This window comes from Mycobacterium sp. SMC-13 (genome assembly GCF_045311035.1).
Classification (GTDB): Bacteria; Actinomycetota; Actinomycetes; order Mycobacteriales; family Mycobacteriaceae; genus Mycobacterium.
Genome location: NZ_JBJIAI010000010.1, coordinates 1 through 56,059 on the forward strand (window position 1 = coordinate 1; position 56,059 = coordinate 56,059).

Annotated in this window: 55 protein-coding genes; 39 read left to right on the top strand and 16 right to left on the bottom strand. The window is 68.2% G+C overall.

Annotation, left to right across the window (positions count from 1 at the left end; genetic code table 11):
• Nucleotides 1–282 precede the first annotated feature (282 nt).
• Nucleotides 283–741 (top strand): hypothetical protein, encoded by a 459-nt coding sequence (locus ACJH6I_RS16080; protein ID WP_135357168.1) that lies wholly within the window; start codon nt 283–285, stop codon nt 739–741.
• 51 nt (nt 742–792) lie between these two features.
• Here the strand turns inward: ACJH6I_RS16080 and ACJH6I_RS16085 are convergent, their stop codons facing one another.
• Nucleotides 793–1,179, bottom strand: coding sequence for a DUF5997 family protein (locus ACJH6I_RS16085; protein ID WP_061000379.1), 387 nt, complete (start codon nt 1,177–1,179; stop codon nt 793–795).
• 51 nt (nt 1,180–1,230) lie between these two features.
• Here ACJH6I_RS16085 and ACJH6I_RS16090 point away from each other — a divergent pair, with 51 nt between their 5' ends.
• Nucleotides 1,231–2,076, top strand: a complete 846-nt coding sequence (locus ACJH6I_RS16090; RefSeq protein ID WP_406784279.1) for a hypothetical protein — start codon at nt 1,231–1,233, stop codon at nt 2,074–2,076.
• On the opposite strand, the gene ACJH6I_RS16095 is transcribed toward ACJH6I_RS16090, so the two are convergent.
• Entirely contained in the window at nt 2,049–2,771 is a 723-nt protein-coding gene (locus ACJH6I_RS16095) for a hypothetical protein (RefSeq protein WP_406784280.1), read from the bottom strand. The two genes, ACJH6I_RS16090 and ACJH6I_RS16095, sit on opposite strands and share 28 nt — an antisense overlap.
• 54 nt (nt 2,772–2,825) lie before the next feature.
• Between ACJH6I_RS16095 and ACJH6I_RS16100 the strand changes: the two genes are divergently transcribed.
• The 3 genes from ACJH6I_RS16100 to ACJH6I_RS16110 all read left to right on the top strand — a co-directional run bounded on the left by ACJH6I_RS16100 (nt 2,826) and on the right by ACJH6I_RS16110 (nt 6,205).
• Entirely contained in the window at nt 2,826–3,572 is a 747-nt protein-coding gene (locus ACJH6I_RS16100) for a LysR family substrate-binding domain-containing protein (RefSeq protein WP_135357170.1), read from the top strand.
• Nucleotides 3,573–3,622: 50 nt separating this feature from the next.
• On the top strand, nt 3,623–4,333 hold the full coding sequence (locus ACJH6I_RS16105; protein ID WP_135357171.1) for a TetR/AcrR family transcriptional regulator: 711 nt from the start codon (nt 3,623–3,625) through the stop codon (nt 4,331–4,333).
• Between the two features lie 114 nt (nt 4,334–4,447).
• Nucleotides 4,448–6,205, top strand: a complete 1,758-nt coding sequence (locus ACJH6I_RS16110) for a PE-PPE domain-containing protein (protein WP_406784281.1) — start codon at nt 4,448–4,450, stop codon at nt 6,203–6,205.
• Here ACJH6I_RS16110 and ACJH6I_RS16115 read toward each other — a convergent pair whose 3' ends face one another.
• Nucleotides 6,206–7,384, bottom strand: coding sequence for an NAD(P)/FAD-dependent oxidoreductase (locus ACJH6I_RS16115; protein ID WP_135357173.1), 1,179 nt, complete (start codon nt 7,382–7,384; stop codon nt 6,206–6,208).
• A 253-nt stretch (nt 7,385–7,637) separates the two neighbouring features.
• Here ACJH6I_RS16115 and ACJH6I_RS16120 point away from each other — a divergent pair, with 253 nt between their 5' ends.
• From ACJH6I_RS16120 to nrdF, 3 genes are all read left to right on the top strand, one after another.
• Entirely contained in the window at nt 7,638–8,372 is a 735-nt protein-coding gene (locus ACJH6I_RS16120; protein WP_061000401.1) for a TetR/AcrR family transcriptional regulator, read from the top strand.
• A gap of 93 nt (nt 8,373–8,465) precedes the next feature.
• A complete protein-coding gene (locus ACJH6I_RS16125; RefSeq protein ID WP_406784282.1) occupies nt 8,466–9,977 on the top strand; it encodes a flavin-containing monooxygenase in 1,512 nt (503 codons plus the stop codon).
• Nucleotides 9,978–10,111: 134 nt separating this feature from the next.
• Nucleotides 10,112–11,074, top strand: a complete 963-nt coding sequence (gene nrdF, locus ACJH6I_RS16130; protein WP_061010686.1) for a class 1b ribonucleoside-diphosphate reductase subunit beta — start codon at nt 10,112–10,114, stop codon at nt 11,072–11,074.
• A 94-nt stretch (nt 11,075–11,168) separates the two neighbouring features.
• Here the strand turns inward: nrdF and ACJH6I_RS16135 are convergent, their stop codons facing one another.
• Together ACJH6I_RS16135 and ACJH6I_RS16140 are read right to left on the bottom strand one after the other, a co-directional pair.
• Entirely contained in the window at nt 11,169–11,645 is a 477-nt protein-coding gene (locus ACJH6I_RS16135; RefSeq protein ID WP_135356601.1) for a hypothetical protein, read from the bottom strand.
• Between the two features lie 46 nt (nt 11,646–11,691).
• Nucleotides 11,692–11,886, bottom strand: coding sequence for a hypothetical protein (locus ACJH6I_RS16140; RefSeq protein ID WP_135356600.1), 195 nt, complete (start codon nt 11,884–11,886; stop codon nt 11,692–11,694).
• A 98-nt stretch (nt 11,887–11,984) separates the two neighbouring features.
• On the opposite strand from ACJH6I_RS16140, the gene ACJH6I_RS16145 reads away from it, so the two are divergent.
• Entirely contained in the window at nt 11,985–12,335 is a 351-nt protein-coding gene (locus ACJH6I_RS16145; RefSeq protein ID WP_064859061.1) for a DUF3349 domain-containing protein, read from the top strand.
• A gap of 66 nt (nt 12,336–12,401) precedes the next feature.
• Here ACJH6I_RS16145 and ACJH6I_RS16150 read toward each other — a convergent pair whose 3' ends face one another.
• The 3 genes from ACJH6I_RS16150 to ACJH6I_RS16160 all read right to left on the bottom strand — a co-directional run bounded on the left by ACJH6I_RS16150 (nt 12,402) and on the right by ACJH6I_RS16160 (nt 14,571).
• Complete coding sequence (locus ACJH6I_RS16150) at nt 12,402–13,451, bottom strand: NAD(P)-dependent alcohol dehydrogenase (RefSeq protein ID WP_064859062.1); 1,050 nt, start codon at nt 13,449–13,451, stop codon at nt 12,402–12,404.
• A 157-nt stretch (nt 13,452–13,608) separates the two neighbouring features.
• Nucleotides 13,609–13,884 carry a YciI family protein gene (locus ACJH6I_RS16155; protein ID WP_064859063.1) on the bottom strand — a complete coding sequence of 92 codons (276 nt, stop codon included), beginning with the start codon at nt 13,882–13,884 and terminating at the stop codon, nt 13,609–13,611.
• Nucleotides 13,885–13,893: 9 nt separating this feature from the next.
• Complete coding sequence (locus ACJH6I_RS16160) at nt 13,894–14,571, bottom strand: TetR/AcrR family transcriptional regulator (protein ID WP_406784283.1); 678 nt, start codon at nt 14,569–14,571, stop codon at nt 13,894–13,896.
• Between the two features lie 223 nt (nt 14,572–14,794).
• Between ACJH6I_RS16160 and ACJH6I_RS16165 the strand changes: the two genes are divergently transcribed.
• From ACJH6I_RS16165 to ACJH6I_RS16215, 11 genes are read left to right on the top strand one after another with little or no spacing between them, the layout of a single operon-like run.
• Complete coding sequence (locus ACJH6I_RS16165; protein ID WP_406784284.1) at nt 14,795–16,774, top strand: dipeptide ABC transporter ATP-binding protein; 1,980 nt, start codon at nt 14,795–14,797, stop codon at nt 16,772–16,774.
• Nucleotides 16,774–17,643: an ABC transporter permease gene (locus ACJH6I_RS16170; protein ID WP_406784285.1), complete on the top strand. Its 870-nt coding sequence runs from the start codon at nt 16,774–16,776 to the stop codon at nt 17,641–17,643. Before ACJH6I_RS16165 ends, ACJH6I_RS16170 begins: the two co-directional genes overlap by 1 nt.
• 11 nt (nt 17,644–17,654) lie before the next feature.
• A complete protein-coding gene (locus tag ACJH6I_RS16175) occupies nt 17,655–18,659 on the top strand; it encodes an ABC transporter permease (RefSeq protein ID WP_406784286.1) in 1,005 nt (334 codons plus the stop codon).
• Nucleotides 18,660–19,316 carry a cysteine hydrolase family protein gene (locus tag ACJH6I_RS16180; protein WP_406784287.1) on the top strand — a complete coding sequence of 219 codons (657 nt, stop codon included), beginning with the start codon at nt 18,660–18,662 and terminating at the stop codon, nt 19,314–19,316.
• Nucleotides 19,316–20,920, top strand: coding sequence for an ABC transporter substrate-binding protein (locus ACJH6I_RS16185; protein WP_406784326.1), 1,605 nt, complete (start codon nt 19,316–19,318; stop codon nt 20,918–20,920). The genes ACJH6I_RS16180 and ACJH6I_RS16185 overlap by 1 nt, the downstream gene beginning before the upstream one ends.
• On the top strand, nt 20,920–21,750 hold the full coding sequence (locus tag ACJH6I_RS16190; RefSeq protein WP_406784288.1) for an N-acyl homoserine lactonase family protein: 831 nt from the start codon (nt 20,920–20,922) through the stop codon (nt 21,748–21,750). The genes ACJH6I_RS16185 and ACJH6I_RS16190 overlap by 1 nt, the downstream gene beginning before the upstream one ends.
• The gene (gene allB / locus ACJH6I_RS16195) at nt 21,750–23,042 is read left to right on the top strand and encodes an allantoinase AllB (protein ID WP_406784289.1); all 1,293 of its coding nucleotides are present in this window, start codon (nt 21,750–21,752) and stop codon (nt 23,040–23,042) included. Before ACJH6I_RS16190 ends, allB begins: the two co-directional genes overlap by 1 nt.
• The gene (locus ACJH6I_RS16200; RefSeq protein ID WP_406784290.1) at nt 23,039–23,785 is read left to right on the top strand and encodes an aspartate/glutamate racemase family protein; all 747 of its coding nucleotides are present in this window, start codon (nt 23,039–23,041) and stop codon (nt 23,783–23,785) included. Before allB ends, ACJH6I_RS16200 begins: the two co-directional genes overlap by 4 nt.
• A complete protein-coding gene (gene alc / locus ACJH6I_RS16205) occupies nt 23,782–24,795 on the top strand; it encodes an allantoicase (RefSeq protein WP_138249806.1) in 1,014 nt (337 codons plus the stop codon). The genes ACJH6I_RS16200 and alc overlap by 4 nt, the downstream gene beginning before the upstream one ends.
• Nucleotides 24,792–25,337 carry a hypothetical protein gene (locus ACJH6I_RS16210; RefSeq protein ID WP_138249805.1) on the top strand — a complete coding sequence of 182 codons (546 nt, stop codon included), beginning with the start codon at nt 24,792–24,794 and terminating at the stop codon, nt 25,335–25,337. The genes alc and ACJH6I_RS16210 overlap by 4 nt, the downstream gene beginning before the upstream one ends.
• A complete protein-coding gene (locus ACJH6I_RS16215) occupies nt 25,334–26,371 on the top strand; it encodes an isopenicillin N synthase family oxygenase (RefSeq protein WP_226518783.1) in 1,038 nt (345 codons plus the stop codon). Before ACJH6I_RS16210 ends, ACJH6I_RS16215 begins: the two co-directional genes overlap by 4 nt.
• On the opposite strand, the gene ACJH6I_RS16220 is transcribed toward ACJH6I_RS16215, so the two are convergent.
• On the bottom strand, nt 26,372–27,475 hold the full coding sequence (locus tag ACJH6I_RS16220) for an ABC transporter substrate-binding protein (protein ID WP_406784291.1): 1,104 nt from the start codon (nt 27,473–27,475) through the stop codon (nt 26,372–26,374).
• Nucleotides 27,476–27,686: 211 nt separating this feature from the next.
• On the opposite strand from ACJH6I_RS16220, the gene ctaD reads away from it, so the two are divergent.
• The 3 genes from ctaD to ACJH6I_RS16235 all read left to right on the top strand — a co-directional run bounded on the left by ctaD (nt 27,687) and on the right by ACJH6I_RS16235 (nt 31,089).
• On the top strand, nt 27,687–29,384 hold the full coding sequence (gene ctaD, locus ACJH6I_RS16225; protein WP_061004131.1) for a cytochrome c oxidase subunit I: 1,698 nt from the start codon (nt 27,687–27,689) through the stop codon (nt 29,382–29,384).
• A 75-nt stretch (nt 29,385–29,459) separates the two neighbouring features.
• On the top strand, nt 29,460–30,683 hold the full coding sequence (serB, locus tag ACJH6I_RS16230) for a phosphoserine phosphatase SerB (protein WP_110767291.1): 1,224 nt from the start codon (nt 29,460–29,462) through the stop codon (nt 30,681–30,683).
• 94 nt (nt 30,684–30,777) lie between these two features.
• Nucleotides 30,778–31,089 (top strand): hypothetical protein, encoded by a 312-nt coding sequence (locus ACJH6I_RS16235; protein WP_020103125.1) that lies wholly within the window; start codon nt 30,778–30,780, stop codon nt 31,087–31,089.
• A gap of 14 nt (nt 31,090–31,103) precedes the next feature.
• Here ACJH6I_RS16235 and ACJH6I_RS16240 read toward each other — a convergent pair whose 3' ends face one another.
• Nucleotides 31,104–32,555, bottom strand: coding sequence for a PLP-dependent aminotransferase family protein (locus ACJH6I_RS16240; protein ID WP_406784292.1), 1,452 nt, complete (start codon nt 32,553–32,555; stop codon nt 31,104–31,106).
• Between the two features lie 292 nt (nt 32,556–32,847).
• Between ACJH6I_RS16240 and ACJH6I_RS16245 the strand changes: the two genes are divergently transcribed.
• The 7 genes from ACJH6I_RS16245 (at nt 32,848) to ACJH6I_RS16275 (ending at nt 38,914) form a co-directional block, all read left to right on the top strand.
• Entirely contained in the window at nt 32,848–33,468 is a 621-nt protein-coding gene (locus ACJH6I_RS16245; RefSeq protein ID WP_318986182.1) for a hypothetical protein, read from the top strand.
• On the top strand, nt 33,438–34,328 hold the full coding sequence (locus ACJH6I_RS16250) for an ABC transporter ATP-binding protein (protein ID WP_244872855.1): 891 nt from the start codon (nt 33,438–33,440) through the stop codon (nt 34,326–34,328). The genes ACJH6I_RS16245 and ACJH6I_RS16250 overlap by 31 nt, the downstream gene beginning before the upstream one ends.
• Nucleotides 34,325–35,125: an NUDIX hydrolase gene (locus ACJH6I_RS16255; protein ID WP_318986152.1), complete on the top strand. Its 801-nt coding sequence runs from the start codon at nt 34,325–34,327 to the stop codon at nt 35,123–35,125. Before ACJH6I_RS16250 ends, ACJH6I_RS16255 begins: the two co-directional genes overlap by 4 nt.
• Entirely contained in the window at nt 35,125–35,787 is a 663-nt protein-coding gene (locus ACJH6I_RS16260) for an enoyl-CoA hydratase (protein WP_318986153.1), read from the top strand. The genes ACJH6I_RS16255 and ACJH6I_RS16260 overlap by 1 nt, the downstream gene beginning before the upstream one ends.
• A gap of 70 nt (nt 35,788–35,857) precedes the next feature.
• Entirely contained in the window at nt 35,858–36,883 is a 1,026-nt protein-coding gene (locus tag ACJH6I_RS16265) for a class I SAM-dependent methyltransferase (protein WP_318986154.1), read from the top strand.
• A 27-nt stretch (nt 36,884–36,910) separates the two neighbouring features.
• Nucleotides 36,911–38,116 (top strand): THUMP-like domain-containing protein, encoded by a 1,206-nt coding sequence (locus ACJH6I_RS16270; protein ID WP_318986155.1) that lies wholly within the window; start codon nt 36,911–36,913, stop codon nt 38,114–38,116.
• 102 nt (nt 38,117–38,218) lie between these two features.
• Nucleotides 38,219–38,914 (top strand): esterase, encoded by a 696-nt coding sequence (locus ACJH6I_RS16275; RefSeq protein ID WP_212813834.1) that lies wholly within the window; start codon nt 38,219–38,221, stop codon nt 38,912–38,914.
• Nucleotides 38,915–38,969: 55 nt separating this feature from the next.
• On the opposite strand, the gene ACJH6I_RS16280 is transcribed toward ACJH6I_RS16275, so the two are convergent.
• Entirely contained in the window at nt 38,970–40,265 is a 1,296-nt protein-coding gene (locus ACJH6I_RS16280) for a PQQ-binding-like beta-propeller repeat protein (RefSeq protein WP_318986156.1), read from the bottom strand.
• 64 nt (nt 40,266–40,329) lie between these two features.
• On the opposite strand from ACJH6I_RS16280, the gene ACJH6I_RS16285 reads away from it, so the two are divergent.
• Nucleotides 40,330–41,067, top strand: coding sequence for an acetyltransferase (locus ACJH6I_RS16285; RefSeq protein ID WP_318986157.1), 738 nt, complete (start codon nt 40,330–40,332; stop codon nt 41,065–41,067).
• Nucleotide 41,068: 1 nt separating this feature from the next.
• On the opposite strand, the gene ACJH6I_RS16290 is transcribed toward ACJH6I_RS16285, so the two are convergent.
• The 4 genes from ACJH6I_RS16290 to ACJH6I_RS16305 form a co-directional block, all read right to left on the bottom strand.
• Nucleotides 41,069–42,571, bottom strand: a complete 1,503-nt coding sequence (locus ACJH6I_RS16290; RefSeq protein WP_318986158.1) for a multicopper oxidase family protein — start codon at nt 42,569–42,571, stop codon at nt 41,069–41,071.
• A gap of 119 nt (nt 42,572–42,690) precedes the next feature.
• A complete protein-coding gene (locus ACJH6I_RS16295) occupies nt 42,691–43,920 on the bottom strand; it encodes a glycosyltransferase family 4 protein (protein WP_212813840.1) in 1,230 nt (409 codons plus the stop codon).
• 60 nt (nt 43,921–43,980) lie between these two features.
• The gene (locus ACJH6I_RS16300) at nt 43,981–45,513 is read right to left on the bottom strand and encodes a glycoside hydrolase family 57 protein (RefSeq protein ID WP_212814748.1); all 1,533 of its coding nucleotides are present in this window, start codon (nt 45,511–45,513) and stop codon (nt 43,981–43,983) included.
• A 29-nt stretch (nt 45,514–45,542) separates the two neighbouring features.
• Nucleotides 45,543–46,349 carry a bifunctional 2-polyprenyl-6-hydroxyphenol methylase/3-demethylubiquinol 3-O-methyltransferase UbiG gene (locus tag ACJH6I_RS16305; protein ID WP_244872856.1) on the bottom strand — a complete coding sequence of 269 codons (807 nt, stop codon included), beginning with the start codon at nt 46,347–46,349 and terminating at the stop codon, nt 45,543–45,545.
• A gap of 264 nt (nt 46,350–46,613) precedes the next feature.
• Between ACJH6I_RS16305 and ACJH6I_RS16310 the strand changes: the two genes are divergently transcribed.
• The 8 genes from ACJH6I_RS16310 to ACJH6I_RS16345 all read left to right on the top strand — a co-directional run bounded on the left by ACJH6I_RS16310 (nt 46,614) and on the right by ACJH6I_RS16345 (nt 54,973).
• The gene (locus ACJH6I_RS16310; RefSeq protein ID WP_212813842.1) at nt 46,614–47,414 is read left to right on the top strand and encodes an electron transfer flavoprotein subunit beta/FixA family protein; all 801 of its coding nucleotides are present in this window, start codon (nt 46,614–46,616) and stop codon (nt 47,412–47,414) included.
• A gap of 46 nt (nt 47,415–47,460) precedes the next feature.
• A complete protein-coding gene (locus ACJH6I_RS16315) occupies nt 47,461–48,417 on the top strand; it encodes an electron transfer flavoprotein subunit alpha/FixB family protein (RefSeq protein ID WP_318986159.1) in 957 nt (318 codons plus the stop codon).
• 103 nt (nt 48,418–48,520) lie between these two features.
• Nucleotides 48,521–51,310: an AAA family ATPase gene (locus tag ACJH6I_RS16320; protein ID WP_318986160.1), complete on the top strand. Its 2,790-nt coding sequence runs from the start codon at nt 48,521–48,523 to the stop codon at nt 51,308–51,310.
• 97 nt (nt 51,311–51,407) lie between these two features.
• Nucleotides 51,408–52,298 carry a hypothetical protein gene (locus tag ACJH6I_RS16325; RefSeq protein WP_318986161.1) on the top strand — a complete coding sequence of 297 codons (891 nt, stop codon included), beginning with the start codon at nt 51,408–51,410 and terminating at the stop codon, nt 52,296–52,298.
• 64 nt (nt 52,299–52,362) lie between these two features.
• Nucleotides 52,363–52,761 carry a cupin domain-containing protein gene (locus tag ACJH6I_RS16330; protein WP_064985740.1) on the top strand — a complete coding sequence of 133 codons (399 nt, stop codon included), beginning with the start codon at nt 52,363–52,365 and terminating at the stop codon, nt 52,759–52,761.
• Nucleotides 52,758–53,417: a nitroreductase gene (locus ACJH6I_RS16335; protein WP_318986162.1), complete on the top strand. Its 660-nt coding sequence runs from the start codon at nt 52,758–52,760 to the stop codon at nt 53,415–53,417. Before ACJH6I_RS16330 ends, ACJH6I_RS16335 begins: the two co-directional genes overlap by 4 nt.
• A 96-nt stretch (nt 53,418–53,513) precedes the next feature.
• Nucleotides 53,514–54,257, top strand: coding sequence for an NAD(P)H-binding protein (locus tag ACJH6I_RS16340; protein WP_318986163.1), 744 nt, complete (start codon nt 53,514–53,516; stop codon nt 54,255–54,257).
• Nucleotides 54,254–54,973, top strand: a complete 720-nt coding sequence (locus tag ACJH6I_RS16345) for an SDR family oxidoreductase (protein WP_318986164.1) — start codon at nt 54,254–54,256, stop codon at nt 54,971–54,973. The genes ACJH6I_RS16340 and ACJH6I_RS16345 overlap by 4 nt, the downstream gene beginning before the upstream one ends.
• Nucleotides 54,974–55,037: 64 nt before the next feature.
• Here the strand turns inward: ACJH6I_RS16345 and ACJH6I_RS16350 are convergent, their stop codons facing one another.
• Nucleotides 55,038–55,952, bottom strand: coding sequence for an MBL fold metallo-hydrolase (locus ACJH6I_RS16350; RefSeq protein ID WP_244872857.1), 915 nt, complete (start codon nt 55,950–55,952; stop codon nt 55,038–55,040).
• Between the last annotated feature and the right edge of the window lie 107 nt (nt 55,953–56,059).

A 56,059-nucleotide genomic window follows, 5' to 3' on the forward strand; every position in this document is an offset into this window, starting at 1 on the left:
ACTGGACCAAGACCGCCGACGAGATCTTCGAACGACTCGGTTCATATCTTCAACGAATTCCCGGCGCAGGACACTAGTTAAGGAATACAGATCACGAAAAACGCGTGCGATAAGTGGCCATCTGGCGCGTCTGCGTGTCCCCTGATCGGTGGAGAACGGTTCCACCGGCGAATCCGCTGTTCGGGGGAATCCGGAAAGCCGCCGTCCGCGGAATAGTTGTCGGTGTCAGAGGAACGGCCCAAACCCCCTCTCGATCAACAACATTCACGTACAGGAGGCCCCATGAACATTACGACGGCTCGTATCGCCGCTGCCGGAACGGGGATCGCCGCCGCGCTCTCCTTCGCCGCGGTCGCCCACGCGGGAACCATGCCGGTCACTCATCCCGGTGAGCCGACCATCGCGATGACGATCACCAACCACACCGACAAGGTTCAGTTCCTGCTCAACGACGGGACGAGCCCTAACGGCACATGGGTCGACGGCCCCCAGCGGATACTGGCCCCCGGCGCCACAGAAACGGTGACAGCCGTTGCACCACAAGGTGACTCACTCGACATGCACGTCGCCTACCGGGTGGGCGTCGGCGGCCCGACCGCCACCTACGAGGTCAGCAACTCGAAGACCAACACGAATGTCGCGGGCACCGGCGTCACCGGATTTCTCGCCAGGAATTACTGGATCAATCACAACTTCGGCAGCCACTACCCGAACACCAATGTCGGCTTCGACCTCTGGTGAGTGCTGGAGTTTTGACGGATCGGAAGTGACGGACCGGTGGCTACCGGTCCGTCACGCTTCGCGCGCCTGATCGGCGTGCAGCGCCTTGATGCGGCGCTGCTCGCGCAGCACCTGCTGGTAGCTCTCGCGTTCGATGATCAGCCAGTCGGGCTTCTCCTCGAGCAGCGCGTCGATCTCCTCGGTGGTCAGGGCCTTCTCGACGCCACCGCGCGCGAGGCCGGCGATCGAGATGCCGAGTTTGGCGGCCACCAGGTTCTTGGGGTGCGGCCCGTTCTTGCGGAGGTCCTTGAGCCACTGCGGCGGGTCGGCCTGCAACGCTGCCAGCTCGGCGCGGGTGATCGCGTTCTCCTGGAACTCGGCAGGCGTCGCGGGCAGGTAGACGTCCAGCTTCTTCGCCGCGGTGGCGGGTTTCATGGACTGCGCGTTGGGCCTGCTCATGGGCATCAGCCCATCGGTAGGTCGACGCGATGACCCCGTACGATCCGCGACGTGGAGTTTTCGACTCTGGATCTCGCGACCCGCAAGTTCTGGCGGGCCACCGGCAGAGCCGTCGACCTCGACGGCGGCGACGCCTGGCTGCGGGCGCCACTGGGGTCTCGGGGCGGCGGGAACAGCTGGCTGCGTGCCGAAGCGGCCCGGCGCGGTGGCGCACTGCGCGACGACGATCCCGACGCCGGTTTGCAGCCCGATCTCGAGGGATTGTCCGGTCCCGGATTCGATGCCGCGGCCGTCCACCCGATGATTCACGACTTCTACACCCAGACTGCGCGCTGGCGCATGGAGGTGTGGAGCAGCTGGTCACCGTTGTTCTGGGCGGGCGGCGAGCTGATATCGCGCATGTTCGGTAAGCGCGTGCAGCAACTGGCGTTACCGATGCGTCCTCTCGACGTTGCACGGGGCATCGATGGTCGGGTGTCGGTGATCACCGACGGCACCGGCGCACAGGTCGCGGCCGGCTGGATCCGGACCTTGCGCGGCAACGGCGACACCGTGTTCAGCGGATGTTATTCGCGCAGAACGCTTCCCGGCGCCGACCGGGCGAGCGTGCACGTGACGTTCCCGTTGGAAGAGGGCAACGTCCAGGTCTTCCTGCGGCCGCAAAACCTGCCGGGCGGCGGCCTGCGGTTGTCTTCGCCGACCGGCCGGTGGGGCGCTGACGGGGCGTACGTCCTGGTGCGTGACCGCGGGCGCTACTTCGCGCGGCGGGTGCCCGTGCACGAGACGTTCGACCTATACGTCGACGGCGAGCAGGTGCTCCGTACCGACCATGTGCTGCGGATGTGGAATATGCCGGCCGTCCGCCTGCACTACAAGCTCGAACGCCGCGGCACGTAACCGGTACGTCCGTCCCAGTGGCCGTGTTCGGACAGCGGCCGGAATCGGTACGTCGCGAACTCACGGTGGAAGTCCCGGCGGCGGCGTTCTGCCATCGCATCGGCATGGCGAGCCGGGTCGGCGAGCTCTGCCGCTCCACCCCGGCCGTGCACCATGTCGGTCATCGCCCGCACCGAGTTCCAGATCGAGAAAGTGGAGATCGAGCGGGGCGGACGCATCGCGGCCAGCGCCAGGGTGGCGTCCGGGTGGTCGCGGACCAACCGCTCGACGGGCTTGCCCCACGTCAGAAAGCGCGGCACTTCGGGCAATCGCATGCGGGCCAGGGTGACGGCCACGACGGGCTCGTCATCGTCGGAGGCCTCGGCCTCCTGCGGTAGATCGGGGAGCGCCACGAGCGTGGACCAGCGCCGCAGAAACGTCATCCGGACATGCCAGCCGGCGTCCAGGAGCGCGCCCGGCCCGGCCAGGAATGCGTCGATCGCGGCCTCGTCCTCCCATCGGGCGAACATCGCCAGCCGCCGCGCCTGCAGCCGGTCGGGGGAGATGGTCGGCGCGCCGAGCCGCATCAGCGACAGGCATTCGGCGTAGCGCAGCCCCGCCACCCGGTCGGGCCGGGGCGGTCGCCGCAGCAGCGGCACCGTCGCCGTGATCGGCAGCTCGACGAGATGGAACGTGAAGACGCCGAGCCCGGTCATGCCTCAATTGTCGGTGCTGACGATGACGCGCCCGACGCACGTTTGGGTAGCGTGATGGCCGTGGCACCGTCCTCCTCGCTGGCCTCATTGACCCTCGGGTACGTACCCGGTGGGACGCCCGCCAAGTGGGCGCGGATCTGGGCCGAGCGCCGTCCCGACGCTGCGCTGGTACTGCATCCGGTGACCGCGGCGGATGCGGCCGACGCGCTGCGGGCCGGCACCGTCGACGTGGCGTTGCTCCGGCTGCCGGCGGACACGACTGGGCTGGCCGTCATCTCGCTGTACGAGGAGACGACGGTGGCTGTGGTGCCGACCGATCATCTGCTCACCGCCGTCGACACGATCACCGCTGCCGACCTCGACGGCGAGCCGATCCTGGTACCGCGCGACCACGTGGTCGCGTGGGCGGACGCCCCGGGCACACCGGTTGACCATCGGCCCGAAACCACCGAGGACGCAATCGAACTCGTCGCCGCCGGGATGGGCGCGCTGATCGTCCCGCAGTCGCTCGCGCGGCTGCATCACCGCAAGGACCTCACGTACCGGCCGATCACCGACGCGCCCACCTGCCCGGTCGCGCTGGCGTTTCCGGAAGGTGAGCAGCCGGACCTGGTCGAGGAGTTCATCGGCATCGTGCGTGGCCGCAAGGCCAGTTCGTCGCGGGGGCAGGCCGAGCCGGCGCCGAAACGCAGCGCGCGGGAGAAGACCCTCGCCAAGCAGGCTGCGCGGGCCGCGGCGGGCAAGGGAGTCGTGGGCAAGTCGGCCCGAAAACCTGGCCAGGCCAAGCGTGGTCGGCGCTGAGGGCGTCGTAACCCCGTTGCGTTTGCTCGGCGCTACTACACTCCCAGGCCATGGGCAGACCGTCGGCGGGCACAGGCAAAACCGCCGCGTCACGATCCGCGACAGCACGAGGTCCACGCACCATCCGTGGTCTCGACGCCGAACAGCGTCGGGTTCACCGCCGGGAACAGCTGCTGGCATCCGCGTTCGAGTTGATCGCCCGGGACGGTTACGCGAACACTTCGATCGAGCAGATCTGCCAGAGCGCAATGGTGGGGAACAAGGCGTTCTACGAGACCTTCGAGAGCAAGGAAGACTGCTACATCGAGTTGCTCCGGCAGATCGCCGAGCGCATCGAACGTCAGGTTGTCGAGATCCTCGACAGCGCCCCCGATGACGACGACGAGACGGTCCGGCTGCTGCTGTCGGCGTTCGCCCACGCCCTGGTCGATGACCCCCGGATTGCGGTGGTGGCATTCGGCGAATGCGCGGGTATCTCGCCGCGCGTCGAGCGCCAGCGCCGGGAGAACCGGCGTTGGACCGCAACGTTTGTCGAAGAGCTGTGGCGGCGTCGCGAGTTCCCAGAGATCGCGGACCTCGCCACGATCGACTTTCATGCGCTGGCGGTCTTGACGGTCGGCGGTCTGTTCGAGGCGGTTGCCGACTGGCTGCACGATTACGAGCCCGACACCGAATCACGGCCGAGCATCGACACTCTCATCGGGAATCTGACGAGCTTCATGGCGGTGGTCCGGGCGGGTATCGCCGCCTCGGTGCGCTGATCGCCGGCCGCGCCATACTCCGGCGCACCCGATCGCGCACCGGTTTGACAAGAGTTCTTGTTTTTGACAAGAGTTCTTGTTCTGAATGAGTGGTTGCTATAACGTCCTGCGGCTATGGGGGTCAATTCAACACAATTGCAATCACCGCGACGGACGACCACGGTCCTGGCGAGGGGTGTCGCGGTCGGTATCGCCGCAGCGGCTGTAGTCGGCGTATCGACGCCGGCCGCGCCGATCGTGTCGCAGGCCGCCGTACGGCTCGTCGACACCACGATCGGCATCGGGGGATCGTTCGACCCCCTCGGGCTGAGCATCCCGATGTTCTTCTACGGAACGGCTGTCCCCCAAGGAGATTCATTCCACGTTGTGCCATACCCGGGGCAGATCAACGTCGAATGGCCGATCATCTCCGCGCTGCCGGGCTTGTCCGGCGTCCCCTACTGGCCGCACTCGCTGAAACAGTCCGAACGCATCGGAGCCGGCTATCTCGAGCAGGACATCGCCAAACAGGCATCTGGCGAGAAGATCACCATCCTCGGCATGTCACAAGGCGCGCAGGTCGCCGAGATCGCGCGCGCCGACATGGCCAAGGACCCGACCTATGTTGCCCACGCCGGCGACTACAGCTTCACCCTCATCGGCGATCCGTACCAACCGAACGGCGGCATCCTGTCACGCTTCACCTCGTGGAGTCGTGTGCCGATCCTCGGTGATCTGTTTCCGCTCGGACGACCGGGGCCGTCCGACAGCCCATTCCAAACCACCGTCTACCAGAACCAGTACGACGGATTCGCTGATTTCCCGGCGTATTTCAACCCGCTGGCCGTCGTCAACGCCTTGCTGGGCATCATGTTCGAACATGTCCTTCCCGGCTATGCGCTGGAGCCCAAGACCAGTTCCAACACCGTCAGCACCACCGTGGGCAACACCACGTACGTGACTTTCCCGCAGCGCCTGCCGCTGCTGGCGCCGCTGCGCCTTGCCGCGTCCCTGATCGGGGCGCAGCGCCTCGTCGACGCCATGGACCCGGTCCTGCGCGTCATCATCGAAAGCGCTTATGACCGCACGGCGGATCCCAGTCAGGTCAAGCAATTCAGCTGGATAACGCCACAGGCCAAGATCTCTGCCGCCCTCAAAGAATTGCCCGGGGCGCTCGCGCAGTCGATGCAGATTCTCCGCACCGGTAAGTACACGCCCACCTTGCCGCAACCCACGGTGGATGCCACCGAACCGGTGACGCCCACGACCGATCACCCGGCGAAGCAGGTGGACAACTCACCGCTGGCCAAGGCGATCCGGCAATCGGTGGTGAATCTGACTGCGGCGCTGACGAATATCACCCGTCCGGTGGCCAAGCTGTTGCAGGTGGTCGGCGGCCAGAAGCCGACGTCGGCGCAAGCGCCGAGCGCCGCCGCAGCCGTCGCCGCCTCGTCGACCACGACCCCGCAGGCGCTACCCAGCGGCGGAACCCGGCTTCCGGTAACGGTAACCACGGCGCCGCAGACGAAAGCGACCACGCTGCAGACGAAGCCGACGGCCGCTGTATCGGAGCGGGCGACGACGCCGGCTGCGCCACCTTCGTCATCTGCCGGGCAAGCGAAACCGGCAAAGTCCGGAAAGCTGCGCCGATCAAGGGCAGATTCCGTCGAGTCCGACCGGGCGCCCCGCGACCAGCGGGAGCAATCCGCCGGCCCCGGCCGTGCGGTATCTGACGCCGACACGTCAGCGCCAAGCATCAAAGCCCCGGCGCCGACCGCCAAAGCCGGCGACCGGAAAAGCGAATCCACCAGGAGCACAACCAAATACGACGCGCCCGCCGGCGCGAAGGCCGATCACGCGCAGTCGGCAAAGAGCGCCCGGCCGGCGGCGTAGTCAGGTGTGTGCCGGCCCCTCGGCTTTCTTGTACAGCGACTTCAGCAGCACATCACGAAAGACGCGGCTGTCGACTGCGCGGCGGCCGGCGTCGGCCACCCACGGGACACCGGCCAGCCGGTGGAAGAACCGTCCACGCCGGTACTCGCGGCCCCATGCGGCCTCGATCCGCTGCTCGTAATTGGTGAAGTCGCCGGGACCGCCATTCGCCAGGGCGGCGACGGCGCATTCGCCTGCGGCCAAACCGGATTCGAGTGCCTTGGAGATGCCGGCGCCGGAAGCGGGCTTGCCGGCGCCCAGCGCGTCGCCGGCGAACAAGATGCCGGGCCGCCACGGCGGCCATGCGGTGAACCCCATGGGCAGCCGCCAGGCCCGGACGCTCTTGTTTCGTTTCAGCTCGTCGATCGACGGGAGCGCCCAGTCGCGCGGCAGCGTGTTCAGGAAGTCGCCGAGAAACTGGGTTGCGTTGATGGCCTGCCAGTTTCGGTAGCTGTTGACGTAACCCAGCCCGATGTTGAAGTTGCCGTTGCCCATGGGGAACACCCAGCCGTAGCCGGGCAACTGGTGACCGTCGAACAGCAGCTTGAGATAGATCTCCAGGGCATCGGAGTCGGCGCGGTCGGCCGGCATCTCGGCGCGAATGGCGATGGCCGAATAGCCGTGCAAGTCCGAGTCGAGGTGCAGCGCGCGCCTGAGCGGGGAGTAGGCGCCGTCGGCGGCGATCACGGCGTCGGCGTGCACCGCCTCGCCGTCCCTGAGGACCACGCCGGTGATCCTGCCGTCGTCGCTGCGCTCGACGCCCGTCACCTCGCAACCCTGCCGCACTTCGGCGCCCGCGGCCTCGGCATGGCCGAGCAACAGCGCATCCAGGTGGGTGCGGCTGACGGTGCAGCCGTGGTCGGGCATGCCGGGTCGGCGCGGGAACGCCAGCTCCCATTGGTGCGGGCTGAACACCGTGACCCGATTGATCCGGTGGAACTCGGCGACCTGTTGTGCGAGGCCCATCTTCTGCAGGTAGCTGACCCCGCGGGCCGTCAGCCCGTCGCCGCACGGCTTGTCGCGGGGGAAGGTGGCCTTGTCGAGGACGAGCACGCCGGCGCCGGCCTGTGCGGCCTGCCACGCAGCAGCCGATCCGGCCGGACCTCCGCCGGCGACGATGATGTCGTACCGCTGCGGCATGTGATCAAGTCCCCTGTGAGGCCGGTACTTTCAGGCGGTGCCTGAGGGCGATGGTACGCGCGAAGCCTGCCGGCCGGCTGGCGTGACCACGCGCCCGCAGATGTGACATGCGCCGCGCCGGGCGGTCTGAGCAGGTCAGATTTGGCCCGCCCGGTACAGTGGCGGGGTGCGCAGGCCATCTCTTCCACGCACCGGCATCCAGGCCGGGGTGAAAGTTCCTGGTGTGCCGGGCGTGAATGTTCCTTCCGTCAGCGTGCAGGTGAAGGTCACTCCGCCCAAAGGCGCCCCCGAGAAGGTGGACGCCCGCAGCGAGCGCTGGCGCGAACATCGGCTCAAGGTCCGCGAGGAGATCGTCGACGCGGCGTTCCGCGCGATCGACAGGCTGGGCCCGAACGTCAGCGTGCGGGAGATCGCCGAAGAGGCCGGCACCGCCAAGCCCAAGATTTACCGGCACTTCGCCGACAAATCCGACATGTTCTCGCAGATCGGCGAGCGCATGCGCGACATGTTGTGGGCGGCCATCATTCCGTCCATCGACATCGAGAATGATTCGACCGGCGACCTCATCGGCGCTGCTGTCGGCCACTATGTGGACCTGGTGGACCAGCACCCCAACGTGGTGCGCTTCCTGCTGCAGGGCCGGTTCGCCGACCAGTCCGCCGCCGCGATGACGACCGTCAACCGCGGCCGGGACATCACCCTGGCCATCGCCGCCATGATCAGCGGCGAGCTCAAGGACATGGACCTGGATTCCGCCGTCTTCGAGCTGGCGGCGTTCACCTTGTTCGGTGCCGCCGCGTCGGCGACCGACTGGTGGCTCGGGGGGAGCGATGACACACCGCGCCGGCTGCCCCGCGACCAGTTCGTCGCGCACATGACAACCATCATGATCGGCGCCATCAACGGCACCGCCAGGCTGCTGGGGGTCCGGTTCGACCTGGATCTGCCGGTGCATGACGCGGTCCGCCGCGAAGAAAACGTGGGCTGACCACCTCGCTCTAACTGGTGCGTTGACACCTCGATGGTCTGACCGGACACTGTGAAGTATCCGGTACCGCCGTTCCCAGGAAAGAGCAGGTTCATGACGGTTTCCGAACAGTCCGCCGACGTCGAGGTCGCCGCCGAGCCGATCGTGACGCGGGCGGTGATCATCGGGTCCGGTTTCTCCGGGCTGGGCATGGGCATCGCGCTGCGCAAACAGGGCTTCGGTGCGCGCGACTTCCTGATCCTGGAGAAGGCCGACGAGGTCGGCGGCACCTGGCGCGACAACACCTATCCCGGCTGCGCGTGTGACATCCCGTCACACATGTATTCGTTCTCCTTCGAGCCGAAGGCCGACTGGACGCACATGTGGTCGTTCCAGCCCGAGATCCTCGACTACCTCAAGGGCGTCACCGACAAGCACAACCTCCGCCGCAACATCCGGTTCAACACCCACGTCGACCGCGCGCACTGGGACGAAGACGAGCGGCGCTGGCACATCTACGACACCGACGGCCAGGAGTACATCGCGCAGTTCCTCATCTCCGGTGCGGGCGGCCTGCACATCCCGGCGGTTCCCGAAATCGAAGGCAGCGACGAATTTGCCGGTGCCGCTTTCCATTCCGCACAGTGGGACCACAGCGTCGACATCACCGGCAAGCGCGTCGCGGTGATCGGGACCGGCGCCAGCGCCATCCAGATCGTGCCCGCGATCGTCGACCAGGTGTCCGAGTTGCACCTGTACCAGCGCACCCCGGCGTGGGTCATGCCGCGGCCCAACAACGCCTTTCCGGAATGGATGAAGAACACCTTCCGCCGGGTACCGGGTACTCGGGCCCTCATGCGGGACGCCATCTACTGGATTCACGAAGGTGTCGGCTTCGCGATGACCAAGCAGCCGCGACTGCTCAAAATCGGTGAGCTGCTGGGCAAGTGGAACATCAACCGCAGCATCAAGGACCCCGAGCTGCGCCGCAAGCTGACCCCGAACTACGTCGCGGGCTGCAAGCGAATCCTGAACTCCGACACCTACTATCGCGGCATCGCCAACCCGAAGACGCAGGTCTTCACCGAGGGTATCGAGCGGATGACGGCCAATGGCATCGTCACCCGCGACGGCGTCGAGCACCCCGTCGACGTGGTGGTGTGGTGCACCGGTTTCCACGTCACCGACTCCTACACCTACGTCGACATCAAGGGTCTCGGGGGAGAGGACCTGGTCGACCGGTGGAATCGCGAGGGGATGGCAGCCCACCGCGGCATCACGGTGGCGAACATGCCGAACCTGTTCTTCCTGCTGGGCCCGAACACCGCACTGGGCCACAACTCGGTGGTGTTCATGATCGAGTCGCAGATCCGCTACGCCGCGCAGGCCATTGCCGCCGCCGACAAGGCGGGCGCCGCCGCGCTGATGCCGAGCCGCCGCGCCCAGGACGAGTACAACGCCGAGTTGCAGCAGAATCTGGCCGGCACGGTGTGGAGCACCGGTGGTTGCCACAGCTGGTACATGGACGAGCACGGCGTGAACCGCACCCTGTGGAGCGGCATGACCTGGCAATACTGGCTCGAGACCCGGAAATTCCAGTCGACGGAGTACGAGTTCATCCGCTGAAGCGGCCTCCGCGGCGCGACACGCCAACACAACTTTTAGCGGTGTTCGGCGACGGCAGACACCAGGGGTAGTGTCTGTGGTGCCGATCCGGCAAACACAGTTCCAGGCGAAATGGGGTCACGGTGTCTGAAGGTATGAAGCTGATCGACCGGGCCTCCGCGATCAACTGGAACCGCGTGCAGGACGACAAGGACGCGGAGGTCTGGGACCGTCTCACGGGCAACTTCTGGTTGCCGGAGAAGGTGCCGGTGTCCAACGACATCCCGTCCTGGGGCACCCTGACCGACAGCGAAAAGCAGCTCACCATGCGGGTTTTCACGGGCCTGACGCTGCTGGACACCATCCAGGGCACCGTCGGCGCCGTCAGCCTGATTCCCGATGCGCTGACCCCGCACGAGCAGGCCGTCTACACCAACATCGCCTTCATGGAGTCGGTGCACGCCAAGAGCTACAGCAACATCTTCTCGACGCTGTGCTCCACCGTCGAGATCGACGAGGCGTTCCGCTGGTCGGAGGAGAACCCGAACCTGCAGCGCAAGGCCGAGATCGTCATGAAGTACTACAAGGGTGACGAGCCGCTCAAGCGCAAGGTGGCCTCGACGCTGCTCGAGAGCTTCCTGTTCTACTCCGGCTTCTACCTGCCGATGTACTGGTCCTCGCGCGCCAAGCTCACCAACACCGCCGACATGATCCGGCTGATCATCCGTGACGAAGCGGTGCACGGCTACTACATCGGCTACAAGTACCAGCGCGGCCTGGCCATGGTCGACGAGGCCAAGCGGACCGAGCTCAAGGACTACACGTACGAGCTGCTCTTCGAGCTGTACGACAATGAGGTCGAGTACACCCAGGACCTGTACGACGGCGTCGGCCTCACCGAGGACGTCAAGAAGTTCCTGCGCTACAACGCCAACAAGGCGCTGATGAACCTCGGCTACGAAGCGCTGTTCCCGCGCGATGAGACCGACGTGAACCCCGCGATCCTGTCGGCGCTGTCGCCCAACGCCGACGAGAACCACGACTTCTTCTCGGGTTCGGGTAGCTCGTACGTGATCGGCAAGGCCGTCAACACCGAAGACGCGGACTGGGACTTCTAAAGCGCAGTTCAGTGCTGTGATTGCGGGGCGTATCGGGTAACCGATGCGCCCCGCATCTCATTGGATCGGGATTCTGGGTTCTGTGGGGCGCCCGTCAGGCCAGCGGTGGTACCGGGTTGATGGTGAACCCGAACTTTGTCAGCGGCTCAAGGGATTTGCGCGCCTCGGGGCTGGCCACCGCGAAGGTGATGATCGCGGTCTGATCGCTGACGGCCGATGCGAACAGCGCCATGAAATTGCGCTGCAGCGCCGAGGTCATGTCGCTGTTGGCGGTCCATTGCGTGATCCACAGGCCGTTGGTCAGGCCCGGGTTGACCGCGCTCGCGCAGGTGCCCGCCCGGACCGCGCCGGGCCAGTCGCGGGCGGCGATGGCGGGATCGTCCTGGTTGAAACTGCCTGGCGCACAGACGGATTTCTGCCAGTCGTTGAGCACGCCGGTGACGCCGGGCGACACGGGGGCCGGAGCCGGCGGCTCCGGATCGGCATGCGCGACGCTCATCGGCAGCAAGGTGATGGCCACGCCGGCGAGGGCCAGCTGGGACAGCGGAGCGCGGCGGCGAGCGGACGTCATGATCCAAGTATTAATGCGTGACAGTAAATTCCGTCAACCGGACGAGTCAGTCGGCGTTGGACTGCCGGTCGCCGACGAAGGCCAGCAGTGCGGCGTCGCCGGAGCGGATCACGTCGACGCGCTCACCGCCGTCGCACTGGAACAGCCCGATGGTCAGTTCGTGCGCACGGCGGCCGATGATCCGCCAGACACCGCCTGCCAGCTCCCAGCGCTGCAGGATGTCTACCGGATCGTCGGGCACAAGGGAGATTGTGGCCGGAACCCCGAGAGCAGACGTGAAAACCCCCGATGTCGGCGCGTCCAGTGGTGGGTTGACCGGGGAGCGGCGAGACTTACCGGGTGTCGACGAAGTCGCTGCTGCTTTCGGTGCTGAACTGGCTGCGTGCCGGTTACCCGGAGGGGGTCCCAGGCCCCGACCGGGTGCCTCTGCTGGCATTGTTGCGGGCCACGCCGCTGACCGAGGAGCAGGTGGCCGAAGTGGTGCGCAATATCGCCGAGGCCTCAGCGCCCGCCGACGTCGACAATCCCATCGAGCGCGACGACATCGCCGAGTTCATCGCCGACGTCACCCACCATGACGCCGGCCCGGAGAACGTCGCGCGGGTGGCTGCCAAACTGGCCGCGGCCGGCTGGCCGTTGGCGGGTATGGACCTGTTGCCTGACGCCGGCCCCGGCACAGACGGCCGATAACGCGTTACGCCGAGGATTGCAGTCACTATTTGACTGCAATCCTCGGCGTTGACGAGAAACCCGCGGCTAGATGGTCGCGGTGTCGATCACGAAGCGGTACCGCACGTCACTGGCGATGACGCGCTCGTAGGCCTCGTTGACGTACGACGCCTCGATGACCTCGATCTCCGGGGTGACGTCGTGCTCGGCGCAGAAGTCCAGCATCTCCTGGGTCTCCGGGATGCCGCCGATCAACGAACCGGCGAGCGTGCGGCGCATGCCGATCAGCGGGAACACCGGCACCTCGAGCGGCTTCTCCGGGGCGCCGAGCTCGACGAGCGTGCCGTCGGACTTCAGCAGGTTCAGGTACAGGCCCATGTTGAGGTTGGCCGACACCGTGTTGATGATCAGGTCGAAGCTGCCGGCCAGCTTCTTGAAGGTGTCCGGGTCATTGGTGGCGTAGTAGTGGTGCGCGCCCAGACGAAGGCCGTCTTCCATCTTCTTGAGCGACTGGCTCAGCACGGTGACCTCGGCGCCCATCGCGACGGCGAGCTTCACGCCGACGTGACCGAGACCGCCGAGACCGACGATGGCGACCTTCTTGCCCGGTCCGGCGTTCCAGTGCCGCAGCGGCGAGTACAGGGTGATGCCGGCGCACAGCAGCGGAGCGGCCTTGTCCAGCGGGATGCTGTCCGGGATGCGCAGCACGTAGTTCTCGTCGACGACGATGGCGGTGCTGTAGCCGCCGTAGGTGGGGGTGCCGTCGCGGCCGGTGGCGTTGTAGGTGCCGATGTTGCCGCCCTTGCCGGTGCAGTACTGCTGCAGGCCGGCCAGGCAATTCTCGCACTCGCGGCACGAGTCGACGAAGCAGCCGACGCCGACGTGGTCGCCGACCTTGTACTTGGTCACCTCGGAGCCGACGGCGGTAACGACACCGGCGATCTCATGGCCGGGTACGACGGGGTAGTTGGCGGGGCCCCATTCGGACTTGACGGTGTGGATGTCCGAGTGACAGATGCCCGCGAACTTGATGTCGAATGCCACGTCGTGCGGGCCGATGTCACGGCGCTCGATGGTGGTCTTGGTCAGCGGGCTGGTCGCTGAGGTCGCGGCGTAGGCGGAAACGGTCGTGGTCATGCGTATCAGTCCTCTTCATTCTCGGCTTGCCTAGCGGCGGTTACCTACTACAAAAGATTAGCGAAGGTAACGAAATGTGGGGCAGTGCGTCAGGCCCTCACCACACTCAACGGCGCCCGGCGCCGAACTAATCCCGGATCCGGCTGTGAATTTCCGGTCAGAGCCCGGCGGCGCGGAAACCGGCGTTGAAGCTCACGCGCTCGTAGGTGGCGACCCCGGCGTGCACGTACGGGTCGCTGGCGGTGAGGGCGTCGGCTTCCTCGGCCGTCATGTCCGAGGCGATGAGTACGGCGCCGCCCTGCGACTCGAGCCGGCCGGCAAGAAGGATGCGGCGCTCCTCGACCAGCTTGCCGAGCCACTCCAGATGCGCGGGTCGCGCCTGGTCGACGACGTCCAAGGGCTGCGTGTAGGTGATGTTCAGTACGTGAAACACGCTAAGAGGTTATCCGGGGCCGGTGTGTTGTTCGATGACCTGCCTGGTGCGCTCGCGTAGGGCGGGTGTTTCGGCGTCGAGGACGCCCAGCACGCGCACGCCGGCATCGGCGACCTGCATGGGCAGATCGCATCGTTCGGGGCCGTGCGGCACCGACCACATGTTGACGAGCGATTCGACGAGTCGGAACGGCAGGTCGGCGGCTGCCTGATGGACGCCGGTACGTTCCAGCACTTCCCGGCTCAGGGTCAGATAGTGCTGTCGCAGGCGTTCGCGGTCGGACCAGAACGGCTCCAGGCGATCGGCGCGCAGTTCGGGAAGCAGGTAGAGCGCGCCCAGGTTCCATGTGCCACCGAGTAATTGATCTCCGTCGAACGTCGCCAGGGCGTGGAGATGCTCGGTTGCGGACAAGGCCGGCGTGGCGCTCAGCAGGCTCGGGATGAAGGCCAGTGTCGGGGCGACGGTCTGGCTCAGCACGGCACACAGGATGTCGTCCTTGGTCTTGAAGTAGTGGTACAGCGACGCCTGCCTGATGCCCACCGAATCGGCGATGGTTCGCGTCGACGTACCTGCGTAGCCCAGGGTGGTGAACAATTCGCTTGCGGCATCGAGGATTTCGTCTCGTCCCGTGACGCCCGGGCGTCGCTGGGGCCGCAGTCGAGGCCTTCCTGTGTGGGTGGTCGACATTCATTCATCGTGGTCCAAGCCAGCAGCCATCGATACCGGCGGTCGGTATCTGTCACGCGACAGAAACCTGCGATATCGGCCGGTTACCTACGGGCCCTGGTTGCTTACATCGTGCTTACTTCGGCGACACCATGCGAGATGGTCGGGGGAGAAAACTGTCAACTGACAGGCCAGCGGTCAGAGACGTACCAAGGCATGGCGATCAGAACGCAGGAGAGCGCACATGGGCACTGCTGTATCGGTGGCGGACGCCACGCCCGTCGCCACCGTGTCGTCGAACCCGGATGCGGTGGCGACCGTGGCGGGCCTGCATGTCACGTTCCCGCGCAACGGTCGCGACGTACACGCGCTGCGCGGCGTCTCGCTGACCGTTCGGCGTGGCGAAATCCTCGGTCTGGTAGGCGAATCGGGCTCAGGGAAAAGCGTATTGGGCTTCGGGATGCTCGGTCTGCTGCCGGCGTCGGCCCGGATCGAGGGCGGCATCTCGGTGGCCGGCTCGGACATGGTGCATGGTGACGCAAAGGCGCTGCGCACGGTGCGCCGGCTCGACCTGGGCGCGGTGTTCCAGGATCCGATGACCTCGCTCAACCCGACCATGCGGATCGGCAAGCAGGTCGCCGAGGCGGCGGGCAGCGACGACGAAGCCCTGCGCCTGCTGACCGCGGTCGGCATACCCGACCCGGCGCGACGGATGCGCGCCTACCCGCACGAGCTCTCCGGCGGCCTGCGCCAGCGCGTGATGATCGCCATCGCGATCGCCGGCTCGCCGGAACTCATCATCGCCGACGAACCGACGACCGCACTGGACGTCACGGTGCAGGCCCAGGTCCTCCGACTGCTGCAACGACTCCGCGACGAAATCGGTTGCAGCATCGTCTTCATCACCCACGACCTCGGGGTGGCGGCCCAGATCTCCGACCGCATCGCGGTGCTCTACGCCGGCCGCATCGCCGAGGTCGGCCCGGCCGCCGACGTTCTGGGCGCACCTGCTCACCCCTATACCCGCGGGCTGCTGCGGTCACGGCTGACGCTGGACACCGCACGCGGCCGTCGGCTGGCGGCGATGCCCGGTTCGGTGCCGAGCCCGGTGTCACCGCTACCGGGATGCGCTTTCAGCCCGCGCTGTGATCAAGCCACCGAAAATTGTGAGAAGTCCTCTCCCGAACCGACTTCCGTGGGCCCCGGGCGGGTCAGCGCCTGTCTGCTCACCCCGGAGGAGCTGGCGCACGATCCGGCGGCTCTCGACTCAGTGCCGGAACCCGTTGCCGCACAGCCGGTCAGTACTGCCGCTGCGGACGAGCCGGCCGCCGTCACCGTGACGGACGTGACCAAGACCTTCACCGTCGCGCCGCGCGGCAAACTCCAGGCATTGCGCGGTGTGACGCTGCGCGTGGGGCACGGCGAGTCGGTGGCGCTGGTGGGGGAGAGCGGTTCGGGAAAATCCACGCTGTTGCGGGTGATCGCGGGCCTGGAGAAGGCGACCACGGGCGCCGTCGAGGTGGTCGGGGAGCAGCGCCCGCAGATGGTGTTTCAGGACGCCGGCGCGTCACTCACGCCGTGGCTGTCGGTCGGCGAGCTGATCGCAGAACGACTGCGCGGCAGGAAACTCTCGCGGACCGCGCGCCGCGACGCTGTCATCGAGGTGCTCGACCGGGTGGGTTTGCCTGCGGAAGTGGCGAAGTCACGCGCCGGTCAGCTGTCGGGCGGTCAGCGCCAGCGGGTTTCGCTGGCCCGCGCCACCGTCGTCCCGCCCGCGGTGCTGTTGTGCGACGAACCCACGAGTGCCCTCGACGTGTCTCTCGCCGCCTCGGTGCTCAACCTGATCGGTGACCTGCGCCGCGGTCTGGACATGTCCGTGGTGTTCGTGACGCACGACCTGTCGGTGGCCCGCGTGGTCGCCGACCGCATCGCCGTGATGTACCTGGGCCGCATCGTCGAGATCGGGCCGGCCGAAGAGGTCATCGGAAACCCGACGCACCCGTATACCCGCGCGCTGGTCGACGCGATCCCCGACCTCGGTCGCGAATCACGGATATTGCCAGGCGAACCGGCGAGCCCGCTGTCCCCGCCGCCCGGGTGTGCGTTCCATCCGAGATGCCCGGTCGCGGTCGACGCCTGCAGCGGTGACGAACTCGATGTCCGGCTCGTGGGCAAATCCGGTGGCGCACACCAGGTTGCCTGTATCGAAGAGAAGGTGCGCTGATGGCCATCGCGATCCCCGCCCCGAGTCTCACCCGCGGTCGCGGTCGGCTGCGCCTGGCGCTGCCGCAATCCCGGTCGCTGATCATCAACCGGCTGGGATTCGCGCTCGTGATCCTGCTGACGATGGCCGTCGTCGCGGTGCCGCTGCTGGCTCCGCACGACCCGCTGATCCTGGTAGGGATGCCGCTGCAGGCACCGGGCGAGCACGGGTTCCTGCTCGGCACCGACAGTGTCGGGCGCGACATCCTGTCCCGGGTGCTCTATGGGGCCCGGTCGAGTTGGTTGGCCGCGCTGGCGGTGGTGGCGCTGGGCCTGCTGATCGGCGGGCTCGTGGGACTGGTGGCCGGGGCGGCCGGCGGCTGGATCGATTCGACGCTGATGCGCATCACCGACGGCTTCCTGTCCCTGCCTGCTCCGGTGCTGGCTATCGCCGTGGTCGCGGCGCTGGGACCGAGCTTCCTGCACACCCTGATCGCGGTGTCCATCGTGTGGTGGCCGTTCTACGCTCGGCTGGTGCGCGGGGAGGTGGCGCGACTGGCCGCGCGCCCGCACGTGGAGGCCGCAAAGCTGGCCGGCGTCAGCCGATTTCGGCTCGCAGGCCGGCACCTGCTCCCCGGCGCGGTGCCCAACGCGCTGGTCGCCGCGAGCCTGGACATCGGCACGCTGATCCTGACCCTGGCCGGCCTGTCCTTCCTCGGCCTCGGCCAGGCCGCGCCGGCGCCGGAGCTCGGCGCCGACTCCGCGCGCAACCTGAGTTACTTCCTGCAGCAGTGGTGGATACCGGTCATGCCGGGACTGGGGGTGTTGGTGCTGGCCCTGGTCGCCAACATCTCCGGCGACTGCCTGCGCAACTTGATGAAGACGACGTAGGTGGGTGAAACATGAAGACCTTCGTGGCCTCGCGGTTGGGGTCGATGGTGGCCATCCTGGTGGCCCTCACGGCGGTGATGTTCGTCCTGCAGAACATCTCGCCACTGGATCCGGTGAAGGCCCAACTGGGCGCACAGGCCTCGGCCGATGCCGTGGCGGCACGGCGCGCGGCGTTGGGACTGAATGACCCTGTGCTGGTGCAGTTCTGGCACTACCTGTCCGGTGCCGCGACCGGGGATCTGGGCACGTCGTACCGGACCCGGCACGCGGTGACGTCCGACCTCGGCTCGTTCGTCCCGGCAACCTTGGAACTGGCACTCGCCGGCATGCTGATCGCCGTCGTCCTCGCGGTGCTGCTGGCATTCAGCACGACCCTGAAATGGCGCGGCGCCAATGTGCTTCGGGCAGTGCTGTTCACGGGTTCCGCGGCGCCCATGTTCCTACTCGGCATCCTCGGCCTCATCGTCTTCTATCAAGACCTGGGCTGGGTACCGGCGGGCGGCCGCAGTGCCGTGCCGAGTCCGCCGACGGGGCCGACGGGCATGCTCACCGTCGACGGTCTGCTGAACGGTCGGCTCGATGTCGTGGCCGACGCCGCGCACCACCTGATCCTGCCGGCGTTCGTCATCGCGATCGGCCCAGCCGTTGCCATCGGCCGCGTCCTGCGCAGCAGCCTGCTGGCCGACATCGACAGCGACTACGCGCGGACGGCCCGCGCCAAGGGACTGTCCGAGACCCGCATCTTGGCCAGGCATGTGCTGCGCAACTCGGTCGGCGCCGCACTGTCAATGACGGGACTCCAAGTGGGCCTGATGTTCTCGGGTGTGTTGGTGGTCGAGCAGGTGTTCGGCTGGCCCGGCATCGGGCAGTACGTCGCGCAGAGCATTCCCGTGGCGGATTTCCCGGCGATCGCCGGGGTCACCCTGATGCTCGGCGCGCTCTACGTCGTCATCAACACAGTGGTGGACCTGCTGCAGGCCGCCGCTGATCCGCGTATCGCAGTCACAGGAGGTTAAGTGCCGAAACAGCCGCTCATCGTAGGTAATCCCGTCCTGGTCGTCGTCGACATGCAGGAGTCCGGCGACATGCCGGCCGAGGTGGTCGGCATCGAGCACATGTCCGGTTACGACGGCCGGATCGCCCGGGCTCAGCGCCTCATCGCCGCCGCCCGCGCCGCGCGGATCCCGATCGTGTTCTTCCAGGAAGTCCACCGCCCCAACGGCATCGACTTCGGCCGCGAGCTCGACGGCGCCGAGGGAGAGCACTGTGTGGACGGCCGCCCGGGCACACCGCTGCATCCGGCGCTGCTACCCGAACTCGACGGCCCCAACAACGAATTCCACATCGTCAAACGCCGCTATTCCGGTTTCATCGGAACGGATTTCGAGATCGTCCTGTCGGGCCTGCGGGCGTCGACGCTCATCCTCATCGGCGGCCTCACCGACGTCTGCGTCCACTACACCTTCGCCGATGCGCACCAGCGGGACTTCTACGTCCGCGTCGTGACCGACTGCGTCGGCGGCTCGTCGACGTATCGCCACGACGCCGCCCTGGATGCCATGGAGTACCTGCAGGCCGGTGCCATGCGCACGACCGACGAGATCATCGCCGCCTTTTCCGATCTGTGTCCGCCCGAACTGTCCAACCCCGCCCTCGAAGGAGCTGCCCGATGATGAAGAGCCACAAGGTCCCCGGTCGTGCCCGTAGCGGCTGGCGGATCGCCGCGGCCGGTGCCGCCGTGATGCTGACGCTGAGCGGTTGCGGCGGTTCGAATTCCGGCGGCGGCACCCCCAATGCCGCGCCCACCGACAAGGTTCTACACCTGTCGTTCCTGCAGGACCCGGGGCAGCCGCCGGACCCTGACATCTACTACGCGGGCCAAGGTCTGTTGCTGACGACCAACACCTACGAAGGTCTGCTGCAGTACAAGGCCGGTGTCGACAAGGCCGTCCTGGAACCGCTACTGGCCACGAGCTGGACGGCATCGCCGGACAATAAGGTGTTCACGTTCAAGCTCCGTGAAGGCGTCAAGTTCCATGACGGCACACCGTTCACGTCGGCGGCGGTCAAGGCGTCGTTCGATCGCCGGGTGGCCGTCAACCAGGGCCCGGCCTACATGGTCAAGGACGTGGAATCGGTCACGACGCAAGGGGATTACGGCGTCACCATCACGCTGAAGGCACCCAACTCGGCGTTCCTCGATTACCTCGCATGTCCGTACGGTCCCCGCATGCTCAGCCCCGAAGGCCTGAAGAAGAACGCCGGCACCGACAACGCGCAGGGTTACCTGACCACTCACGATCTGGGCACCGGTCCATTCGTGCTGACCGACGCCCAGGTGGGCTCGCACTACGCGCTGGCCGCCTTCCCCGAGTACTGGGGCACCAAGCCGTATTTCGAGAAGGTTGAGCTTCCGGTCATCACCGACGTATCGGCGCAGCAGCTGCAGTTCAACAACGGCCAAGTGGCCGCGATCCTGCACGACCTGCCGTCCTCGGCGGTCCAGTCCTATCTGAACAACAAGTCGTTCACCAACTACTCGCTGCCGACCATGATGTCGAACTACGCGTACATCAACCCGCGCAAGGGCATGATGACCGACGCCAAGAACCGGACCGCGGTGATGCAGGCGATCGACGTCGACGAACTGGTGAAGCAGACGTACTTCGGGCGCGGCAAGAAGGCCGAGCAGATTTACCCGCCGAACATGATGGCCGCCGAATACGGCAAGCAATCGGTCCCGCATGATGCGTCGGCGCTGTCCGCCATCGCCGGCAAGCTGCCCGCCGATCAGAAGACCGTGACCATCGGCTATGACTCGAGCAACCCCGATAACCAGTTGATCGGCAACCTGATTCAGACCCAGCTGGCCGCGGCGGGCCTGACCGCCAAGGTGCAGGCGTACCCCACGTCGGAGATCTACGGCTGGGTCGGCACCGACGGGCAGGCCGCGCCGGAGATCATGACGTATCTCGGCTGGCCCGATGCGCCGTCGCCGTACACCTGGGGCCACATCTCCTGGGATGCCGACGGCGGCCTCAACTTCTTCGGGTGCTCGGCGCCGCCGGTCACCGCGGCACTGGCCGCGGGACTGCCGACCGATTCGGAGGCCGATTTCTCCACGGCCGGTGTGGAAGCGGTCAAGACCGGGTGCTGGCTCAACATCGCCGACGTGAACGACTTCATGGTGGCCCAGCCGTGGCTCAAGGGCGTCGAACAGGCACACGTGGTCACCAACCCGAATTCGCTGCGCCTGAACGCCCTTTCGGTCGGCTGATGGCCACTCTGGTCGGCAAGCCCGGGGTCCGGCGGATCATTCTGCTGACCCTGGGCTGGGAGGAGCTGCCGAAGTCGGTGTCGGTGTACGGCGCACCGCCCGAGGAGCGCATGCGGGAACCGGTGCCGGGCGTGCTGCTGCAGACCGACGGTGGTTGGGTGTTGCTCGACACCGGATTCAACACCGCGCTCGTACGGGACCCGGCGCTCTACCGGCGGTTCTTCCCGACCGTCGAGTACCGCCCGGTGCTGCCCGGACCGGGCGAGCCGATCGAGCAGCGACTGGCGGAGGTCGGGGTGGATTTCGATGAGATCCACACCGTCGCCGTCAGTCATCTGCATCACGACCATGCCGGCGGGCTCAAGCTGTTCGCCGGCAAGGTCCCGGTGCACGCGCAGCGTCGTGAACTCGAGTACGGACTGTCGAATCACCCTGAACCCGAACGCAATGCGATCAATCGCATCGACTTCGACGATCCGAACATCGAATGGCAGCTGGCCGACGGGGAAGCCGAGATCGCCCCGGGTATCACCGCGGTGCCGACCTACGGGCACACGCCGGGGCACCAGAGCTTCGTCGTCGAACTCGACCAGTCCGTGGGCGGTGACGGCTTCGTGTTCGCGTTCGACGCTGCCGACCTCACGGAGAACATCGAGCACGAGCTCGCCATCGGCGGGTTCATCGACGTCGACCCGCAGGACACCATCGAGCCGATCCGCCGACTCAAGAAGTTGGCTGCCGACAGGGGGTTTCAGCTGATTCCCGGCCATGACCCGCATGTGTGGCCCGAGCTCACCGAGCATTTTCACCACAGGTTCGGTGCGCCGTGATGGAGTGCGTACTGCGCGCCGGCCGGGTGCTCGTCGACGGTCACCAGGTCCCGGCCGCCGTCGGGATCGACGGTGGTCGCATCGCATTCGTCGGCGAGGTCGACGCCGATTGCGCTGCGGTGGAAGACCTCCGGTTGCCCGAATCGGTGGTGCTGCTGCCGGGTTTCGTCGACACGCACGTCCACATCAACGACCCGGGTACCGACTGGGAGGGGTTCGAGACCGCCACCGCGGCGGCGGCCGCGGCGGGCATCACCACGGTGGTGGACATGCCACTGGACTGCGACCCGGTGACCACGAGCGTCGCGGCGCTCGACACCAAAAAGGCCACGGCAGAGGGTAATTGCCACGTCGACGTCGGCTACTGGGCCGGGGTGGTGCCCGATAACCTGGACCGCCTGGCCGATCTGGCGCGGGCCGGGGTGCGCGGCTTCAAGTGTTTTCTCGCCGACTCGGGCAACCCGAATTTTCCGCACCTGAGCCCGCCGCAATTCCGGGACGCCATGGCGTGCATCGCCGAACTGGGGTCGGTGCTGCTGGTCCATGCCGAAAGTAACCGGGTGATCGATGCCGGGCCACTGCCGTCGGGCCGGGAATACCGGTCGTTCCTGGCGTCGCGACCCGACGCCGCCGAAGACGATGCCGCGGCCTCGGTGATCGACGCCGCGGCGGCGACCGGGGCCCGGGCACACATCGTGCACGTCTCCAGCGCCACGGTGCTGGTCAGGTTGGCCGAGGCCAAGCGCGCCGGGATTCCGGTGACGGCCGAAACCTGCCCGCATTACCTGACATTCGCCGCCGAGGCGGTGCCGGACGGTGGCACCGAATTCGCCTGCTGCCCGCCCGTGCGGGACGGTGCCAACCGCGAACTGCTGTGGTCCGCGCTGCACGACGGCACCCTGGACCTGGTGGTGTCCGACCATTCGCCGTGCGCGCCGCGGCTCAAGGGCGACGGGGATTTCGGGCGGGCATTCGGCGGGATCAGCTCCTTGCAGCTCAGCCCGCGCGCGGTGTGGACGCAGGCCGCCGTACGTGGCTTCGGGCTGGCCGATCTCAGCCGGTGGATGTCGGAACGCCCCGCCGCGCTGGCCGGTTACCCCGATCGAGGGCGGATCGCGGTGGGGTTGCGGGCCGACCTGTGTGCCTTCGATCCTGGTGCCCTTGACACCGTGCGGGCGACGACGCTGCGGCACCGGCATCCGGTCAGCCCGTATGACGGTGTCGCGCTGCGCGGTTCGGTACTGCAGACCTGGGTCGCCGGCGTGCCGGCGTTGGTGGGGGAGCCGGCATGAGAATCCTGGTGCTCAACCCGAACACCTCGGCCGCGATGACCGCCGAGATCGCGGCCGCCGCGCGCTCTGTGGCGCATGCGGATACCGAGATCGTCTGCACGTCAACGTATTTCGGGGCGGCAGCCATCGACTCGTCCGCCGAGAGTTACCTTTCCGCGGTCGGGGTGATGGACGTGGTGGCCCGGCTGACCCGGTCCGGTGACTTCGACTTCGACGCCGTCGTGCTGGCCGGATTCGGCGAGCACGGCCGCGACGCTCTCGCCGAGATGCTGACGGTGCCGGTGTTCGACATCGCCGAATGCGCCGCGCACGTCGCGCACCTGATCGGTCGTCGGTTCTCGGTGATCACCACCCTCGCCCGGTCGATCCCGCCCATCGAGGATCGGCTGCTGCTGGCCGGCCTGAACGCGCACTGCGCCTCGGTCCGCGCCTGCGGCCTGAGCACGGCGGACGTGGACGCCGACCCCGCCGGCGCCGTACAGGCGATCGTCGACGAAGCGGCGCGCGCCGTCAGCGCGGACGGCGCCGACGTGATCTGCCTGGGGTGCGCCGGGATGGCGGGAGTGACGGCGGCGATCTCGGCCAAACTCGGGGTGCCCGCGGTCGACGGGGTGTCCGCCGCCGTGGCCCTCGCGCAGGCTGTCGTCGGGCTGGGGCTGTCCACCAGCAAGGCCGGCGTGTTCGCGCCGGGCCCGGACAATCCACGCAGCCACTGGCCGCTGTCGGAAGCGCTGGGCCTATGACCGACATCGATCTCGCCTCACGCCGCGTCGGCGGCAGTGTGGTGGCGGCCAGTGACGAATCGTTCGGATTCAAGGAGCGGCTCGTCGACCCGGCCGAACCCGCTTTCGTACCCGGCACTTTCGACCTGCGCGGCGAAGTGGTCGACGGCTGGGAGACCCGCCGCCACGCCGGCCGCGCCGGCGACTGGGCGATCATCCGGCTGGGGACACCCGGCCGGCTGCACGCCGTCGACGTGGACACCCGGTTCTTCTCGGGTAATCACCCGAGCGCCTGCGCGGTGGACGCCTGCAGTCTGGAGCGCGCCGACGATCCGACCGACCCGGCCGTCACGTGGACAGAGATCGTGGAATCGACTGTGCTCAAGGCTGATTCGCATAATCTGTTGGCCGTCCGGGACCGCCGGCGGTGGACGCATCTGCGGTTGCGGCTGCGGTCCGACGGCGGCGTCGCCCGGCTGCGGGCGTACGGCGAGGTGGTGCCGCACCCCGCGTCTTGGAGCGATATCACCGTCGAGGTGTCCGGCCTGGAGAACGGCGGCCGCGTCGAATGGTGCAGCGACAGCTTCTATTCCAGTGCCACGTCGCTGATCCTGCCGAACCGGCCGCACAACATGGGCGACGGGTGGGAGGCGCGCCGGCGCCGTGACGTCGGACCGGACACCCATGACGCGGTGATCATCTCGTTCGCCGTTCCCGCCGACCTGCGCCGGATCGAGGTCGACACCTCGTACTTCGTGTTCAATGCCAGCCTCGAGGTTTCGGTGCTGGGCAGTCGCGGCCGTCCCGATCGCGAACATGGTTGGGGGATGGTCGCTTTCGATATCCCCGTGTTGCCCCGAACGCGACTGCTCGCCGATGCGCGCCAGGTGTTCCCGGTCGACGTGCCCGATGTGGCGGCCCTGCGCGTGCAGGCCTACCCGGACGGCGGGCTTGCCCGGGTGCGGGCCGTGGGGGTGCCCACCACCGACGGGCTACGGACGCTGCAGTGCCGATGGGAGGAATCGTCATGACACCACTACTGACCGAGTGCGCGGGCCTCTGGCGCCGCACCCTGTTGATAGACACCGACGGCACCCGCGACACCGCACCGGGTGTGCTGTGGCTGCAGGGGCCGACGGCCTATGTGGACTCCCGCGGTTTCGCGGGCACCCTGCACCAGGTGGCCGACGTCTTCGAGTGGCATCGCGAGTTCGACGCCACGACGCCGGGTCCACATCCTGATGCCGGCGTAATGCACTGGGAGGGCGACATTCTCGTCGAGACGGGCGTGCACGAACACTACATCGAGCACTGGGTCCGCGACACCGCCGAGGCAGGTCCGACGGGCGCGCTGCGGCTGTGCGGGCCCGCCTCGGCATCGGCGCTACTGGTCCGGGTCGGCGCCATGTTCGGCTGGGCCGACCACACCGGGGTGCTGCTCGGCGCCGTGGGTGGCGCCGAGCACCGTGCTCTCGGCATCGACATGACCGGCAGCGTCTCTGTCGGCGACCAAATCCAGGCCAACGGCGTGCGCTGGACGGTGGACAACTCGGAAGGGAAAGTGAATTCATGAGTGGCGTAACGTCATTCACGTCGGTGCCGATCATCGACATCAGCGGATTGTCGTCACCCGAACGCGCCGAGCGGGACCGCGTGGCCACCGAGATCGGCCGGGCGGCGGCCGATGTCGGTTTCTTCTACATCAGCGGCACCGGCATCGACGAGTCGTTGTTCGACGCGATGCTGGCAGCGGTGAAGGAGTACTTCGCGCTGCCGGTCGAGGAAAAGATGCGGGACTACATCGGGCTGTCCCGCTGTCACCGCGGGTATGTGCCGGTCGGCGAGGAGGGTCTGGAGGGCACCGTCCCGGACCTGAAGGAGGCGTTCGACACCGCGCTGGATCTGCCGGCCGACGATCCGGACCATCTGGCCGGCAATCCCATGCTGGGCCCCAACACCTGGCCGGACCTACCCGGGTTCGCCAGTGCGGTGACCGCCTACTACCAGGCGGTGCTGGCCGTGGGGCAGCGGCTGCTGTGGGCGTTCGCCGTCGCCCTCGGCGAGGACCCCGAAGTGTTCTCCCGGCACGCCACCAAGACGCCGAGCCAGCTGCGGCTCATCCACTATCCGTACAACCCCGACGCGCACGACAGCGTCGGGATCGGCGCGCACACCGACTACGAATGCTTCACGCTGCTCAAGCCGACGGCCCCCGGCCTCGAGGTGCTCAACGGGGCGGGCGAGTGGATCGACGTGCCACCGGTCGACGGGACGTTCGTCGTCAACGTGGGGGACCTGCTGGAGCTGTGGACCAACGGCGCTTTCGTCGCCACGAGCCACCGGGTCCGCAAGGTCGCCGAGGAGCGGTATTCGTTCCCGCTGTTCTTCAACGTCGACTACCACACCGAGGTGAAACCGCTCCCACAGTTCGCGTCACCAGATGCCAAGCTGCGCCCGGCCCTCCGGGCGGGCGAGCACCTGTTCGCGCAGACCGCACAGACCTTTGCCTATCTGCGGCAGCGCATCGAGTCGGGTGAGCTGGTGCTGCCCGACGGCTCGTTGGAGCTGGGACAGTTCGGCCAGCAGGCGTTGCAAGGTGTCGAGTGATCAGTTGATGGGCGCGTTGAGCCAGTGCAGGTCGTCGAGCATGCCCCGCGCGGCCACGATGCCCTGGCCGGTCTGCCACACCTCGTTGTTCACCACGAACACCCGGTTGTCGCGGGTGGCGGCGAGCTTCTTCCAGGCCGGGCTGTCGAGCAACGCGGCGGCCTTGGCCTTGGCCGCCGGGGAATCGAACGACAGATAGACGATGTCACCGTCGGCCGACGAGAAATCGGTGCTGGGACGCAGCTTCGAGATGTCGATCTCGTGGTATGGCTTGTCGGTAAAACGTTGTGGCGCAGGCCGATCCGCGCCGATCCGGGCCAGCACGCTGCCGGGGAAGTTGTTCGCGCCCCAGACCCGCATGGTGCCCTCGGTCAGTTGCACGACCGACACCTGGAAATGCGGGGCGTCGTTCTGTCCGCCGACCTTCGAGGCGTCGGCGTTGAATCCGTCGACCAGTGCGCCGGCTGCGACGCCGCGACCGGTGGCCGCACCGACCATGCGCAGATCGTCCTGCCAGGCCGCGCCGGACGGTCCGGTGAGCACGGTCGGCGCGATCGCCGACAAGGCGCCGTAGGTGTCCGACGTCGCCGACGCCTGCGAGCCGATGATCAGGTCGGGATTGGCGCCCTTGATGGCCGCCATGTCGGGCGCGCTCCGGGTGCCCGCCGTCGGCGCGTTGTGGATGACGGTGCCCAGGTATGAGGTCTGGCCCGAGGAATCCGTCGGGGTCGCCGCGGCGACGACGCGGGACTGCAGTCCCAGCGCGCACAGCGCGTCGAGTGCGGTGCCCGAGAGCACGACGATGCGCTGCGGGTCGGCCTTGACGTCCGTGTCGCCCGCCGCATGGTGCACCGAGCGCGTCGGCGGGCCGTCCTCGAGTGCTGCCGGGGCCGGCGCGCATGAGTCGTCGGGCCGACGCTGGTTGCCCAACACGCCGGAGGTGGCGATACGCGTGGTGCTGGTGATGGGAGTTGAGTTCGCCGTCGGCCGGTCGCTGGTGTGGCCCGAACAGCCCGTCAGGACGGTCGCGGCTGCCGCGCTGAGGGCGGTGAGGACCACTGCGCTCGCGCTGGCCTGCCGGGTACGGGGAGTCGGAAACTGCACGTGGCCGACGGTAACACTCAGGCGGTCCGGCCCAGATGAGGCGCGGTCGCGGCCGCCGGCGCCACGCCGGTGCCGGCGGCCGGTCCAGCCAATTACGACAGTTTGTAGGACCCTCGCCGCAAGGCTGTGCAATGGGGGATAAGATCACCGGCAGACAACATGGGATGCCCCGTGTGCTCGAACTATTCGCCCGGAACATTTGGAGGATCTGTTGGTAGCCGAAGCGCCCCCAATCGGAGAACTCGAGGCTCGTCGCCCGTTCCCGGAGCGTATGGGCCCCAAGGGCAACCTGATCTACAAGCTGGTGACCACCACCGATCACAAGCTGATCGGCATCATGTACTGCGTCGTCTGCTTCGTGTTCTTCTTCATCGGTGGCTTGATGGCGCTGTTCATGCGCACCGAGCTGGCCATGCCGGGACTGCAGTTCCTGAGCAACGAGCAGTTCAACCAGCTGTTCACCATGCACGGCACCGTGATGCTGCTGTTCTACGCCACCCCGATCGTGTTCGGCTTCGCGAACCTGGTGCTGCCGCTGCAGATCGGCGCCCCGGACGTCGCGTTCCCGCGCCTGAACGCCTTCTCATTCTGGCTGTTCCTGTTCGGCGCCATGATCGCCATCGCCGGCTTCATCACCCCCGGTGGTGCCGCTGACTTCGGCTGGACCGCCTACTCGCCGCTGACCGACGCGATCCACTCGCCCGGCGCCGGTGGCGACCTGTGGATCGTCGGCCTGGCCGTCGGTGGTCTGGGCACCATCCTGGGTGCCGTCAACATGGTCACCACCGTGGTCTGCATGCGCTGCCCGGGTATGACGATGTTCCGCATGCCGATCTTCACCTGGAACATCCTGGTGACCTCGATCCTGGTGCTGCTGGCCTTCCCGCTGCTGACCGCCGCGCTGTTCGGCCTGGCCGCCGACCGCCACCTGGGCGCCCACATCTACGACCCCGCCAACGGTGGCGTCCTGCTGTGGCAGCACCTGTTCTGGTTCTTCGGCCACCCCGAGGTGTACATCATCGCGCTGCCGTTCTTCGGCATCGTTTCCGAGATCTTCCCGGTGTTCAGCCGCAAGCCGATCTTCGGTTACACCACCCTGATCTACGCGACGCTCGGTATCGCCGCCCTGTCGGTCGCCGTGTGGGCGCACCACATGTACGCCACCGGCGCCGTCCTGCTGCCGTTCTTCTCCTTCATGACGTTCCTGATCGCGGTCCCGACCGGTATCAAGTTCTTCAACTGGATCGGCACCATGTGGAAGGGCCAGTTGACCTTCGAGACGCCCATGCTGTTCTCGGTCGGCTTCCTGATCACCTTCCTCCTCGGTGGCCTGTCGGGCGTGCTGCTGGCCAGCCCGCCGCTGGACTTCCACGTGACGGACAGCTACTTCGTCATCGCGCACTTCCACTACGTGCTCTTCGGCACCATCGTGTTCGCCACCTACGCGGGCATCTACTTCTGGTTCCCGAAGATGACGGGCCGGCTGCTCGACGAGCGTCTGGGCAAGCTGCACTTCTGGCTGACCTTCATCGGCTTCCACACCACCTTCCTGGTCCAGCACTGGGTCGGTGACGAGGGCATGCCGCGTCGTTACGCCGACTACCTGCCCACCGACGGCTTCACCACGCTGAACGTGATCTCGACCATCGGTGCCTTCATCCTGGGCCTGTCCACGCTGCCGTTCGTGTGGAACGTGTTCAAGAGCTGGCGGTACGGCGAGCCCGTCGTGGTCGACGACCCGTGGGGCTACGGCAACTCCCTGGAGTGGGCCACCAGCTGCCCGCCGCCGCGGCACAACTTCACCGAGCTGCCCCGAATCCGTTCGGAGCGCCCGGCGTTCGAGCTGCACTACCCGCACATGGTCGAGCGGATGCGCGCCGAAGCGCACATCGGTCGATCGCACCACTAGGAATCAGCCGACCCGCCCGCGCCTAAGGCGCGGGCGGTTCTGCGTTAGGGGACTTGACAGATGACGCAGGCAGGAATGCCAAACGGATCAGTGCTCATCACCGTCACCGGTCTCGACCAGCCGGGCGTGACGTCGACGCTGTTCGGCGTGCTGTCGCGGCACAACGTCGAGCTGCTGAACGTCGAGCAGGTGGTCATCCGTGGCCGCCTGACACTCGGCGTGCTGGTTGCGGTGCCGGCCGAGGTGGCCGGCGAGGTGCTGCGGGCCGACGTGCAACAGGCCATCGGTGAGCTGGGACTCGATGTCGCGATCGACAGCAGTGACGATCAGCCCGTCCTGACCGAACCGTCGACCCACACCATCGTCGTGCTGGGCCGGCCCATCACCGCCGAGGCGTTCACCGTCGTCGCCCGCGAGGTCGCCGCGCTGGGGGTCAACATCGACTTCATCCGCGGCGTCTCCGACTACCCGGTGACGGGGCTGGAGCTGCGGGTGTCGGTGCCGCCGGTGGGCGGGGCGTACACGCAGCTGCAAACCGCGCTGGCCCGCGTGGCCGTCGACGAGGGCGTCGACATCGCGCTCGAGGACTACAGCCTGGCCCGCCGGGCCAAGCGGCTCATCGTGTTCGACGTCGACTCGACGCTGATCCAGGGCGAGGTCATCGAGATGCTGGCCGCGCGCGCCGGCGCCGAGGCCAAGGTCGCGGCCATCACCGAAGCCGCCATGCGCGGTGAACTGGACTTCGAGGAGTCGCTGCGCGAACGCGTGGCCACGCTCGCCGGCCTGCCGGCCGAGGTGGTCGACGAGGTCGCCGACCAGATCGAGCTGACCCCGGGGGCCCGCACCACGCTGCGCACGCTGCGCCGGCTGGGTTACCACTGCGGTGTGGTGTCGGGCGGGTTCCGTCAGGTGATCGAGCCGCTGGCCGAGGAACTGATGCTCGACTTCGTCGCCGCCAACCACCTCGAGATCGTCGACGGCAAGCTGACCGGCCGGGTGACCGGCCCGATCGTCGACCGCCCGGGCAAGGCCAAGGCGCTGCGCGATTTCGCCAACCAGGCGGGTGTGCCGATGGAGCAGACCGTCGCGGTGGGTGACGGCGCCAACGACATCGACATGCTGTCGGCCGCGGGGCTCGGGGTGGCGTTCAACGCCAAGCCCGCGCTGCGCGCTGTTGCCGACGCGTCGCTGAACCACCCGTATCTGGACACCGTGCTGTTCATCCTGGGCATCACGCGTGGCGAGATCGAGGCCGCCGACGCCGTCGACGGTGTGGTGCGGCGGGTGGACATTCCGTAGGGATTCCCTGGCGAGGGCACACCGGGGCCGCTGTCGCGTTACAGTGGTGACTATTGATATTGATTTGCTGCGTAAGCGTGTGGGAGATGGTGACATGAAGCGTGCGGTTCTGGTTGGTGTGAGTGCTGTCGCGTTGGTCGCCGGCCCCTTGTCGGTCGTCTCGGTGACGGCGGCCGCGCCGGCCTACGCGTGCCCCTGGGGGACCGTGCCGAGCCACTTCGAAGGCGTGTGCGTCAAGGGCACGGCGAATGGCAGTGGCCCGCAGGCGGTGCCGCCGCAGACGTCCAACAGCGGCACGGGCGCGCAGATCACCCAGTCGGTCGGCGGCCTGCAGACGGTCAACGGCATTCCCTGCACGCCCGAGCACATCGGCACCTGCATCGGCCTGATCCAGAGCCAGCAGTAAGTTCTCAGGGCCCCTCAGACGACGAGTGCGTGCGCGTCCGGCGTACCGGAGCCGGTGACGCTGCGCCAGGCCTGAGCCAGCACCGCAACCGATTCGTGTAGCCGCTCCTCGGGCTGTGTGAAGGGCACCCGGATGAAGCGCTCCAGGGTGCCGTCGACGCCGAATCGTGGACCCGCGGGGATGACGAGCCCCATCCGGGACGCTGCGGCCGATAGCGCTGAACTCATGGGTGCGGGCAGCCGCATCCACATCGACATGCCGCCGTGGCACGGGCTCGCCGTCCAGTCCGGAAGTTGTTCCTGCAGAAGCGAACTCACCAGCTGCCGCCGGGCCCGCAGCATGTCGCGGCGGGCCGGCAGCACGGTGTCGGCCTGGCGGAGCAGATCGGCCGAGGCGAGTTGTTCGACGATGGCGGTGCCCAGGTCGATGGTCGGCCGCACCGCGGCGATGGCGGCCAGGGTGGACCTTTCGGCGCGAATCCAGCCGACCCGCAGTCCACCCCAGAAGGACTTCGACATCGAACCGACGGTGATCACCAGGTCGCGACGGCTCTCCAGGTAGGAGGCCAGTGGCGGCGGCAGCGGCTCGTCCAGCCAGATGTCGCAGATGGTCTCGTCGATGATGGTGCGAGTCCGGGTCTCGGAGATGATGCGCGCGAGGCGCTCGCGTCCCGCGGCCGGCAGGCTCAGCCCGGTCGGATTGTGGTTGTCGACGATCAGGTAGGCCAGATTCGGTGCCAGTTGCCGCATGGCGGCCTGCACGGCATCCAGTTCCCAGCCGTCTTCGGCCATGCTGACGGGCACCGGGCGGGCTCCGGACGCGGCGATGAGCGAGATGGCGCCGTGGTACGTCGGTTGCTCGATCAGCACGCGGTCGCCCGGGCGGGCGTAGGTGGCCAGTATGAGATTGATCGCGTGCAGGGCTCCGGTGGTCACCATGATCTCGTCGGGCTCGGTGGGAAGCCCCCTGGCGCAATATCTTTCGGCGATGGCCTGGCGAAGTTCGGCGACGCCGGTGAGTTCGATGCCGATGTCGTGCAAGTGCGGTGCCAGGCGCTGGGCGGCGCGCGTGAATGCCTCGATGGTGGCGGCCGCCGGCGCCGAGGGGGCGGCGTCGGCCAGGCTCAGCGTGCCGGTCCTGGTGAGGGGGGCCGGACTGGTCGTCGGTGCGGTGGGCGGCAGCGCCGTGGTGCTGCGGGCTCCGCGGCGGGCGTTGAGATAGCCGTCCTCGCGCAGCTGGGCATAGGCCGCGGTGACGGTGGTGCGGGACACGCGCAGGGCGTCGGCCAGTGCGCGCTCGCTGGGATACCGGGCGCCGACGGGAAGCCGGCCGTCGACGATGAGTAGGCGGATGGCATCGGCCAGGCCCAGATAGGCGGGGCCGCTGAGGCTGGAGGTGCGCCAGTTGCCCAATTCGCGTGCCAGAAGGACTTCGTCAAGTGATCTGGCTGACATCTCGATCGACATTGAAGCCAGTATCGGCCAACTGGCTATTGAATGGCAAGCCAGTTGGCCGGAAAACTGGGGGCATGCGAACGAACTGGCTATCAAAACTGGCTGAGAAGCGAGCCCGGTCGAGGCGCGACAACCGCGCCGATGTCCGTGATCTGGATGCCGCCCGGGTGCGTCACGAACTGGACGCCATCCGCGCTCGCTTCCAGGACCACCGGTGACGGCAGCGGCCAAACGCGTCAGCGGGACCGGCCTGACAATCCGCTCGGTGCTGCTGCTGGCGGGGCTGAGCGGCTACGGCCTGTCGATGGCACTGTTCGTGCGGGCCGGCCTGGGCCTGGACCCGTGGGACGTCTTCCACCAGGGCCTGGCCCAGCACACCGGACTGACCATCGGCGGCGCCACGGCGCTCGTCGGCGTCGTGGTGCTGCTCGGCTGGATCCCGCTGCGGAACCGGCCGGGCGTCGGCACCGTCGCGAACGTCATCATCATCTCCGTCGTGGTCGACGCCGCCCTGATGGTGCTGCCGCAGCCGGCGACGCTGCCGGTGCGCACCGCGATGATGGTCGGCGCCGTGGTGCTCAACGCCGTGAGCACAGTGATGTACATCGGTGCCGGGATGGGGCCGGGACCACGCGACGGACTGATGACCGGGCTGGTGGCCCGGACCGGATGGTCGGTGCGGCTGGTCCGCACCGGCATCGAGGTGACGGTGCTGGCCACCGGCTGGCTCCTCGGCGGCACCGTCGGCGTCGGAACCGTCGTGTACGCCTTGGGGATTGGGCCGCTGGTGCAACTGGTGCTGCGGTGCACCCCGAGCCGCTGGCTCGCGGCCAGCGGATGGGCGCACGTGGTGGGGGACCGGGCAGCCGAACCGGCCGTGGCTACGATGAGCGAGTGCCCGGCGCCCTCAACGACAACCTCGTAAAGCCAGATGGCCCGCCCGACTCCGACCAATTGATCGACTCCGTCGACGACGACCTGTTGATCGAATTCTCGGGCGTCACGCTGCGCCGCGGCGGTGCCACCCTGGTCGGCCCGATCGATTGGTCGGTGGAACTCGATGAGCGCTGGGTCGTTCTCGGTCCCAACGGCGCGGGCAAGACGTCGCTGCTGCGCATGGCCGCCGCCGTCGAGCATCCGTCGACGGGCACGGCGTTCGTGCTCGGTGAGCGGCTGGGCCGCACCGACATGTCCGAGCTGCGGTCGCGGATCGGGCTCAGCAGTTCGGCGCTGGCGCAGCGAATACCCGACGACGAAGTGGTGCGCGACCTGGTGGTCTCCGCCGGTTATGCCGTGCTTGGCCGGTGGCGCGAACAGTACGACGACGTCGACTACAACCGGGCGCTGGACACGTTGGAGAGCATCGGCGCCGAACACCTCGCCGACCGCCGCTACGGCACCCTGTCCGAGGGTGAGCGCAAGCGGGTGCTGATCGCGCGGTCGCTGATGACCGACCCGGAGCTGCTGCTGCTCGACGAGCCGGCGGCCGGACTGGACCTCGGCGGGCGGGAAGAACTCGTGGCCCGGCTGGCTGATCTGGCCGCCGACGCCGACGCACCCGCCTCCGTGCTGGTCACCCACCACGTCGAGGAAATCCCGGAGGGCTTCACGCACTGCCTGCTGCTCTCCGAGGGGCGGGCGATCGCTTCCGGGCTGCTGCCCGACGTGCTCACGTCCGAGAATCTCTCCCAGGCCTTCGGTCAGTCGATCGCCCTGGAGTACATCGACGGGCGGTACTTCGCCCGTCGTACCCGCAGCCGCGCGGCGCACAGGAGGCGTATATGACCGAACTCGACCCCCTGCATCCCAGGCCGGCCGCGACCGTGATGCTGGTGCGCGACGGTGCGCCCGGCATCGAGGTCTTCCTCATGCGCCGCACCATGTCGATGGCCTTCGCCGGCGGCATGACGGTGTTTCCCGGCGGCGGGGTCGACGAGCGCGACCGTGACGCCGACATTGCCTGGACCGGACCCGACCGCACCTGGTGGGCCGAGAGGTTCGGCGTCGACCCGGTGCTGGCCGGCGCGCTGGTGTGCGCCGCCGCCCGCGAGACCTTCGAGGAATCCGGGGTGCTGTTCGCCGGGCCGGCCGACGATCCGGACGGCATCGTCTCCGACGCGACCGTCTACCACGAATCCCGGGCCGCGCTGGAAAGCCGTGAACTGTCGTTCGGGGAGTTCCTGGCCCGCGAGAAGCTGGTGCTGCGCGCCGACCTGCTGTGGCCGTGGGCCAACTGGATCACCCCCAAAGAGGAACGCACCCGCCGCTACGACACGTTCTTCTTCGTCGGTGCCCTGCCGGCCGGCCAGCGCGCCGACGGCAACAACACCGAGAGCGACCACGTCGCGTGGCGTACGCCCGCGGCCGCACTGGAGGAGTTCGCGCAGGGGCATTCGTTCCTGCTGCCGCCCACGTGGACGCAACTGAGCTCGCTGGACGGCCGCACGGTCGGTCAGTTGCTCAAGGACGAGCGGAAGATCGAGCCGATCGAACCGGTGCTCACCATGGGCGAGGGCACGTGGGACATCGAGTTCTTCGATGCCGAGCGGTACAAGGCGGCGCGCGCCGGTAGGGCGCAGTGATGACCAAGCGTGAGTTCGCCGCGGAATTCGTCGAAATCCACGTCACCGACGGCATCGGGACCCTGCTGCTGGCCCGACCGCCGCGCAATGCGCTGACCCGCCAGATGTGCCGGGAGGTCGCCGCGGCCGCCGAGGAGCTGGGCCAGCGGTCCGACGTCACCGCCGTCATCGTGTACGGCGGCCACGAGGTCTTCTGCACCGGTGACGACGACCACGAGACCAGCACCCTCGATGCGGCCGAGGCCCGCGTCGCGGGCGCGGTGTGCCGCGCCGCGGTCGACGCCGTCGCCGCCATTCCGCGGCCCACCGTCGCGGCCGTCACCGGCTACGCGCTGGGCAGTGGCCTGACGCTGGCGCTCGCGGCCGACTGGCGCATCAGCGGCGACAACGTGAAGGTCGGGTCGACCGAGATCCTGTCGGGCCGGGCACCGGCCGAGGGCGCTGCGGCGCGGCTGGCCGCGGCCGTCGGCGACAGCCGGGCCAAGGACCTGGTGTTCAGTGGCCGGTTCGCCGGTGCCGAGGAAGCCGTGGCCCTGGGTCTGGTCGACCAACTCGTGGCGCCCGACCACGTCTACGACGAGGCGCACAAGTGGGCGCGCAGGTTCCTCGACTCGTCGCCCGAGGCGCTGGCCACAGCAAAGGCGGCGTTCGCGGTTCGCTGAACCCGTGCTCAGCGGGTGAACAGAACCGTGGATGTGAACTCCCGGTGACGGGGCAGTTAGGCTGACCTGCATGACGAGTACCGACCAGACGTCCGAGGTCGCCGCAGCCGACGCTGCCGCCAAGGTATCCGAGGTAGTTGACCAGGCACCCAACCCGCACGCGACGGCCGAGCAGGTCGAGGCGGCCCGCCACGACACCAAGCTGGCGCAGATCCTGTACCACGACTGGGAAGCCGAGAGCTACGACGACAAGTGGTCGATCTCGTACGACCAGCGGTGCATCGACTACGCCCGCGGTCGCTTCGACGCCATCGTCCCCGACGAGGTCCAGCGCCAGCTGCCGTATGACCGCGCCCTCGAGCTCGGTTGCGGCACCGGCTTCTTCCTGCTGAACCTGATCCAGGCCGGCGTCGCGCGCCGCGGCTCGGTCACCGACCTGTCTCCGGGCATGGTCAAGGTGGCCACCCGCAACGGCAAGGCCCTCGGTCTGGACATCGACGGCCGTGTCGCCGACGCGGAGGGAATTCCCTACGAGGACAACACCTTCGACCTCGTCGTCGGACACGCGGTGCTGCACCACATCCCCGACGTCGAGCTGTCGCTGCGCGAGGTCGTCCGCGTGCTCAAGCCGGGCGGCCGGTTCATCTTCGCCGGCGAGCCCACCACCGTCGGCAACTTCTACGCCCGTCGCCTGGCCGACCTGACCTGGAAGACCACCGTCGCGGCCATGAAGCTGCCGGGCCTGGCGTCCTGGCGCCGGCCGCAGGAGGAGCTCGACGAGAACTCGCGCGCCGCCGCGCTCGAATGGATCGTCGACCTGCACACCTTCGAGCCCGCCGACCTGGAGCGCATGGCGACCAACGCCGGTGCGGTCGAAGTCGCCACCGCCAGTGAGGAATTCACCGCCGCCATGCTGGGCTGGCCGGTGCGGACCTTCGAGTCGACGGTGCCCCCGGGCAAGCTCGGCTGGGGCTGGGCCAAGTTCGCCTTCGGCGGCTGGACCACGCTCAGCTGGTTCGACGCCAACGTGTGGCGCCACATCGTGCCGAAGGGCTGGTTCTACAACGTCATGATCACCGGGGTCAAGCCGTCCTGACGGACCCCGCCCCCCTGACGCTCTGACGTGAGCGGCTATGCCTTCACACTCGACGATGTCGCCTACCTGACCGGACCCGGTCAGGAGGCGCTCGCCGAGGTGGCCGCCCGGCCCCTGACCGATGCCCACCGGGTATCCGACATCGCCTGGGCGCGTTCGCGTTTCGGTGACCGTGCGGCGGTTCTGGTCGAGACCGTGCTGCTGCGGCGCCGGGCCGTCGCCAAACTGGCCGAGCTGGGCGACGTCACCGGCTGGCTGTTCACCGACGAGGCGCTGCAGCAGGCCACGGCCGGGGCCGTCGCCGTTCATCGGGCGCGGCGGTTGTCCGGCCGCGTCGTGCACGATGCGACGTGTTCCGTCGGGACAGAACTTGCCGCCCTGAGTAATTCGGCTGATTCGGCGTCGCATCTCGTCGGCAGCGACCTGGACGCGGTCCGGCTGGCCATGGCGCGGCACAACGTGGGCGACCGTGCGCTGCTGTGCCGCGCGGACGCGCTCCGCCCGATCACGCGGGACACCGTGGTGGTCGTCGACCCGGCGCGGCGCAGTTCGGGGCGCCGCAAGTTCGACCCCCGTGATTACGCCCCGCCGCTGGACGAGCTGCTCGAGGTCTACCAGGGCCGCGACCTGGTGGTGAAATGCGCTCCCGGCGTCGATTTCGGCCAACTGGCCGAGCTGGGATTCAGCGGCGAGGTGCAGATCACGTCGTTGGCCGGCAGCGTCCGGGAGGCCTGTCTGTGGTCACCGGGGCTGGCGCCATCCGGCGTTACGCGCCGGGCCACGGTGCTCGACAAGAACGGCCAGGTGGCCGAGGAATTCACCGATGCCGACCCCGGCGACTGTCCCTCGGGGCCCGCGGGGCGGTGGATCGTCGACCCCGACGGCGCGGTGGTGCGCGCCGGTCTGGTGCGCCACTATGCGGCGCGGCACGGCCTGTGGCAGCTCGACCCGGCGATCGCGTACCTGTCTGGCGACGAGTTGCCAAGCGGCACAAGGGGTTTCGAGGTCATCGAGCAGATCGCCTACAACGAGAAGCGGCTCCGGCAGGCGCTGTCCGCGCACGGGGCGTCGGCCGTCGAAATTCTGGTGCGCGGCGTCGACATCGACCCGGATGCGTTGCGCGCCAAGCTGAAGCTGCAGCGCTCGGGTGCGCAGCTCTCTGTGGTGATCACGCGCATCGGTGCGGGCGCCGCCGCCCGGCCGACGGCCTTCATTTGCCGGCCGTCGCGCTGAATCGCCAGGTCGCAGTTCATGGCCGGGACGGGTAGGGCCGACAGGTACGCTGGAACCGGCGGCGACGTGCCGCCATTTCTTGATCCCTGGAGGATTCACCAGATGCGCCTTCCCGCACTCGCCGCAGTGATCGCTGCAACAGGGGCGGTCGGTTGGCTCGGCATGCCTCTTGCGGCCGCGACCCCGGCGAAATGCCCGGAGCTGGGCGGCGTCGTCGACGGCTCACGGATGTGTCAGATTCGCGACACCACCCGCGGCTACGCGCTCAACATCAGCTATCCCATCGACTACCCGGATCAGCAGGCCGTGGTCGACTACATCACGCAGACCCGCGACGGGTACGTCAACGTCGCGAAGATGCCCGGACCGCACGAGACCTCGTACGAGCTGGACACCACCGCGACGCAGTACACCGCGGCGATCCCGCCCCGGAACACCCAGTCGGTCGTGTTCAAGACGTTCCAGGATGTCGGCGGTGCGCATCCGCAGACCTTCTACAAGACGTTCACGTGGGACCTGGTCCAGCGCAGGCCGATCACCATCGACAATCTGTTCGTACCTGGCGCACAACCTTTTCCGGTGATCCTGCCGCTGGTTCAGGGCGAACTGATCCGCCAGTCAGCGCAGCCGGTGCTGATGCCGCCGGCCGCCGGGCTGGATCCGGAGACCTACCAGAACTTCGCGATCACCAACGACTCGCTGATCTTCTTCTTCAGCCAGGGACAGGTGCTACCGGAATCCGCCGGCGCGGTGCAGGTGACGGTGCCGCGAGCCCCGATCGAGTCCATGCTCGCCTAGGGATTTGTGCACGATTTTCCGCGGCAAGCGCGGAAAATCGTGCACAAATCCCTGATCAGGCTGGGGCGAACGCGTAGACCTGGCCGTCGCTCGTCGCGGTGATGACGCGCTTGTCGTGCCCGACTGACACCCCGACCGGCCAGCCCGTGGCGCCCGGCAGTGGATAGCTGTTCACGGTGTGGCCGTCGGCGGGGGAGAAGACGACCAACGCCTGGCCGGCCTGGCCGTCCCGGACCACCACGTACCCGACGTCGGTGCCGGCGCGCGTGGCCGTCGTCAGCGGCTCGACGTCGCTGCGCGTCCACGCCACCTCGCCCTTGTCGCCCTTGTCCTTGACCGCGGTGAGCTTGGTCTGCGGCCCGCCGCCGGCGACCACCAGACCGTCCGGCGTCACCGACGGCGGCGTCTGCGGCTGGAAGCCGAGGTTGACCGACCACTTGGCCTTGCCGTCGGCGGAATTCACCGCCCAGAGGTGCTGGTCGCGGCCGTTGACGTAGACGGTCTTGCCGTCGGCCGACAGCACCGGGCTGGCGATGGGGCCGCCTCCGACCGCGGTGCTGCTCCATTCGCGGGTCAGCAGCGGCGTCTGGCCCTCGTGGTAGCGCAGCCCGACGAGGGCAGGGGCATCGGTGCCCGGCTGCCACAGGCCCAGGACGACCATGTTGGTGTCAGGGGAGTAGGCGGGCGCCGCCGAGATGGGGCACGCCGCCTTGGCGGGCTGGCAGTCGGCCAGGCCGCGCGCCGAGTCGGCGGGGTCGACGCCGCTGACGAGGTCCAGCGGGGCGCCGATGGTCTGGCCGCGGTGCGCGTCGAACACCAGCACCTGGCCCAGATGCGTCACCACGAGGAGCTGACCGGGCGACAGGATGCGCGGTGTCGTCGGCATCCCGATCACGGGCTGGCGCCAGCGGATCCACTGCGTCGGCGGGAACGACATGATCGCGCCGGGCTGGCCGACGTACATGTTGTCGAAGCCGTCGAACAGGGGACTGGACATGCCGCCGCCCTGCCACAGCCGGGTGCACCAGCGCTGGCGGCCGTGCTGGTCGCTTTCCCACACCATCAGGGAGCAACCATTGGCCGACTGCGCGTTGATGGCCAGATAGCTGCCGGAGCCGAGGATCACCTGTGCGCCGATGTTTCCCTTGGCCGAGCGGGCCCAGTCCTGCTTCAGGCTGCTTGCCCCGGCCAGCGCGGTGTAGCTGCTGTTGGCGGCGTCGCCGTACTGCGCGGGCCAGCCGTCCGAGGGGTGTGCCTTGACCCAGGAGTCGGTGTTGCCGCACCCGGCAACAGTCAGCGTGACCGCGGCAACAGCAACGGTGGCGAGGCGGCGGATTCGGTGTGCAGGCATCGAGTCCCGAGACTAGCCCGAGACACGCGAATGTCCGATTTCGCCTCGCGTAGGCTTTCCGGCCATGACGACGATGTGGGGCGCACCGATTCACAAACGATGGCGGGGTTCGCGGCTGCGCGATCCGCGGCAGGCGCGGTTCCTCACCCGTGAGTCGCTGAAGTGGGTGCTCGACAACAAGGCCTACACCCCGTGGTACCTGGTGCGGTACTTCCGGCTGCTCAAGTTCAAGCTGGCCAACCCGCACATCATCACGCGTGGCATGGTGTTCCTGGGCAAGGGTGTGGAGATCCAGTGCACGCCCGAGCTGGCGCAGATGGAGATCGGCCGCTGGGTCCACATCGGCGACAAGAACACCATCCGCTGCCACGAGGGCTCGCTGCGGTTCGGTGACAAGGTGGTGCTGGGACGCGACAACGTCATCAACACCTACCTGGACATCGAGATCGGCGAGTCGGCGCTCATGGCCGACTGGTGCTACGTCTGCGACTTCGACCACAAGATGGACAGCATGGAGCTGCCGATCAAGGACCAGGGCATCATCAAGGGCCCGGTGCGGATCGGGCCGGACACCTGGATCGCCGCCAAGGTGACCATCCTGCGCAACACCAGCATCGGCCGCGGCTGCGTGCTCGGCGCCCACGCGGTGGTCAAGGGCGAGATTCCGGACTACTCCATCGCGGTCGGCGCCCCGGCCAAGGTGGTCAAGAACCGCAAGCTGGACTGGGAGACCTCGGCCGCCGAACGCGAGGAACTCGCCCGGGCGCTGGCCGACATCGAGCGTAAGAAGAGCTCCCGGTAACTCAGCTCGTGTAGGCGAGCGTCGTCATCATGCCCGCCTCCTGGTGATAGGCGTTGTGGCAGTGCAGCATCCACTCACCGGGGTTGTCGGCGACGAGCGCGACGGTCAGCTTCTGCCTGGGCAGCACGATCAGTGTGTCCTTGCGTGGGCCGCGCCGGCCGTCGGGCTGTAGCACCTGGAACGTGTGCCCGTGCAGGTGCATCGGATGCCACATCGTCGTCGAGTTGGTGAAGGTCATGGTGGCGCGCTGTCCCTGCCGGATGGTCAGCGCCGTGCGGTTGTCGAAGCCCCGCCCGTTGATGCCCCAGTCGTACTTCATCATCGACCCGGTGAGTTCCGCGGCCAGCGTGACGTCCGGCGTGATCGGTCCGAGGTCGACGGCGCCGGTGGCCGTGAAGTCGGCGACGGTGCCGATCTTCCGGTTCAGCTCCGCGGGGCGGAACGCGGCGTCCGGCGCGGTGCCGGCGCCGGTGGACAGGATGGCGCGCGCGGCGCTGTCCTTGCCCTCGGCCACCGCCACCAACGGGAAGACGCCGTCGCCCGCGGTGACGATGACGTCGTAGCGCTCGCCCATACCCAGCAGCAGTGCGTCCACGTTCACCGGGTCGACGGGGAAGCCGTCGGTGTGCGTGACGGTCATGCGGTGGCCCGCCAGTGCGACCCGGAACGCGGTGTCGGCGCCGGCGTTGATGATGCGCAGCCGGATGCGCTGACCCGGCTTGGCGTTGAAAACCGTTGGTGCGGCGGGAATCCGGCCGTTGGCGACGAAGTAGGGGTACTTGACGTCGCCGGCGTCGCCGCCGAGCAGCGGGCTCGTCGCCATTCCCGCCATACCGGGCATGTCACCCATGCCGCTCATGTCGTGGCCGCCCATGTGTCCCATGCCGGCCATGGCGCGCAGGCCGTCGTAGATCTGCTGGGGCGACTGACCGGCACCCGAGGTCCAATCATCAAGGACCACAATCCATTCCGCGTCGTAGCGGCCGCGCTCCGCGGGATCGTCGATGACGACCGGCAGGTACAGCCCGTGGTCCGCGTCGAGGCCGGTGTGCGGATGCGCCCAGTAGGTGCCGGCATGCGGAGCCGAGAACGTGTACGTGAAGTCGTTGCCGGGCTTGATGTTCGGCGTCGCGGGTGCCGCGCCGTCCATGTCGTTGCGCAGGGCGATGCCGTGCCAGTGCACCGACGTGTCATGGTCGAGCCCGTTGGACACGCGGACCGACAGCTCGTCGCCCACCGACGCGCGGATCAGCGGGCCGGGCACCTGATCGCCGTACGCGAGGGTCTGCACCGTGACACCGCCGAGGTCGACGGTGGCCGGCTGCGGGCGCAGCGCCACCGAGACGGTGCGCCCGGTGTGCGGGCGGGCAGCCTCGGCAGCGGCGATGGCCTTCTGGTCGATACCGCCGGCCGCGGCGGGCGTCTTGCTACACGCGGCGACGCCGGCGAGCGCGGATGCGCCCGTGACGGCGGAGGCGATCAGGAAACTACGGCGAGTGAACACCCTGCCGTTTGTACCCCCGGGGGGTATATGCGTCAAGGGTCGAAAGTCCGCAAGTCAGCACAGAACTGTCCCTCTTCCAGGGAAAAGGGACAGTTCTATGGATTTGCGGTGACGAGCTCTCAGCCGCGGTCGGGCAGCGGGCGCTCCACGATGGGACGACGCGCGTGCGGCAGTCGCTCGCCGCGCTTGGCGGCCAGGTAGACATCCGCGGTCTCGGCGGCCACGGTCTGCCACGAGAAGTCGTGGTTCAACCGGTCACGTGCGGCGAGGGCGCGCTGCTGCGCGCCCGCGGGGTCGTCGAGCACCTTGCGGACCGCGGACGCCAGCGCGCCGACGTTGCGCGGCGGGCAGGAGACGCCGGTCTTGCCGTTGATCACCGCTTCGCCGAGCCCGCCGACGTTCGATGTCACCAGCGGCGTCCCGGCCGCGGCGGCTTCCAGCGCCACGATGCCGAACGGCTCGTAGTGGCTCGGCAGGACTGCGGCGTCGGCCCGGTGCAGCAGCTCCAGTAGCCCTGAATGATCCACGCGGCCAACGAAATTCACGGCCTTCGTGACCTTGGCCTTGCGGGCTTCCTCGACCAGCCACTCGTACTGCGTGCCGTCACCGGCGACGGTCAGCGTGGTGCCGGGGTGGGTCCGCCGGATGCGCGGCAGCGCGGCGATGACGTCATGAACGCCCTTCTCGTACTCCAGCCGGCCGACGAACAGCAGCTCGGCCGGGCCGTCGTGCTTGCGGCGCATGGCGAACGGCCAGCCGGCGGTGTCGATGCCGTTGCAGATGACGCTCACGTCGGGCAGCTCGGGTCCGAACAGCTCGGTGATCTCCTCGCCCATGGACACCGAGCAGGTGATCAGCGAGTCGGACTCGTGCACGAGCCACGATTCCAGCGAGTGCACCTGGCGGCTCACCGGGCCGGAGAGCCAGCCGGAGTGCCGGCCGGCCTCGGTGGCGTGGATGGTGGAGACCAGTGGCACGTCGAAGAACTCGGCCAGCGTCACGGCGGGGTGGGCGACCAGCCAGTCGTGCGCGTGTACGACGTCCGGGGTCCAGTCGCGCAGGCTCAGTCCGGCGCGGATCATGGCGTGGCCCATGGCCAGGGTCCAGGCCATCATGTCGGTGCCGAAGGTGAACTCGTTCGGATCGAGGGCCGCCGAGATCACCCACACACCCTCGTGCACCTCGTTGGTGGTGGGGTGCGTGCTGGGGTCGGTGCCCGCGGGGCGACGACACAGCACCACGACCTCGTGGCCGACGGCCGCGAGCTCGACGGCCAGATGGTGGACGTGGCGTCCGAGGCCGCCGATCACCACGGGTGGGTACTCCCACGAGACCATGAGGATTTTCATCGTTGCCTTCTGCTCTTCGCGCAAGCGCTCATCGGTGCACTCGGCTCTTCGCGCAAGCGCTCATCGCGGCAACCTCCGCGCGTCCAGGGCGCCGAACAGTCCGTCGGCGCGGTTCCAACCTTCCGCGAGTTTCTGGGCCTGATCGCGTCGTCCAGACGCGAGGGCACCGGCGATCTCCCGGGTGGCGTGCGCGTGCAGGTGCGCGCGATAGCGAGCATATTCCGCCGCGGTGTCTTTGCTCACCATGAACGGCCAGTCGCTCGAGACGGTCAGCAGGGCTTCCCGCAGGATCTGGTCGGCCACGCGGTCACGTGCCGGGTACGCCGAATCCTGTGCCAGCACCTTGTCCACCGTGGTCAGCGCGGTATCCACGACCTCGGCGTTGAGCGTCACGAAGTCGGCGACCTGCTCGCCGGACCAGACCTGCCAGTCCTTGCCCGAACCCCAGGAACTGGGCGGCAGTTCGACGGGGGAGCCGACGAAGCCGCCCGCGATGGCGTCCGACAGGGTGCCGACCCGGACACCGGCGGCCGGCAGCGCGCGCAATACCCGGCCCAGCCACTCCGGTCCCTCGTGCCACCAGTGCCCGAACAGCTCGGTGTCGAATGCGGCGACGACGTGGGCCGGGCGGCCGGTGCGCTCGGACTCCGAGAGTAGTCGGCGCCGCACGGTGTTCACGAAATCCGCGACGTGCGCGTCGATGGCGGCGGTGGCCCGTTCCGGTTCGTACGGGGCCTTGGATTCCGACGGGATGGTGCGGCCGGTGACGCGGGCCGGCTTGAGGCCGGTCAGGTGGTCGTAGGTGTGGAAGTCGCGGTAGGCCGGGTGCCCCGGGTAGCCGGACTTGGGTGACCACACGCGGTAACTGACCTGCAGGTCGCGACCGAAGGCGACGACGTCCGACTCGCCCACGGGACGGCCGAGCGCGGTGTCGCCGTGCAGCGACGGGCCGTCGACCATGAAGTGGGTGACGCCGGCGGCGGCGTAGCCGGTCTCCATGCCGGGGGCGTAGGCGCATTCGGGCGCCCAGATGCCGCCGGGGGTGTGCGCGAAGCGGGCGCCGGCGTCGGCCAGGCCCTCGCGCAGCGCGAACTCGCGCAGCCGGGGGTTGAGCAGCGGCTGGAACGGATGCGACAGCGGGCCGCCGAGCAGTTCGATGGTGCCCGCGCCGATGAGCTGCCGCAGGACCGGGCTGCCGCCGTGCTGCCAGTGATCGGCGAACTCGGCCAGTGCCGCACCGGCCTGCTGGTGCTCGTGAACACCGAAGGCGCGCAACGCTTCCGGTGAGTTGAAGGTCTCCGGGGCGCCGCCGCCGTCGCGGACGGTCGTCGCCTCCAGCGCGCGCAGCTGCCAGTTGGACAGCCACTGCTGCATACCCGCCAGGCAGTACGGATCGTCGAGCTGGGCGGTGACGACGGGCGTCATGCCCAGCGTCAGCAGGTGACCGCGGCCTTCCTCCGCCAGCTCGCGCAGCACGCGCGTCAGGGGCAGATAGGCCGTCGCCCACGACTGGTACAGCCACTCCTCACCGACCGGCCAGCGGCCGTGATGGGCCAGCCACGGCAGGTGCGTATGCAGCACCAGGGTGAACATCCCCGGTACTGGTGTGCTCGATGAATCACTCACGGCCGCACCGCGATTGCCACCAGGTCGAGGCTGTCGTCGATGTTCGGGCTGTTTGCGGCATCAGCTGCGAGCAGATCGAAGTCGTCGATGGTCACCGCGGCCACGTCGGCCAGCAGGTCCGCGGGCCAGGGTGCATCGGCCACGGCGCGGTCGATCTGGGCCTGGATGATGGAGCCGCCGTGCCGGGCGTCGAGCTCACGCAGTCCGGCGCCGTGATAGACGCCCAGCATGGCCTCCATGACGAAGCCCTGTTCGGTCAGCAGCTCGGTCATCTCGGCGGCGTTGAGTTCCCGGGTGTGGAACGGGTTCAGCGGGGTGTCGCTGCCGGGGGTGAAGGTGATCCGGTTCGGCGTCGACATCAGCAGGACGCCGCCCGGGCGCAGCACGCGCAGGCACTCGGCGACGAATTGTCCTTGGTCCCAAAGGTGTTCGATCACCTGGAAGTTGACCACGACGTCGACGGAGGCATCGGGGAGTGGCAGCGCGGCCAGGTTGCCGTGCAGCATCTCGACCCTCGGGTAGCGGGCCCGGATGTGCGCCACCGAGGACTCGTCGTAGTCGAGCCCGATCACCCGGCGCGCGACGTCGGCGATGAGGTCGGCGCCGTAGCCCTCGCCGGCGCCGGCCTCCAGGACGTCGCGGTCGCGGCAGCGCTCGACCAGTCGCCGGTACACCACCTCGTGGCGCCGGAACCAGTAGTTCTCCTCGGCCAGGTCCGGGACGGTGCGCTCACCGGTCAGTGGCATCACTGGCACTGACTTTGCCGCGTGGCTGTCCGGCTGGGTTTCGGGAAAAGTGCTCATTAGATAGGCAGGCTAGCCCAGAGTGGTACCGCTGATCCCATGCCCGATCGGTTGGGCCGTCCCACCTGCTGGTTCTGCCATGTTGCCCAACCGCCTCGAGTGTGGTCAAGAAAACAAAAGGCGGCATCCTCGGGCCGCGTTCGACCAGCTATGGTGTTCCTGCGCCATGCCACATAAGTTACCGAGTAGTAACATGTTGGTCGTTGCGTTAATCGTGAATGCCAGGCCGACCGCCGGCCTCATCGAGGAGGACGAACCACACCCATGACGAACATCGTGGTCCTGATCAAACAGGTCCCTGACTATGAGTCGGAGCGCAAGCTCAACGACGGCGACTTCACCCTCGACCGCGAGTCCGCGGACGCGGTGCTCGACGAGATCAACGAGCGCGCCGTCGAGGCTGCGCTGCAGATCAAGGAGAAGGAAGAGGCCGCCGGCGGCGCCGGCACCGTCACCGTGCTGACCGTCGGACCGGAGCGGGCCACCGAGGCCATCCGCAAGGCTCTGTCCATGGGCGCCGACAACGCGGTGCACGTGAAGGACGACCAGCTCAAGGGTTCGGACATCGTCCAGACCGGTTGGACCCTGGCCCGCGCGCTGGGCACCATCGAGGGCGCCGAGCTGGTCATCGGTGGCAACGAGTCCACCGACGGTGTCGGTGGCGCGGTTCCGGCCGTCATCGCCGAGCTGCTGGGCCTGCCGCAGCTGACCTCGCTGCGCAGCATCTCCGTCGAGAACGGCAAGGTCACCGGCGAGCGTGAGACCGACGAGGGCGTCTTCGGCCTCGAGGCCACCCTGCCCGCCGTCGTGAGCGTCAACGAGCGCATCGGTGAAGCCCGCTTCCCGTCGTTCAAGGGCATCATGGCCGCCAAGAAGAAGCCGGTCACCGTGCTGACGCTGGCTGAGATCGGTGTCGAGGCCGACGAGGTCGGTGTCGCCAACGCCAGCAGCAAGGTGCTGTCGTCGACGCCGAAGCCGGCCAAGGCCGCGGGCGAGAAGATCGCCGACGAGGGCGAGGGCGGCAACAAGATCGCCGAGTACCTCGTTGGTCAGAAGCTGATCTAGCCCCCACCACACCGAAACTTCCAGAAAGACACAGAGGCAAATACGCATGGCTGAAGTACTTGTGCTCGTCGAGCACGCCGATGGTGCCCTCAAGAAGGTGAGCACCGAACTGATCACCGCTGCCCGTGTGCTCGGTGAGCCGTCGGCAGTTGTGGTGGGTGCCCCCGGCACCGCCGCGCCGCTGACCGACGCCCTCAAGGCCGCCGGTGCGGCCAAGATCTACGTCGCCGAGTCGGCCGACGCGGCGAACTACCTCGTCACCCCGACCGTCGACGTGCTGGAGGCTCTCGTCGAGTCCGCCAGTCCGGCCGCCGTGCTGACTGTCGCCAGCACCGAGGGCAAAGAGGTTGCCGGTCGTCTGGCCGCCCGCCTGGGTGCCGGCCTGCTGGTCGACGTCGTCGACGTCAAGGCCGGCGGCATCGCCGTCCACAGCATCTTCGGTGGCGCTTACACCGTCGAGGCGCAGGCCAACGACGTGCTCCCGGTGATCGCTGTCCGTCCGGGTTCCGTCGAGGCCGCCCCGGCCGACGGCGCCGGTGAGGTCGTCAACGTCGAGGTTCCGGCCCAGGCCGAGAACGCCACCAAGATCACCTCGCGCGAGCCGGCCGTCGCCGGTGACCGTCCGGAGCTCACCGAGGCCAGCGTCGTGGTCGCCGGTGGCCGTGGTGTCGGCAGCGCCGACAACTTCGCGGTCGTCGAGGCCCTGGCCGACTCGCTCGGCGGTGCTGTCGGTGCTTCGCGTGCCGCGGTCGACTCGGGCTACTACGGCGGTCAGTTCCAGGTCGGCCAGACCGGTAAGACCGTTGCCCCGCAGCTGTACATCGCCCTCGGTATCTCGGGCGCCATCCAGCACCGCGCCGGCATGCAGACGTCCAAGACCATCGTCGCGGTCAACAAGGACGAAGAGGCCCCGATCTTCGAGATCGCCGACCTCGGCATCGTGGGTGACCTGTTCCAGGTCGCCCCGCAGCTGACCGACGCCATCAAGGCTCGCAAGGGCTGATTTTTCTCTGCGTGAGCAGAAGCGAAGGTGCCCCAGAACTTCGGTTTTGGGGCACCTTTGTGTCTGGGCAGGACTGCTGACAGCAACCAGAACGGTGGTGCCGATGGCGAGCCAGGATCGCGCGCCGGTCTTGCGTGGCCGCGACAGAGAGATCACGACGCTGCGCGACCTGTTGTCGGCCGCGCGCTCGGGCAGCAGTCAGGTCCTCGTCCTGCGCGGCGAGGCGGGGGTCGGGAAGACTGCGCTGCTGCGGCATACGGTGGACGCTGCCGACGGATTCCGCTGTATTCAGGTGACGGGCGTCGAGTCCGATATGGAGCTGGCGTACGCGGGCCTGCAGCAGCTGTGCGCGCCGCTGATGCAGCACCTCGACGAGTTGCCGACGCCGCAGCGCGGGGCATTGGACGTGGCTTTCGGCCGCGGCGCCGGGGCGGCGCCGGACCGTTTCCTGGTGGGCCTCGCGGTGCTGAGCCTGTTGGCCGCCGCGACGGCGGACCAGCCGCTGTTGTGTGTGGTCGACGACGCGCAGTGGCTCGATCAGGTATCGCTGCAGACCCTTGCCTTCGTGGCGCGCCGCTTCCTCGCCGAGCCCGTTGTGCTGTTGTTCGCGGCCCGTGACGCCGGAGCAGAGGCGCTGGGGCCGCTGCCGGAGCTGACGGTCACCGGGCTGTCCGATGCCGACGCCCGCGACCTGCTCGACTCGGTGCTGTTGGGTCGGGTCGACGAACGGGTGCGCGACCGGGTGGTCGCCGAGACGCGCGGAATCCCGTTGGCGCTCCTCGAAGTTCCCCGCAGTGTTTCTGCCGCCGAGCTCGCCGGTGGCTTCTGGAACATGGGCACCGGGCGAAGTGTGACGCGGCAGGTCGAGGACGGCTACCGGCGTCGCGTCGAGGCGTTGCCACCGGCGGCCCAGCAACTGTTGTTTCTCGCCGCCGCCGACTCGGTTGGGGATGCGGCGCTGTTCCAGCGGGCCGCAACGATTTTGGGACTGTCCGTCAGCGCGCTGGCGCCGGCCGAGGCGGCCGGACTCATCGAGTTCGGCGCGCGTGTGCGTTTCGGCCATCCGTTGATGCGGTCGGCTGTCTACCGTGCGGCCGATGTGAACGCGCGCCGATCGGTACATCGGGCGCTGGCCGAGGCCACCGACCCGCGGCAGGATCCGGACCGCCGCGCGTGGCATTTCGCGCACGCGGCGGCGGGGCCCGACGACGCAGTGGCCGCGGATCTGGAGCGATCCGCCGGACGGGCGCAGAGCAAGGGCGGCGTCGCCGCGGCCGCGGCCTTCCTGGAACGTGCGACGGTGCTCACCGCGGACCCGGCCCTGCGTGCGGCACGCGCGCTCGCGGCGGCACAGGCCAAGCGCGACGCGGCGGCACCGGCTGCGGCGTATGAGCTCCTGACCATCGCCGAACTCGGGCCACTGACGGATCTGCAACGGGCACAAGTGGATCGGTTGCGGGCGGAGATGCAGTTCGCCCGCAGTCGCGGCGGCGGGCCCGGCGTGCCTCCGCTCAGCGACGCCGTGCAGAAGTTGCTCGCCGCGGCACGCGACCTCGAGAAGCTCGATGCCGGGCTGGCCCACGAGACATACCTCGAGGCGCTCGCCGCGGCGATGTATGCGGGCCGGCTCGGCGGGGCGGACATGGTGGTGCAGGTGGCCGAAGCCGCGGGCGCTGCGCTCGGTGACGCGGCCGCGTTGCATCGGCCGGTGGACCTGCTGCTGAGCGGGGTGGCGAGCCGGATCGTCACCGGCGGTGGTGCCGAACAGATGCGCGCCGCGCTGGAGCTCATGTGCCGGCACGCACAGGACGCCGACGGTCAGTTCCTGCGGTGGATGCCGTTGGGCCTGGCCATCATTCAGGAGTCGGCCGTCGGCGAGATCTGGGATGACGGCATCCACCGGCTGCTGGCCACCGCCGCGATACGCCAGGCGCGCGACGCCGGCGCCTTGGCCGTACTTCCGCCCGCACTCGCGTTCGGGGCCGGCGTTCATCTGCTCGCAGGCGAATTCGACACGGCGGCAGCACTTATCGCCGAGGCCGCCGTCATCTCGGCAGCGACCGACTACGCCCCGTTGCGGTACCACTCGCTGTCGTTGGCGGCGTTTCGCGGGGTCGCGGTCGACGCCGTGGGCCTCATCGAGTCCGCCGCGGCCGACGCGGCGACCCGCGGCGAAGGCCGGGTACTCGGGGTCACGGGGTTTCTTTCGGCTGTCGTCTACAACGGACTCGGGCGCTACGCCGAAGCCTTCGCGGCGGCCAGGAACTGTTGCCAGTACGACGATCTGGGCTTCTACTGCTGGGGTCTGATCGAGCTCGTCGAAGCCGCAACGCGCATCGGCGACGAGGAAACCGGGCACTGGGCCGCGCAGCAGCTGGCCGGACGTGCGGGTACCAGCGGCACCGACTGGGGGCTCGGGGCGTTCGCGTACGCGCGCGCCCTGGTGGCCGACGACGAAGACGCCGACGTCCGGTACGCCGAGGCCATCGAACGACTCGGGCGTACCGGCGTCGTGTTCCTGCTGGCCCGGGCCCATCTGTGTTACGGGGAATGGCTGCGCCGCATGAACCGGCGCGTGGCGGCGCGGGAGCACCTCGGCGCGGCGTTCGAGATGTTCAACCGGATGGGAGCCGAGGCGTTCGCGGAGCGCACGCGACGCGAGCTGATCGCGGCCGGGAAGAAGGTCCGCAAGGAGCCGGTCAGTTCGGGTGACGAGCTGACGACGCAAGAGGCCCAGATCGCTGAACTTGCCGCCGCCGGTCTGACCAACCAGGAGATCGGTGCCCAGCTGTTCATCAGCACGCACACCGTCGAATGGCACCTGCGCAAGGTCTTCGTCAAGCTCGGCATCACGTCGCGGCGGCAGTTGCGCACGCTGTTCCCCGCCGGCTGAATCGCGCCACGGACCACGAACTGTCAAGGGTCCGGCGCGGTCCGCCATTGGCCATGCTGATCGCGTTCCGCGAAAACCCTTGACATGAAAGAGTTCTGTGTCCCGCATCCTGTTGCAGACGACGATCACCGAGTGCGCCGACGATTGGGACGTCAGCCGGTTCTCGATGGTCGCGGACGAACTGAGAGCGTGCGGTCACCACGTGACCGCACGCAATCGGTCATGTCTCACCGACGACCCGGTACTGGCCCGTCTGGACGAGCTCGATTTCGACCAGCTGTGGCTGCTGGCGGTCGACGTCGGCGACGGTCTGACGGCCGCCGACGCCGACGGCATCCGCCGGTTCCGCGAGCGCGGCGGCGGGGTGCTCACCGCGCGCGATCACCAAGACCTGGGGTGCTGCCTGAACCGCCTCGGAATCCTGGGCGTGGTCAACGAATTCCACGACGAGACCGTCGACCCTCGCGAGCTGTGCGACGACCAGGACAATCCGCACATCTCGTGGCCCAACTACCACTCCGGTGCCAACGGCGACTACCAGCCGGTGTGGGTCGACGGCGAGCCACACGAACTGCTGAGAACGAACCACACCGCCAGCGGGCACATCGAATGGTTCCCCGCGCATCCGCATGAGGGCATGGTGACTGCGAAAGGTCCGTACGCCCAGGCAATCGCGAGGGGCCGCAGTACCGCGACCGGCCGGCACTTCAACCTCGCCATCGTGGTCGACGGTGAACGATGTCCGGCCGGGCGGCCGATGGGCCGCGTGGTCGCCGAGTCCACCTTCCACCACTTCGCCGATTACAACTGGGACCTCGCCGCGGGGGCACCGTCGTTCGTGTCCGATCTTCCCGGCACACAGATCAAGGACGACCCGTCGCGGCTGGCGGTCTTCAAGGACTACGTCGCCAATATCGCCCGGTGGCTCCACCCGGTTTCGACTACGGAGTTCCAAGGGTCCCACCAGGCTGCATCGCGACGAAGCTGAATACCGAGCGTCCTGCCTGTCGGCATTCCGATCGGTCAGGCCTGGATTCAACTGAGGAGCAACAATGTTCGATAGTGCCGACCTGATGAAGGCGATCACCACCATCCAGACCGTGACGCCGCCGTTCATCCCGGCCGACGCCCACGTGATGACGTCGATCATCGAGTGGCCGGCGGGGAGCGCGGGCGCTCCGCCGCATCGTCATCCCGGTGGACCGTCGTTCGGTTATGTCTTGGAAGGCGAGATGCTCTTCGAGTTGGAGGGTGAAGCGCCGCGGGTGATCAAAGCCGGGGAGGCATTCTGGGAGCCGGGTGGCGACGTCATCCACTACTCGGACGCCAACAACCGCACCGACGTCCGGCTGCGCTTTCTCGTGACGATGATCTGTACGCCCGGCGTGCCGATGCTCGTCGTCGTCGATGACGACGAACTCGAAGCCCGCAAGGACCGGCGAGTCCGGTGACGACCGGGTTCGGCGACATCGTCCGGTCGCGCCGGTCCGCACGGATGTTCCTGCCGGACAAGCCGGTTCCGCGGAAACTGCTCGACGAGGCGTTGGAGCTGGCGATCCGGGCACCGTCGAACTCCAACACCCAGCCGTGGCACGTCTACCTCGTCACCGGGGAACGGCGCGCACGATTGGTCGACGCGCTGCTCGCGGCCGTCGATGCGGCGCCGCCGGAGGTGGGCTCGGCCGGTCTGCCGCCCCGGTTTGCGCACCTGCGCCGCGAAAGTGGCGCCCTGGTGTACGGCGCGATGGGCATCGAACGCGGCGACGCGGCGGGCCGCTGGGCGGCGCAGCGGCGCAACTGGGAGTTCTTCCGGGCGCCCGTCGCCGGGGTGGTGTGCATGCACCGCGATTTCGGCTCGGTCGATGCGATGGGTGTCGGGATGTTCCTGCAGACGCTGATGCTGGCATTGACCGAGCGGGGTGTCGGCAGCTGCGTCCAGGTGTCGATCAGCTTGTATCCCGAGGTGCTGCGTGCGCAGCTCGGCATTCCCGAGGAACTCACGATCCTGTGCGGCATCTCGATCGGCTACGCCGACCCGGCGTTTCCGGCGAACCACCTTGACACGCCGCGCAATCCGATCGGCGACAACGTGGTGTTCCTGGACTGACCGCCGGCGGACTACGGACTTTCCGGGGTTCGCGGGCCTGCGGCGACTGCGAGTGTGGAAGCCGCACAACCGAAACAATTCGAAAGGGTGTGTCTGATGAAGATCACTGTGATGGGTGCCAGCGGCCAGATCGGTTCGAAGGTCGTGGCCCTGCTGAACGAGGCCGGTCACCAGACCGTGGCGGCTTCTCGGGACTCAGGTGCCGATGTCCTCACCGGCGCGGGACTGACCGAGGCCCTCGCCGGCTCCGACGTGCTGGTCGACGTCGTCAACTCGCCGGACTTCTCCGACGGCCCGGTACTGGACTTCTTCACCCGGTCGGCGACCAACTTGGTGGCCGCCGCGAAGGAGACCGGCGTCGGCCACTACGTGGCACTGTCCATCGTGGGCTGCGACGGTCTGCCCGACAGCGGCTACATGCGGGCCAAGGTCGCCCAGGAGCGCATCATCACCGAGTCGGGGCTGCCCTACACGATCGTGCGGGCCACTCAGTTCCATGAGTTCGCCGACGCGATCACCGCATCGCTGACCGTCGACGGCGAAGTGCGGGTGCCCGAGGGCCTCATCCAGCCGATCGCCGGCGCTGACGTCGCCGCCGAAGTGGCCCGCGTCGCCCAGGCCGCACCCGCCAACGGGATCGTGAACATCGGCGGGCCGGACAAACTGACGTTCGCGGGCCTGGCCAAACTGGCGCTGGCCCACCGCGGTGAGAGCCTGCCGATCGTGGTCGACCCGGCAGCCACCTACTTCGGCACCAAGGTCGGCGACACCGGTTTGGTCACCAGCGGCGATGCCATCATCTCGGACCTGCACCTGGCGGACTGGCTGGCGGCCCGGTGACAGAGCTGATCGGGCTGACCGCGCTGGTGACGGGCGGGACGGCCGGCATCGGGTTCGAGACCGCGCGCCTGCTGGCGGCCGAAGGTGCGACGGTGATCATCACCGGACGCTCCACCGAGCGTGGCGCCGCGGCGGCAGCCGAACTCGGGGTGCGGTTCATCGCCGCGGACCTGGCCGACCTGGAATCAGTGAAAAGCCTTGCCCGTCAATGCGGTGACGTCGACATCGTGGTCAACAACGCCGCCAGCTTCCCGGGTGCGCTGACCGTGGAGCAGGACGTGGCGACCTTCGAGTCCACCTTCGACACCAACGTGCGCGGCGCCTATTTCCTGGTGGCGGCTCTGGTCCCGGGCATGCTGCGCCGGGGCCGGGGGAGCATCGTCAACGTCACGTCCATGGTCGCGTTCAAGGGCGTGCCGGGGGCATCCAGTTACAGCGCGTCCAAGGCTGCGCTGGAATCGTTGACCCGCACGTGGGCAACAGAATTCGGGCCGCACGGTGTGCGTGTCAACAGCGTGGCTCCCGGGCCGACGGCGACGCCGGGGGTGGCTGCCGAATGGGGCGACACCAACGACGAACTGGGGCGCATGCTGCCGCTGGGCCGGACGGCACAGCCGGCCGAGATCGCGCAGGCGGTGCTGTTCCTGGCGTCGCCACGGTCGAGCTTCGTCACCGGGTCGACGCTGCATGCCGATGGCGGCGGCGCGGCTGCCTGACCGCCCGCCTCACCGAAAACGGCCCCCGGACAACAGGTCCGGGGGCCGTTCTCGTGCTCAGCGGTCAGTAGTCCCAGGTCGCGGGCACGCACCGGAAAGCGTCGCCGACGGCCGCCACGTGGCACACCGACGGGAACGGTAGGTGCGTGGCGACGAGGGCCTCGCCGGTGGCCGCGATCTCGCGCAGCAGGCGGATGCGGACGCGGGCCGCCTCTTCGGGGTCGTGCTCGAAGCCGTTCTGCCACTCCGGATTATCGAAGCCGGGGGCGAACACGGCGTCGCCGGCGAAGGTCAGCTTCTCGCCGCGCGATTCGAGGCGGACCACGCTGTGCCCGGGCGTGTGACCACCCGTACGCGAGACGAGCACGCCCGGCGCGACCTCGTAGTCCGTCTCGAACGTCCGCAATTGTCCGCTGTAGTCGGTCAGGAACTGCGTGGCCGAGCGCCGCAGCACGTCGGGGATCGGCTGCGGCATGACCGTCCGGGAGAAGTCGGGTGCCGCCCAGAACTCGGCCTCGGCGGTGGCCGCATGCACGCGCAGGTCCGGCCGGAACCGTTCCTTCACGCCCTCGGTGATCAGTCCGCCGACGTGGTCCATGTGCATGTGGGTCAGCACGACATCGGTCACCGAGGCGAGATCGACACCAGCTGCCTCCAGCCGCTGGACCGTTTGTCCGGCGCGCGGGAAGTCCGGGAACTCCAGCCCGAGTCCGGCGTCGACCAGGATCGTCTGGTCGCCGCTGCGGACCACCACGATGTTCAGTGGCCAGTCGACGATCTCGGGCGGCAGGAAGTTGTCGTCCAGCCACCCCGTCAGTTCGGCGGGCGGGACATTGGTGCCCAGCGTCGACGCCGTGATCGGCAGTACGCCGTCGCTGATGACCAGTACCTCGATATCGCCGACCGGCACCGCGTAACGCGACGGAACCAACTCGTCGAGCCCCGTCTGACCGAGGTGGGAAATGTTGTCCAAGCTCACGTTGTCTCCTTCTGGCACACATTCGGCAGCGTCATGGATTTGACCCTGTGCGGGGTTGAACGCGGGCCGGCACGCGAAGTCATCCATCGCAGGGCGCACCACGGATT

Bases quoted from the DNA above. Each gene is read 5' to 3' on its own strand.
- ACJH6I_RS16175 (WP_406784286.1), top strand. From the start codon at position 17,655: ATGAAGACCTTCGTGGCCTCGCGGTTGGGGTCGATGGTGGCCATCCTG.
- ACJH6I_RS16215 (WP_226518783.1), top strand. From the start codon at position 25,334: ATGAGTGGCGTAACGTCATTCACGTCGGTGCCGATCATCGACATCAGC.
- allB (WP_406784289.1), top strand. From the start codon at position 21,750: ATGGAGTGCGTACTGCGCGCCGGCCGGGTGCTCGTCGACGGTCACCAG.
- ACJH6I_RS16085 (WP_061000379.1), bottom strand. From the start codon at position 1,179: ATGAGCAGGCCCAACGCGCAGTCCATGAAACCCGCCACCGCGGCGAAG.
- ACJH6I_RS16315 (WP_318986159.1), top strand. From the start codon at position 47,461: ATGGCTGAAGTACTTGTGCTCGTCGAGCACGCCGATGGTGCCCTCAAG.
- ACJH6I_RS16125 (WP_406784282.1), top strand. From the start codon at position 8,466: ATGACGGTTTCCGAACAGTCCGCCGACGTCGAGGTCGCCGCCGAGCCG.
- ACJH6I_RS16285 (WP_318986157.1), top strand. From the start codon at position 40,330: ATGACGACGATGTGGGGCGCACCGATTCACAAACGATGGCGGGGTTCG.
- ACJH6I_RS16240 (WP_406784292.1), bottom strand. From the start codon at position 32,555: ATGTCGATCGAGATGTCAGCCAGATCACTTGACGAAGTCCTTCTGGCA.
- ACJH6I_RS16150 (WP_064859062.1), bottom strand. From the start codon at position 13,451: ATGACCACGACCGTTTCCGCCTACGCCGCGACCTCAGCGACCAGCCCG.
- ACJH6I_RS16165 (WP_406784284.1), top strand. From the start codon at position 14,795: ATGGGCACTGCTGTATCGGTGGCGGACGCCACGCCCGTCGCCACCGTG.
- ACJH6I_RS16275 (WP_212813834.1), top strand. From the start codon at position 38,219: ATGCGCCTTCCCGCACTCGCCGCAGTGATCGCTGCAACAGGGGCGGTC.
- ACJH6I_RS16095 (WP_406784280.1), bottom strand. From the start codon at position 2,771: ATGACCGGGCTCGGCGTCTTCACGTTCCATCTCGTCGAGCTGCCGATC.
- ACJH6I_RS16210 (WP_138249805.1), top strand. From the start codon at position 24,792: ATGACACCACTACTGACCGAGTGCGCGGGCCTCTGGCGCCGCACCCTG.
- ACJH6I_RS16200 (WP_406784290.1), top strand. From the start codon at position 23,039: ATGAGAATCCTGGTGCTCAACCCGAACACCTCGGCCGCGATGACCGCC.
- ACJH6I_RS16295 (WP_212813840.1), bottom strand. From the start codon at position 43,920: ATGAAAATCCTCATGGTCTCGTGGGAGTACCCACCCGTGGTGATCGGC.
- ACJH6I_RS16170 (WP_406784285.1), top strand. From the start codon at position 16,774: ATGGCCATCGCGATCCCCGCCCCGAGTCTCACCCGCGGTCGCGGTCGG.
- ACJH6I_RS16280 (WP_318986156.1), bottom strand. From the start codon at position 40,265: ATGCCTGCACACCGAATCCGCCGCCTCGCCACCGTTGCTGTTGCCGCG.
- ACJH6I_RS16300 (WP_212814748.1), bottom strand. From the start codon at position 45,513: ATGTTCACCCTGGTGCTGCATACGCACCTGCCGTGGCTGGCCCATCAC.
- ACJH6I_RS16110 (WP_406784281.1), top strand. From the start codon at position 4,448: ATGGGGGTCAATTCAACACAATTGCAATCACCGCGACGGACGACCACG.
- ACJH6I_RS16255 (WP_318986152.1), top strand. From the start codon at position 34,325: ATGACCGAACTCGACCCCCTGCATCCCAGGCCGGCCGCGACCGTGATG.
- alc (WP_138249806.1), top strand. From the start codon at position 23,782: ATGACCGACATCGATCTCGCCTCACGCCGCGTCGGCGGCAGTGTGGTG.
- ACJH6I_RS16330 (WP_064985740.1), top strand. From the start codon at position 52,363: ATGTTCGATAGTGCCGACCTGATGAAGGCGATCACCACCATCCAGACC.
- ACJH6I_RS16340 (WP_318986163.1), top strand. From the start codon at position 53,514: ATGAAGATCACTGTGATGGGTGCCAGCGGCCAGATCGGTTCGAAGGTC.
- ACJH6I_RS16265 (WP_318986154.1), top strand. From the start codon at position 35,858: ATGACGAGTACCGACCAGACGTCCGAGGTCGCCGCAGCCGACGCTGCC.
- ACJH6I_RS16185 (WP_406784326.1), top strand. From the start codon at position 19,316: ATGAAGAGCCACAAGGTCCCCGGTCGTGCCCGTAGCGGCTGGCGGATC.
- serB (WP_110767291.1), top strand. From the start codon at position 29,460: ATGCCAAACGGATCAGTGCTCATCACCGTCACCGGTCTCGACCAGCCG.
- ACJH6I_RS16115 (WP_135357173.1), bottom strand. From the start codon at position 7,384: ATGCCGCAGCGGTACGACATCATCGTCGCCGGCGGAGGTCCGGCCGGA.
- ACJH6I_RS16310 (WP_212813842.1), top strand. From the start codon at position 46,614: ATGACGAACATCGTGGTCCTGATCAAACAGGTCCCTGACTATGAGTCG.
- ACJH6I_RS16160 (WP_406784283.1), bottom strand. From the start codon at position 14,571: ATGTCGACCACCCACACAGGAAGGCCTCGACTGCGGCCCCAGCGACGC.
- ACJH6I_RS16245 (WP_318986182.1), top strand. From the start codon at position 32,848: ATGGCACTGTTCGTGCGGGCCGGCCTGGGCCTGGACCCGTGGGACGTC.
- ACJH6I_RS16190 (WP_406784288.1), top strand. From the start codon at position 20,920: ATGGCCACTCTGGTCGGCAAGCCCGGGGTCCGGCGGATCATTCTGCTG.
- ACJH6I_RS16305 (WP_244872856.1), bottom strand. From the start codon at position 46,349: ATGAGCACTTTTCCCGAAACCCAGCCGGACAGCCACGCGGCAAAGTCA.
- nrdF (WP_061010686.1), top strand. From the start codon at position 10,112: ATGAAGCTGATCGACCGGGCCTCCGCGATCAACTGGAACCGCGTGCAG.
- ACJH6I_RS16260 (WP_318986153.1), top strand. From the start codon at position 35,125: ATGACCAAGCGTGAGTTCGCCGCGGAATTCGTCGAAATCCACGTCACC.
- ACJH6I_RS16080 (WP_135357168.1), top strand. From the start codon at position 283: ATGAACATTACGACGGCTCGTATCGCCGCTGCCGGAACGGGGATCGCC.
- ACJH6I_RS16100 (WP_135357170.1), top strand. From the start codon at position 2,826: ATGGCCGTGGCACCGTCCTCCTCGCTGGCCTCATTGACCCTCGGGTAC.
- ACJH6I_RS16235 (WP_020103125.1), top strand. From the start codon at position 30,778: ATGAAGCGTGCGGTTCTGGTTGGTGTGAGTGCTGTCGCGTTGGTCGCC.
- ACJH6I_RS16105 (WP_135357171.1), top strand. From the start codon at position 3,623: ATGGGCAGACCGTCGGCGGGCACAGGCAAAACCGCCGCGTCACGATCC.
- ACJH6I_RS16135 (WP_135356601.1), bottom strand. From the start codon at position 11,645: ATGACGTCCGCTCGCCGCCGCGCTCCGCTGTCCCAGCTGGCCCTCGCC.
- ACJH6I_RS16320 (WP_318986160.1), top strand. From the start codon at position 48,521: ATGGCGAGCCAGGATCGCGCGCCGGTCTTGCGTGGCCGCGACAGAGAG.